Origin of the sequence: Ureibacillus sp. MALMAid1270 (genome assembly GCF_049202975.1) — a bacterium.
In the GTDB taxonomy this organism is placed as follows: domain Bacteria; phylum Bacillota; class Bacilli; order Bacillales_A; family Planococcaceae; genus Ureibacillus.
In genome coordinates this window covers 1-57,671 of record NZ_JBMIRP010000059.1, presented here as the reverse complement: position 1 = coordinate 57,671, position 57,671 = coordinate 1, and the positions used below count along the sequence as shown (strand labels likewise).

Below are 57,671 nucleotides of genomic sequence, written 5' to 3'. Positions count from 1 at the left end.
ACTTTACCAACTAGAAATTGAAAAGCAACAAGCTGAACTTGATGCCATTCGTGGTGAACAAAAAGAGATTGGTTGGGGTTCTCAAATTCGTTCATACGTATTCCACCCTTATTCAATGGTAAAAGATCACCGTACAAATTTTGAAACGGGTAACGTTCATGCCGTAATGGACGGGGATTTAGATGGTTTCATTAATGCTTACTTACGATCTCGAATCGGGTAATTCAATCAACTAATATTGATTCAATTAACAGCCATCCATTGTGCTATTGCAAAGTGGAGGCTGTTTTTTTATGTCTTTAATCCTCTATTACATAGGATCACAAGAAATTACGATTAGTAATCCAACATACCCATTTTCTTTTTCAATAAACGGATATCCGCTTTCGTTGTAATATTGTCACTTGCCATGACGATAATTTGTTCATTTATTCGCTCAAGTTTTTCCTCATAACGTTTCTATTCGCTCTTCAAAAGCACCCATTCTGTCCTCTAACTTATCCATTCTAAGCTCTAATCTGTCCATCTTTTTGGAAAGTTCTAATATGGCTTGTAAAATTTGATCCATATCACACATCAAATTCACCCCCCATTTTTCATTTTAGTTAACCCGAATTATATAAAAATTAATCCTCCTCAACAATGCTGCAAAAAATGGTTAAACGAATGACTATATAATAGAATGTACATGATTACATATTTAATCATTAATAACCCAACCTAAAATCATCATGTTAAATAGATTAAAGTTGCATTTTTTATAATCTGTTGTAAAATATAAGAACAAACGTTCTGTTTTTAGGAGGGTTTTTTAGTGGCACATATTCCCATTGAAGCTGTCCCATACTTAGAAGCGGCTATTTATTTACCGATGTTACTTGTGGTTTTAGATAAGGATTATGCTCAAATTGAAGTGGGGCAGTTTAAGTTAAAGCGTCCATATTTTCATTTGATTGATGAGGCAAGGAAAAAGGCACATGCAGACTTGAAAAAAACGAAGGCGTATTTACAACATCACCAGTTAAAAGTTGTTCGTGGAGACAGTGATGAATTATTTACAGAGTATTTTTTTCATTATCAACAGGCGATGGAAGTAAGACGATATTCTAATATACGCCTTCGAAATAGAGTAGAAAATTTACTTGATTATTATTTTTCGCATGTAAATGATGTTAAAGAAGTAAGTCATTTTGAATGATTAAACGTTGGTTGCTAGCTTGTTTCTGTAACATAGATGCTCTTACGTATTGGAAGTTGAAAGTAGCTAACGGTACTTGCAAAGTAATTTCTCGATCATCTTTCAATACAAGTGTAATTTGATCTTTCGTAGGTGACGGTATCGTGTTAATCATGCTGTGTAGACCAATCCAAATGTTATTTGGAGATGACGGAGAAAGAATTGGAAAGAATACTAGTGGAACACCGTAATCATAAGCAATGATCACTGGATATTTATGCTTACCATCGCCAAGGAGTTTTTTTGAATATTCGCGTGCTGCATTATATTTAGTACCCATTAATTCACAAGATTTTCGAACTATGTAGAGAGGCTTTCTTGAGACAATGACTTCACCACTCTTATCATAAACGCGGGAATAGAGCTTGTCCCCATGTTCTATAGGTTCAATTAAATATGAATTAAAAGATAAATGATATGAATTGACAGATTTTAAATTTTTCATTTATATTTCCCCTCCTTTCCAGTTGAAATATTTTACAATCTTTCCAATTCAATACCATATTAATATGATTCTTGTCATATTTCAATATGTTATTTTAGAAAAAAACCTGACAACTTAAAAGAAATCTATTTTTCAGAAAATATTGCAAATTGAAATTTATTTTTTTATAATAGAAAAAAGGGAATCGGGGTGATATCGATGGATAAATATTATTCATACACAGATTTTCTTAAGGCAGTTGGACAATATCAACATGCGAACGAATCTGAGAAATTGTTGAATGACATTTATTTGGACTTGTTTTTGAATCGTATTCAAAGAATGCAACGTATTGAAGAGTTAAAGCACCTCATCGATACAGCATTAGATGAGAAAGACGAAAATAGTTTTTACAAGTATGCAAAAGAGTTAAACGAATTACAAGAAGAATCGATGAAATAAACACATATAAGCCGCCTGCAAATTTCAATTTCCTCCAAAATGGGGAATTGAAATAAGTGGCGGTTTTTTGATACTTTCAAAAAAATGGATGAAATACAATAAAAAAATAGTCACCATTTTAAAAAATATGTATAGTTAAGAGGAAAAATCAAGTTTTAAAAGGGGGGCTTGTCTTTGGTTTCATCAAAAGACGTTGCAAGACATGCTGGAGTATCCCAGACAACAGTTTCTAGAGTACTAAACACACCTGAGTTAGTTAAACAACCTACAATTGATAAAGTAATGAAAGCCATTCAAGAATTAAACTATGTACCCAATGCTAATGCACGTTCCCTCGTACAAAACAAAACGAATACCATTGTATTATTATCTGGACCATTACATAATCCATTCTTTGTAGATACGACAACTGAAATTGTTAATTATGCAAATACAAAAGGGTATCGTGTTAATGTACAGTTTGTAAATGATAAAGAACTTACAGAAGCGTATGCGATTGCGACAGAACAAAAAGTAGATGGAATTATTTTGTCTTGTATTTTAATAGATGATCCTATATTTGAAAAATTGGAAAACATGGATATTCCATTTATCACATACAATCGTAAGCATAAAAATAATCGATATTTTGTTGAAATTGATAATTTTATGGCTGGATATTTATCAGCTCAGCATTTGATTGAACTTGGCCATAGAGATATTGCATGGGTAGGTGGTCCGTTATCAACGAGTACTTTTAATAATCGTTACCAAGGATTTCTTAAAGCGTTAGAAGATTTTAATGTACAAGTTCCAAAAAGTAATATTATTCAAACTGATACATCAAAGCATGATGTCAATAGAGCATTTCAAAACTTGATGGGAATGGAAAAACGACCCACTGCAATATGCGCAGGATCAGACTCATTAGCATTATTTTTGATTGACAATGCAATTTTAACAGGTTTAAAAGTACCTGAAGATTTAAGTATTATAGGGATAGATAACGTGGATTTAAGTAGACATGCATCAATTCAACTAACGACTATTGGTAGTGTTTCAGAAGTGAATTTAGGATATTTAGCAATAAGTAAATTAATAGAATTAATTGAAAATAAAAAAAACTGTTGCGTAGAAATTACTGAGTCTGTTAAAGTGTTTAATAGAAATACAACAAGAAAATTGTAAAACAAACTTTTTAGAGTTTGTTTTATTCTTTTCAAAAAAAATGAATACGTAACCATTTTGAAAAAAATTTTTAAACCAAAATGGTTACGTATTCATGCAGAGTGACAACAGTGTAGTAACTATGTTTACTTTGTAATGTAAGCGCTATACAAAGGGGAGGAGAAGCGGAATTATGTTATGGAAAAAACGAAAGTATGGTGAAGAATCTCCATACATACCAGCCGGACCTTTTCAAATTCGATTACCTTTTATACATTATCGTTTTGAATGGCCGGATTATGTTCAAGGGTTACTAATGTGTGCGGTGGATTTAGCAGCCATTCCATTATTAGTTGAACTTTTGGGAATGCCATTTGAAGTAGCGTTAGCAATTGTCATTTTAAATGGATTATTTTATTTAACCCATCATTTACTTGGAGATCCAGTTGTACCAGGATGGATTACACCTGCCATCCCATTAATTATGTTGTACTGCCAGCAATTTCCTGAAGGTGAAGAGCGGGTGCATGCGTTAATTGCCTTCCAATTAACCCTTGGAATATTGTCGATTCTTTTAGGAGTAACAGGATTGGCAACGAAAGTAGTTCAAATTATTCCTTCGGCAATGAAGGCAGGGATTATTCTTGGAGCAGGTATAGCAGCAGTAATTTCTGTATTCCAAGTTGGTGGACGATATGAAACGTTCCCATGGACAATTACAATCGCAATTGGTATTGGATTCTATTTATTGTTTTCAAAACATTTTACAAAAATTCAAAATCACAATATCTTTACGAGAACAATCGGTAAGTTAGGGATTTTTCCAGTAATTATTTTAGCGGTTGTCATAGCACCGCTTTTCGGAGAAGCACCATGGCCAGCAATTCAGTGGGGATTCTCATCTCCTGATTTTATTACATTATGGAATGAGTACACGATTTTTGGCTTAGGTTTACCCCCGTTAATGATGATAATTTCAGCGATTCCAACTGTAATGGCAGCATACATTGTTCTCTTTGGTGATGTTATACAAAATAAAGTGCTAGTGGCAGATGGTGCTGCTTCTCGTCCGGACGAAAAAATAGAATACCAACCGAGTCGTGCGCATTTAATTTTTGGTTTCCGTAACGCGGTTATGAGTATTATTGGTCCTGACGTGACGATGTGTGGTCCAAACTGGACTGCAATGCAAGTTGTCATGATTGAAAGATATAAAAAAGGACGTAAAGCAATGGACTCTTTCTTCGGCGGAATAGGTTCATTCCGTTGGGGTACGAATACGGGTTTACTACTATTACCAATTGTTAGTTTAGTAGAACCGATATTAGGTGTTGCTTTAGCACTAACGTTATTAATTCAAGGGTATGTAAGTGTAAAGGTTGGAATACTTGAAGCGAAAAGTCAAACAGATTTAGGGATTGCAGGAATTATTGCAGCGGTACTTTGTGTTAAAGGGGCAGCGTGGGCGTTTGCAGTAGGAATTATTTTATGTTTCCTAATCTATGGTTTTAATTTCTTTAAGGGTGAAGTTGACAATACATTCACGAAAGATCAACCGGAACTACCGAAACAACCGAACCAACAAAATCTAGAGGAGGATTTAAAGCAAAATGGAGAAAACATTAATCAACCAGAACGAGAACTTGTTAAAGTTTGATTTACTAAATAATAGTTATTACGTAAACGGCGAGTGGAAAACATCAAATCATGTAGTTGAGCTATATTCACCCTATTCGAAGGAGATTATTGCTCATATCCCCCAAGCAACTCGAGAGGAAGTAGAGCAAGCAATCGAATTCGCCTATGAAGCTAGAGCAGATATGGAAAAGTTAACTTCTTTTGAAAGAGCGGCAATCTTAGAAGAAATAGCAAATTTATTTATACAAAATAGAAGAGAAGCTGCAGAAATCATTTCCTTAGAAGCGGCAAAACCAATTAAATTTGCATTAGCTGAAATTGACCGCACAATTGAAACATATAAATTTGCTGCTGAAGAAGCAAAACGTTTAACTGGAGAAATGATTCCAATGGATGCGGCAAAAAATGGTGCGAACCGATTTGGTTATACAATAGAACAACCACTTGGAGTTATAGGTGCGATTACACCTTTTAATTTCCCGCAAAATTTAGTAGCCCATAAAGTAGGACCAGCGATCGCAGCAGGAAATACGATTGTATTAAAGCCAGCATCACAAACACCGCTTTCAGCATTATTTTTAGCGAAATTAATTGACCAAACAAGTTTACCTAAAGGTGCTTTCAATGTGGTTACAGGTAGTGGAAAAACAGTTGGTGACGCATTAGTTGAAAATAATAAAGTAAAGATGATTACTTTTACAGGTAGTCCCGCTGTAGGAATTGGTATTCGTGACAAAGCAGGATTAAAAAAGGTAGCTTTGGAACTCGGTTCAAATGCAGGTTTAATTATTGACCGAGGGTTAGATCTAACACAAATCATACCGAAATGTGTAACTGGGGCTTTTTCAAATCAAGGTCAAGTTTGTATTTCATTACAACGAATATACGTAATGGAAGAAGTATTTGATGAGTTTATCAAACAATTTGTAGCAGCGACAACGAAATTAGTTATTGGAAATCCATGTGATGAAAATACTGATTTGTCAGCTATGATTCACTCTAGTGAGCAAGAACGCGCTTTAAGTTGGGTGCAAGAAGCAGTAGAGCAAGGGGCTGAATTAGTTACAGGTGGTTCAATTGAAAATGGCATTTTCTTGCCGACCATTTTAACGAATGTTGCTCCAGATTTAAAGGTTTCATGCCAAGAAGTGTTTGCACCGATAGTTATCGTTAATCGCATATCTTCAATAGATGAAGGTATAAATGCAATTAATGATTCGAATTTTGGGCTACAGGCAGGTATATTTACAAACGATATACAAACTGCTTTTAAAGCTTCTAAACAACTTGAAGTTGGAGGAGTTATGATCAACGATGTTCCTACTTACCGTGTTGACCATATGCCATACGGTGGGGTAAAGGAAAGTGGGACTGGAAAAGAAGGATTGAAATATGCCATTCACGAGATGACTGAGACAAAATTAGTCGTTTGGAACCAACAGTAGGAGTGATAACATGTCGGAAAAAATTACATTTGCACCAATCAGTTATACAGGTTGGGGTTCATTATCTCATTTTATAGAAGAAGTTGAGCGTTTTAATGCAAAAAAAGTTTTAGTCATAACAGATCCATTTTTAAAGGAAATTGGGTTAACAGACCAAGTAACGGTCCCACTTGCAGGTGCTGGTTATGAATTTGAAATCTATTCGGAAGTTGTGCCAGAGCCACCTTTAGCAGTTGGAGAAAAATTAGTAGCATTTACACGAGAAAATAATTTTGATTTAGTAGTCGGTATAGGTGGAGGTAGTGCACTTGATTTAGCAAAACTAGCAGGTGTATTAGCAGCGCACGAAGGGAAAGTGGAAGACTACTTAAATTTAACAGGTACAAAGAAAGTAACAGAAAAAGGTCTTCCAACAATATTAATTCCTACTACTTCAGGAACTGGTTCAGAAGTAACAAACATTGCTGTACTTTCCTTAGAGACAACTAAAGATGTTGTGACGCATGATAATTTATTACCTGATGTTGCGATTGTAGACCCTGCTTTAACAGTTTCATTACCACCAAAAGTAACTGCAGCGACTGGTATAGATGCTTTAACACATGCTGTAGAAGCATACATTTCTAAAAACGCAAGTCCAGTTTCAGATGCGCTTGCAATACAGGCAATACGTTTAATCAGTAATTCGATTCGTAAGGCTGTCTCAAATGGTTCAGATCAAGAAGCTCGTACAAATATGAGTTATGGAAGTTATCTAGCAGGTCTAGCATTTTTTAATGCAGGGGTTGCAGGCGTTCATGCGTTAGCTTATCCAATTGGAGGTCAATTCCATATTTCACATGGTGAATCTAACGCAGTGTTACTTCCTTATGTAATGGGATATATTCGTCAAAGTTGTGAAAAGCGTATGAAAGATATTTATGACGCGATGGGCTTTAGTTCTGCTAATCTATCACAAGAAGAAGCATCATATCGATGTGTAAGTGAACTGAAGAGATTAGTAGAAGATGTGAATATTCCTTCTACATTAAAAGGATTCAATATTAGTGAAGATGCACTTGAAAGTTTGACAAAAGATGCACTTGAACAAAAACGAATTTTAGCACGCAGTCCAATGACTTTAGCACGTGAGGATATTTTTACAATTTATAAAGCTGCCTTTGATGGTGAAATTGTAGAATTAAATGGACAAGAAAAACAAATCGTTACAATCTAAAAAATACCCTGAAAGTAAACCTATAGTTACTTTCAGGGTATTTTTGTTTGAGGAATGACAACCAAAAAGATACTTTAATACTGAAACATAAAAATTTTAATAGTAAATTTTGGTTATTATAACTTAAAAAGAATATATGTTCGCTTATTGATCGATTTTTTAGAAACAGTATGCTAAACTTATTATACGATTAATGGGTGAAAGGAAGGCCGATTGAATGACATTTGAATTGCACTCCCCATACCAACCTAGTGGTGACCAACCCGAGGCGATTAAAAAACTTGTACAAGGCGTAAAAGAAGGAAAACGCCACCAAACATTACTAGGGGCAACAGGTACAGGAAAAACATTTACAATCTCCAATGTAATAAAAGAAGTAAACAAACCTACACTTGTCATAGCACACAATAAAACACTTGCTGGTCAACTATATAGTGAATTCAAACAATTTTTCCCTAACAATGCAGTTGAATATTTTGTAAGTTACTATGATTACTATCAACCAGAAGCGTACGTCCCTCAAACGGATACATACATTGAAAAAGATTCAAGTATTAATGATGAAATTGATAAACTTAGACACTCTGCAACAAGTGCTTTATTCGAAAGAGATGATGTCATTATTATTGCTTCAGTTTCTTGTATTTACGGTTTAGGGAATCCAGAAGAGTATCGTGAAATGGTTGTCTCTATACGAACAGGCATGGAAATAGAACGGAACGAATTACTACGAAAACTAGTAGATGTTCAATATGAACGTAACGATATAAATTTCCAACGCGGTACATTCAGAGTACGTGGCGATGTTGTGGAAATTTTCCCAGCATCACGTGATGAACACTGTATTCGAGTGGAGTTTTTCGGTGATGAAATCGATCGAATTCGTGAAGTTGATGCGTTAACAGGAGAAATTCTTGGTGAACGTGATCATGTGGCGATTTTCCCAGCATCCCACTTCGTTACACGTGAAGAAAAAATGAAAATAGCAATCCAAAATATCGAAAAAGAACTAGAAGAGCAGTTAGAAAAATTCCGATCAGAAGATAAATTACTAGAAGCTCAACGACTAGAACAACGAACAAACTATGACCTTGAAATGATGCGCGAAATGGGCTTCTGTTCAGGAATTGAAAACTATTCAAGACATTTAACATTAAGAGAAGCAGGGGCAACACCTTATACATTACTTGATTACTTCCCGAAGGATTTCTTATTAGTTGTCGATGAAAGTCACGTTACATTGCCGCAAGTTCGTGGAATGTATAATGGTGACCAGGCTAGAAAAAATGTATTAGTAGAGCATGGATTCCGTTTACCATCGGCTCTTGATAATAGACCTTTAAAATTTGAGGAATTTGAACAACATATTCACCAAGCCATTTATGTTTCTGCTACGCCTGGTCCATATGAATTAGAACATACGCCTGAAATGGTTGAACAAATTATTCGTCCAACTGGTTTACTCGATCCAACTATCGATGTGCGACCAATTGAAGGGCAAATTGACGATTTAATCGATGAAATTAATGAACGCGTGAAGAAAAATGAACGTGTTCTTATTACAACATTAACGAAGAAAATGTCCGAAGATTTAACAGACTATCTAAAAGAGATAGGTATTAAGGTAGAGTATCTTCACTCTGAAATAAAAACATTAGAACGAATTGAAATTATTCGCGAGCTACGAAAAGGAACCTACGATGTGTTAGTTGGAATTAACTTGCTTCGTGAAGGATTAGATATTCCTGAAGTATCCCTCGTTGCAATATTAGACGCTGATAAAGAAGGATTCTTACGTTCGGAACGTTCATTAATCCAAACAATTGGGCGTGCTGCTCGTAATGCGAACGGTCATGTTATTTTATATGCGGATAAAATAACAGATTCCATGAAGAAAGCGATTGATGAAACGAAACGTCGTCGTGCAATTCAAGAAGAATACAATAAACAACACGGAATTACACCACAGACAATTCAGAAGAAGATTCCGGACTTAATACGTGCTACACAAGCTGCCGAAGAAGAAGAAACATACGTTACAAAAGTAACGAAAGGAAAGAAATTAACAAAAGCAGAACTAGAAAAGTTAATCAATTCTCTAGAAACAGAAATGAAGGAAGCAGCAAAAGCGCTTGACTTCGAACGTGCTGCAGAACTTCGAGATACAATATTTGAACTGAAGGTAGAAGGGTGACCATAGTGAAAAATACAGAAATTGTTGTGCAAGGTGCACGTTCCAATAATTTAAAAAATGTTAGTTTAAAAATTCCCCGAGATCAGCTTGTAGTCATAACAGGATTATCAGGTTCTGGAAAGTCATCCTTAGCATTTGACACAATCTACGCAGAAGGTCAACGAAGATATGTAGAATCATTATCTGCCTATGCACGTCAATTCTTAGGAAATGTAGATAAGCCAGATGTAGATTCAATTGAAGGTCTTTCACCAGCAATTGCAATTGATCAAAAGACAACAAGTAGAAACCCACGATCTACAGTCGGTACGGTAACTGAAATTTATGATTATTTTCGTCTATTGTTTGCACGAATTGGAAAGCCTATCTGCCCAAATCATGGAGTTGAAATTGCTTCCCAATCCATCGAACAAATGGTAGACCGACTTAAAGAATATCCAGAACGTACAAAAATGCAGCTTCTCGCACCAATCGTTTCAGGGAAAAAAGGAACACATGTAAAACTTCTTGAAGATTTGAAAAAGCAAGGATATGTACGTGTTCGAATTGATGGTGAAATGCGTGACTTAGATGATTCAATCGAACTTGATAAAAATAAAAAGCATGATATTGAAGTAGTCATTGACCGTATTGTCATGAAAGATGGTATTGATTCACGACTATATGATTCCATTGAAACAGCTTGTAATTTAGCAGAGGGTCGCGTATTGGTTGACGTAATGGAACAAGAGGAATTGTTATTTAGTCAACATCATGCTTGTCCAATGTGTGGATTCTCCATTGGTGAGTTAGAACCTCGAATGTTTTCATTCAACAGTCCATTTGGAGCATGTCCATCATGTGACGGGTTAGGGTTTAAACAAGAAGTTGATTTAGACTTGGTCATTCCTGATTGGGGTAAAACATTAGAGGAACATGCCATTGCGCCATGGGAACCAACAAGTTCTCAGTATTACCCACAGCTATTAAAATCGGTATGTGATCATTATAAAATTCCTATGAATGTTCCAGTATCAGAATTACCAAAGGAACAAATGGATAAGATTTTATATGGTTCTGATGGAGAACTAATCTATTTCTATTATGAAAGTGACTATGGTAGTGTCCATAATAAAAAGATTCCTTTTGAAGGCGTTGTAAACAATATTGACCGACGTTTCCGTGAATCTTCTTCTGAATATGTTCGCGAACAAATGGCGAAATACATGGCAGAGCAAAAATGTCCTTCGTGTAAAGGCTTACGGTTAAAGCCTGAATCGTTAGCTGTTAAAGTTGAAGGCTTAAATATTTCTGAAGCTACTCAACATTCCATTCAAGAGATATACGGATTTTTCTCAACGTTAACGTTAACAGAAAAAGAAATGCAAATTGCAAGATTGATTATTCGAGAAATTACACAACGTTTAAGTTTCCTTATTAATGTTGGACTAGATTATTTAACATTACATCGTTCAGCTGGAACATTATCTGGTGGAGAAGCACAGCGTATCCGACTTGCAACACAAATTGGTTCTCGCTTAACAGGAGTACTCTATATACTTGATGAACCATCGATTGGACTTCATCAACGAGACAATGATCGCCTCATTTCCACTCTGAAAGAAATGCGCGACTTAGGAAATACCTTAATTGTCGTTGAGCACGATGAAGATACAATGATTGCAGCGGATTACTTAATAGACGTTGGTCCACATGCTGGTGTTCATGGTGGAGAAATCGTTGCTGCAGGTACACCAGATGAAGTAATGAAAAATGAAAAGTCCATTACTGGACAGTACTTAAGTGGTAAAAAATTCATTCCACTTCCTAAAGAACGTCGAAAACCAGATGGTCGAAAGTTAACGATTAAAGGTGCTAAAGAAAACAATTTAAAAAATGTAAGAGTGGATATTCCTTTAGGACAATTTGTTGCTGTAACAGGTGTTTCAGGCTCAGGGAAATCAACATTGATCAATGAAATTTTATATAAATCCCTTGCACAGCATTTAAATCGTGCACGAATAAAACCTGGTCAACATAAAGAAATTACAGGGATTGAACATCTCGATAAAGTAATCGATATCGACCAATCACCAATTGGACGAACTCCGCGTTCGAATCCTGCGACATACACAGGCGTGTTTGATGATATTCGTGATTTATTTGCTTCAACAAATGAGGCAAAAGTTCGCGGCTATAAAAAAGGACGATTTAGCTTTAATACAAAAGGTGGACGTTGTGAGGCTTGTAGTGGAGACGGTATTATTCGAATTGAAATGCACTTCTTACCAGATGTTTATGTACCTTGTGAAGTGTGTCATGGTAAACGTTATAATCGTGAAACGTTAGAAGTACGATACAAAGACAAAAATATCGCAGAAGTTTTGGATATGACAATTGAAGATGCGGTAAAATTCTTCGAAAACGTTCCAAAAATTCATCGTAAACTGCAAACGATTGTAGATGTTGGGCTTGGTTACATGAAGCTTGGTCAACCGGCTACAACATTATCAGGTGGAGAAGCACAAAGGGTAAAACTTGCTTCTGAATTGCACCGCCGTTCAACTGGTAAGTCATTCTATATTTTGGACGAGCCAACGACAGGATTACATGCTCATGATATTGCAAGACTGTTAAAAGTACTTCAAAGACTTGTTGAAAATGGCGATACAGTATTAGTAATTGAACACAATTTAGATGTTATTAAAACAGCGGATTACATTATTGACCTTGGCCCAGAAGGTGGAGACAAGGGTGGTACAATTATTGCGACTGGTACACCAGAAGAAGTAGTTGAAGTAAAAGGGTCGTACACAGGACGCTATTTAAAACCAATATTAGAACGCGATCGACTACGTATGGAAGAACTACTCGAAAACGCAAGTAGTAAATAAATAAAACTACGTTTCACACATCCAAGTAAAATAAAAAACAAAAATGTCAATAGATTATTGAAACTTTTTGGCCTTCCTCGCCGTATACTTGGTATACAAAGTTGAGGGAGGCTTTTTATTAATGGAAAATGAAAGAAAACGCATATTAAATTTAGTTGAAAATGGAACAATCTCAGCGGAAGAAGCAATTGTTTTACTAGAAGCGTTATCGAAAGAAAAAGAATCCACTCCGGTACAAAATGTACCTGTACCTGTATCAGTAAAAAAAGATGAAAAAGAGACGACAGAAGAACCAACATTCGAAAAATATGACAAAGATCGAAAATCAAAAAATAGCTTCGAAGACGTGTTCAATAATGTGTTTAATAATAAAGAAACAAACAAGAAGATGAATGAGTTTATCAACGATTTAAAACAAGATTTATCTCAATTTAGTAGTAAAATGATGGATCTAATGAATACAACTTTCTCAAAAGTAAAAGAATTTGATTTTGATTTTCCTTTTGGTGAAAAGGTTGAATTTACGCGCACTTATGAATTTAATGCAGATGATATAAGAGGCATTGAAACAGACCTTCCAGCAGGTAAAATCGATGTTGTAAAGAGCGATTCTGACAAAATTATCATCGAGGCAAAAGTTAAAACTGCCCTTGTTAATCATGATGAAGCAAAAACAACAGAAGATTTTGAACTGCAATTTATTAAATTAAATGATGGTAAACTTGACATTACAACTCCATCTAAAATGGCACAAGTTTCATTACAAATAGCGCTACCTGAAAAACATTATGATTTAGTAAGTTTACGTTTACTGAATGGTTCTGTCACAGCAGCTGGTTTGGAAACAAAATTATTAAAAGTGAAAACTTATAATGGCCCAATAAAATTAGATCAAACTAAATTTGATACAGCAACAATTAACGGTGGTAACGCAGCAATCGAGTTACGTAACATTGTCGGGGATGATTTAGAAGCAGAAACAATCAATGGACGCATTTACATTCACGGAAAGTTACAAGAAGTTGAAGCTGAATCTGTAAACGGAACAGTAGTTGTTACAACAACATCAGAAACTGCACGAAAAGTGAAGGCAAGTACAGTAGCAGGATCAGTAGAAATTTATGTTCCAAAAAATGTGAGCCTTGATGGACAAGTTTCGACTAACTTCGGAAAGGCAGATATTGGGTTATCGGATGTAACCCATCATTCAGAAGAAGACCAATTCTTAAGTAAGACTCAAGTGTTTAGAAAAATTGTAGAAGATGCTCCTACACTGAAAATTTTAGGAGAATCACGAACTGGTGGTATTATCGTTCGCTACACTGTACAATCTGATCATGAATAATAAGTAATTAAATTAGAAGTGAATCGCAAAATGCGGTTCATTTTTTTTATTTACCAAAGGAATAAGTTTCCAATAAATAACGATGGAATTACATAAAATTAGCAAAACTTTACCAAAAAACGACATAAATTCTCGTTGTAATTTTGTCAACTACTAGCAAAATAAGCAATTATAAACTGAATATGAAACAAAAATGTAATAATATGAAGTTAAAAGAGTGATATAATCTAAAAGTAGTATAAATAAAGATATAGAATTTAGGTGAACCAATGATTTCTATGAAAAATGTCTACAAAAAATATCCGAATGGCGTTGTAGCGGCAAACGGAATTTCTGTTGATATTCAACAAGGTGAGTTTGTATATGTGGTTGGGCCAAGCGGTGCCGGAAAATCCACTTTTATAAAGATGATGTACAGTGAAGAGAAACCAACATCTGGTGATGTAATTATAAATGGTAAAAATATAGCAAAAATGAAAAGAAGCCAAATTCCTCAACTTAGACGAGAACTAGGAGTAGTATTCCAGGATTTTAAATTACTTCCGAAACTTAATGTCTTTGAAAATGTTGCCTTCGCATTAGAAGTTATTGAGGAACATCCAAAAATTATTAAAAAACGAGTAATGGATGTACTTGATTTAGTAGGATTAAAACATAAAATGCGTATGTTACCAAGTGAATTATCTGGGGGAGAGCAACAAAGAATCTCTATTGCTCGATCTATTGTGAATGTCCCGAAAATTGTAATTGCAGACGAGCCTACTGGAAACCTAGATCCTGAAAACTCATGGGAAATTATGAAGATTTTTGAAGAAATCAATACACGTGGGACAACTGTTGTTATGGCAACACATAACCGTGAAATTGTAAATACAATTCGTAAACGTGTAATTGCAATTGAAAGTGGATTGATTGCAAGGGATGTAGACGGAGGTGACTACGGTTATGAAGGGTAGAACAATACGTCGACATATCCGTGAAAGTTTTAAATCCCTCGGTCGTAATGGTTGGATGACTTTTGCTTCTATAAGTGCAGTAACAGTTACGCTGTTATTGGTTGGTGTGTTTGCGCTAATCATGCTGAACTTAAATAATACTGCTAGCTCTGTAGAAGAAGATGTAGAAGTAAAGGTTCTTATTAATATTATTGATGATGAACAACAAGCGAAAACTGCTGAAGACAATTTAATTGAGCAAGTAAAAAAAATTCCAGGGGTAGCAGAAGTAAGGTACTCTTCTAAAGATCAAGAGTTAGATATACTCATTGAGAAATTAGGAGAAGAATTTAAACTTTATGAACAAAGTAACCCACTAAGAAGTGCTCTTTATGTAAAGGCAGAAAATCCAGAAGAGATATTAAAAATCTCCGACAAAATTAAGAAATTAGAAAATGTTTATAATGTTGTAGATGGTAAAGACACATATGAAAATCTATTTGATTTCTTAGAAACTGCTAGAAATATAGGGTTAATATTAGTCTTAGGTTTACTATTTACAGTTATTTTCTTAATCTCTAACACGATCCGTATTACGATCATTGCGCGAAAAGATGAAATTGAGATTATGAAATTAGTAGGTGCAACAAATTCTTTTGTTCGAATTCCGTTTATACTTGAAGGAATTTGGATTGGAATATTAGGTTCAATTATACCGATGATTGCAGTATCCTTTGCCTACCATAATTTATATTACACTTTAACACCACGACTAAAAGGACAACTCCTGCAATTACTTGAAGTTACGCCACTGATTTGGCAAGTGAATGGGTTAATTATCATTCTAGGTATCTTTATTGGTATGTGGGGTAGTTTCATGTCCGTACGTAAATTCTTAAAAGCGTAGTCGAAGGGAGTCTTGTGAATGAAAAAGCTATTTAGAAATCCATTTAATTTATTCGTTGCGATTATGACAATTCTTTTAGTTGTTCAAGTTCCAATTACATATGCAAAAAGTTTATCAGAATTGCAAAACGAAAAAAGTAAAGCAGATCAACAAAAAAAAGAACTAAACTCAGAAATTAAAGAAAAATCTTCAGAGATTAACTCAATTGAAGGAAAACTAGAACAATTAGTTGCTCAAATTGAAACATTAGGTCAAAAAATTACTTCTACAAATACTGAAATTACAACAGTAAACGGAGAAATCGAAGAAGCAAATAATAATATTAAATCATTAGAAGAAGAAATTACGATATTACAAGGGAAAATCGAACAACGAGACGAACTACTTCAAGAACGCGCTCGAGCTATTCAAGAGAATGGCACTGTTGACTACTTAGATGTATTGCTTGGAGCCAATAGTTTCGTAGATTTCATTGACCGTTTTTCTGCAGTAAATACTTTAATCGAAGCAGATCGCCAAATTATGCGTGAGCAACAAGATGATCAAAATCTACTAGAAGAACAAAAACTAGTATTAGAGAATACTAAAAAAGAGCTAGAAGATAAAAAAGCTGAACTGCAAAGATTAAAAGAATCATTAACATCTCAAAAAGCAGAAAAAGATCGTTATATTGACGAATTAGAAGCAGAACAGAAAAAACTACAAAATGAAAAGAAATTACTTGAAGAAGAATATTCAGAATACCTAAAATTAAGTAAAGAATTAGAAGATGCAATTAAGAAAGAACAACAACGTCAATTGGAAGAACTTAAAAAGCGAAATAACGGTTCAATTCCAAATACATCAGATGGTACATTTATGAAACCTACTAATGGTAGATTAACTAGTCCATGGGGTTGGAGAAACCTTGGATACGGTGCTGAGTTCCATTATGGAATTGACCTTGCAAATAGCACTGGAACACCTGTTGTAGCTGCTGCAGGTGGTATTGTAACTTACGCTGCGCCGTTATCATCGTATGGAAATTGTATTATCGTTACACATTCAGTAAATGGTCAAATTTATACAACTGTTTACGCTCATTTAAGTTCTATACAAGTAAGTACCGGTCAATCTGTAGGTAAAGGGCAACAAATTGGACTTATGGGTAGCACAGGTCGTTCTACAGGTCCACACTTACATTTTGAAATCCATACTGGTCCATGGAATGGTCAAAAATCAGGAAATGTAAATCCTTTACGTTATATTTCTTTATAATGAATTTAGTAGACGACTCACAGGGGAAATGAACCTTGTGAGTCTCTTTTGTTATGAATCGGACATACTTAATTAGACAATGTCCGGAAAATATATGTTATCCTAAAGAAAATTGGAACTTGAATCGGATATGCTTATTCAATATAATGTTGCCTTCTTTAGGGGGAATAAAATAATGAGGAAAAAATCAATCTTAGGTATGATTATTGTTTTGGCGCTTGTTGCAATCATGCTTAGTGGATACATAAAAAATCAATTAGATACTAGTAAGACAGTAAATGAACAATCCCAAATAAAAGGGTATGAAGTTAACTTAGAAAAAGTCGAAACTGGAATTAAAAAAGGTCAATTGGCACCTGACTTCACTTTACAAACCTTAACTGGAGAATCATTAACTTTATCTGATTTAAAAGGAAAAAAGGTTTTACTTAACTTCTGGGCTTCATGGTGCCCACCGTGTAAAAAGGAAATGCCTGATCTCCAAGATTACTACGAAAATTATGCGAAAGAAGAAAATGTTGAAATTGTTGCAGTCAATTTAACATATACTGAAAAATCACTAACGACGAATGAAGCAGTGGAAGCTGTTCGACTATTCGTTGATAGTTATGATCTGACATTTCCTATCCCATTAATGGAAGAGGATTCTATTAGTAAGACCTACCAAATACTTACTATCCCATCTACATTTATGATCGATACAGAAGGAAAAATTCAACGCCAAATTATAGGACCATTAAACGTAGAATCCATACACGAATATGTAAGCCAGTTAGATTAAGCAATGTTACAGTAGAATAAAGAAAATGAAAAATCGACCTATGCAAGTGTTAGATGACCACCTACTTTCATAAATTGAACGGAGGAGGTTAAACTTTGCGAAAAGGTCGTATTTTCATTTTTTTAGGGACAATCTGTTTGTTAATTGCCTTATTTATTGTATGGCAGAGTTTGAATAGTAAAGAGCAAGAGGAAGCAAGTGTAAGTAATGTTACTGTAATTGATGAAGTTTATTCTTTAATATCACAGAAATCAGTTTATAGTGTTCCAGAAGAGAAATTAGTTGAAGGGGCTCTTCGGGGAATGACGAATGCTTTAGAAGATCCTTATAGTACTTATTATACTGAAAAAGAAGCAGCACTTCATAAACAGTCATTAGCTGGACAAAGAGTTGGAATAGGGATTGAAGTAACAGAAAAGAATGGACGCTTTATTGTCGTATCCCCAGTGAAATCTTCTCCTGCAGAAAAAGCTGGTATTCGACCATTTGATGAAATTGTACAAGTTGATGATCAAAGACTTGATGGGAAAACAATGGGAGAACTTTTACAATTGATTCAAGGAGAAGCTGGTCAAGAAGTAACTCTAATTTTATATCGTCCAAGCACAGACAGGCATATAAAAGTAACGGTTGAGCGAATGGAAATTAAAAATGATACAGTCGAATCAGAGATCATAGAAATTGAAAAAGCAAAAATTGGTTACGTTTCACTTTCTCTATTCGGTGAGAAGACAGCAAATGAATGGGTAGAAGCAACAAAAGAATTATTATCTCAAGATGTTGAGGGCTTACTAGTGGACTTGCGTGACAACCCAGGTGGCTATCTACATAGCGTTGCGGCTGTATTAAGTAGTATTGAAAAAGACGGTGAAATCTTTGCATATATGCAAAATGGTTCTGGTGCAATGGAACCTCTGTATACAGCAAAAATAGAAGAAGAACAAGAATATTTAGAGAAAATGAAAAGTATTCCAATCGTCATATTACAAAATGAAGGCAGCGCTTCTGCAAGTGAAGTCATGGTAGGTGCAGTTAAGAGCTGGAATCGCGGAAAAATTATCGGAGTTAAGAGCTTTGGAAAAGGAACTGTTCAAGAGACAATGGAATTGCAAAATGGTGGCGAACTTAAACTTTCAACGAACAAATGGCTAACTCCAAAACGAGATTGGATCCATGGTGTAGGTGTTGGTGTTGATGTTGAAGTGGAACAGCATCCACTATACTTATTAGAAGTGATTCCATTAAGCGGTAACTTCGAAGAAGGGAATTTCAGTGAAGAGATTGCTTATGTGCAAAAAGTATTGAATGGACTAGGATATTCCATCACAAGAACAGATGGATTTTATGATAAACAAACAGCAGATGCTGTAGAATTATATCGTGAGAAAAACAATTTAGTTGAAGGTAATCATATGAATGATGATTTGTTTAAGAGTATTAGTGAACAAGTTATCGCATATAAACAAGAAAAACAACATGATTTACAATTACAAATGGGAATAAGTGTAATGGTTCATGTTATAGAAGGTGAAATTTAAATATATAGATTGAAACCGTAGAATTATGAAGATCGGAAAAGCCATTAGTGGAGAGTTGCAATATAGCCTTCGCTGATGGCTTTTATTTATTAAGATATACAGATCATAAAAACTAATAGATATTAAACTCTAGTAATTGACAAAAAATATTTTTCTATCAATTAATTCCTTTTTCACTACGCAACTGTTTGGATAGAATGTTACAATGACAATAATAGTAAGTCGCAAACGGAAGGTGTAGCATGAATGACAGATATTTTGTTCGAGTTTCTAATAGCAATTAGTAGATTTTTTATCAATCCAATTATTTATGTAGCCATTATTATTGCAGTGGTATTGGGTTATCGACGAGTAAAAAATGAAAGAAAACATTTCCATATTCGAATTTTATCCGGATGGTCAGAGTTCAAAGGGTTGCTTTTAGATGGATTACTGTTTTCTTTATGTGTCTCAATCCTATCCATTGCAATAGGGTTAGTGGTGCCTGTAGAGTTTTTATTTGTTGTTACAATCATTAGTTTAGTAGCGCTACTCTCTTATTTCTTCCATTTACTTTCGCCAATTTTCTACGTTTCAATTAGTATGTTAATTTTAATGGTCATGAGTTGGCAAAATTGGTCTATGAATCTAATGGGTTTCGAATTAAATGGAATCGATTTTGAAGGAGAAGCCGCTACCACTATAACAATAATAGTAGGATTATTGTTAATTATAGAAGGTCTACTAATTCGAAAAAAGGGGACACATTTTGCATCTCCTCGATTTGAAAATGCAAAGCGTGGACTAAAGGCTGTTTCCTATTTAAGTAAAAAAGTTTGGGTTTTACCTGTATTTTTCCTCGTCCCTGGAGAAGCAGTTGAAGCCTTTACACCTTATTGGCCACAGTTCACTTTAGGGGCGAACGAATTCTCTATTATTCTGTTCCCAGTCTTAATTGGTTACCAGCAAATGGCTAGAACGACTTTACCAAACTTTATATATCCGAAATTAGGGCGAGCGGTATTAATTTTAGGAGAAGTAGTTGTAATTGGTGGTTTAATAGCCTACTTTATGCCAATCATAGGAATAATCTTCTTATTTGTAGGGGCATTATTACGAATTGTTATCTCGGTTTATTACATGTTAAAGGAACGAAAAGACGTTTATGCCGTTTCACCAAAATCAAAAGGTGTAATGATTGCAGCCATTTTACCAGAATCACCAGCCTACAAAATGGGCTTACAAGCAGGTGAAGTAATTCGTAAAGTTAATGGTGAAGAAGTTCATAATAAACAAGAACTCTATGAAGCACTTCAAATTAATGCTGCCCACTGCAAACTAGAAGTTCTAGATTATAAAAATGAGTTAAGATTAACACAACAAGTTGTTTATAGTAAAGACCATCATCAGATCGGTTTAATTCTTGCGGAATAATCTAAGAACATTAATCAAAGGTAAAAGAGGAGTCTTTTTATGGAATCAGTCATAGAAAAAGTCATACTTGCACTATTTTTACCTGGATTATTAGTCGTTCTAATAACGCGTATTACGTATAATCATTTCGTGGGACTCATCCTATCCATAGCCTTGATTAGCGCATCGGTTTATGCTGGCTATTCAAGCCCGCCCATAGTATTTGTAGCAGATGCCTTCTCATTGACGGTAGGATTCTGGTTCGCAACAAGAATGATTCAACGAGTAAAAAAGAGTAATGAAGAATAATGAAAAAGCGATGGAGATTTGGTCCATCGCATTTTTTTTTGAAAATGAAGCTGTTGATAAAGTGAGGGGAGTTGGTAAATGCCCGGGGAAAGTCGCTCAATCCCCGTGAAAAGTCGCTCAATCCCCGTGAAAAGTCGCTCAATCCCCGTGAAAAGTCGCTCAATCCCCGCGGAAAGTCGCTCAATCCCCGTGAAAAGTTGCTCAATTCTCGTGAAAAGTCGCTCAATCCCCGTGAAAAGTCGCTCAATCCCCGCGAAAAGTCGCTCAATCCCCGTGAAAAGTCGTTCAATTCTCGTGAAAAGTCGCTCAATCCCCGGTGAGAAGTCGCTCAATGCCCGTGAAAAGTCGCTCAATCCTCGTGAGAAGTCGCTCAATTCTCGTGAAAAGTCGCTCAATTCCCGCGAAAAGTCGCTCAATCCCCGTGAGAAGTTGCTCAATTCCCGTGAAAAGTCGCTCAATTCCCGCGAGAAGTCGCTCAATCCCCGCGAAAAGTCGCTCAATCCCCGTGAAAAGTTGCTCAATTCTCGTGAAAAGTCGCTCAATCCCGTGAAAACTCGCTCAATTCTCGTGAAAAGTCGCTCAATTCCCGCGAAAAGTCGCTCAATTCCCGCGAAAAGTCGCTCAATCCCCGTGAGAAGTCGCTCAATTCTCGTGGAAAGTCGCTCAATCCCCGTGAGAAGTTGCTCAATTCCCGCGGAAAGTTGCTCAATCCCCGCGAAAAGTCGCTCAATTCTCGTGGAAAGTCGCTCAATTCCCGCGAAAAGTTGCTCAATCCCCGTGAAAAGTCGCTCAATCCCAAGAAAACTCGCTCATAACACCCCGCCCCCCACAAGAATCCCCTAAACAAAAAAAACATAACAGATTAAATCTGTTATGCTCGTAATACCATTTCATAGATTCATATTTAAAAAAAGTACCTTACGATAGCCATTGTGACAACACCAGCAACCACTGTTTGAGATAAACTCTTTGTAAAGATGGCAACCAAAACAGTTGGAATAAAGGCTGCAACATTAATCCAGTCCAATGTTACAAATCCATTCTCAGCATCCAGAAGTGATTCTATAACGAGTGCACTTAAAATACAAACTGGAATATACTTTAACCATCTAAGTACAACATCCGGTAACTGAACGCTACGTACCAGCATGAACGGAATTACTCGTGGAAGCCAAGTAACAATTGCACATCCAAGAATAATTAATACCATACCTAAAGTTGTCGTCATTTCTCAGTCACCACCCCAATCGTAGCTACGATGACTGTAGATAAAAGAACCGCAAGATGTCCTGGTAGGAAAAACATTAAGATGTACATACAAATAGCAACACAGCCGATAAGTTTTAAATAATGCATGAGCTTTGTTTTTCCTACATCTACAAGATTCAGAACGAGTAAGGCAACAAACATGGCAACAAGTGCAAAATCAAGACCCCAGCTTTCAGCATTTGGAATCCACTTTCCCAAAACCCCACCAATCGTACAAGAAGCAATCCATGTTAAATAGGCGGTGATATTTAAACCATCCATCCATCTGCCGCCTAGATGATTTTCTTTCATTAACTTTGTTACAGCTACCCCGAATGTCTCATCTGTTAACAATGATCCAAACCCAATATTACGTAAAGAGGAGTATCTAGTTAGATGAGGAGCTACAGTTAATGACATTAAAAAATGACGTAAATTTACAATAAATGTTGTAATGATAATGACTGATACTGGAGCACCTGCTACATATAAACCTACAAAGATAAACTGTGCAGATCCTGCGTAAATCAATACGGATAGTAGAAAAATCTCTAATATTGATACATTTGATGTGACGGCAATTACACCAAAGGCTAACCCAATGCTTATGTATCCAAGTAATGTAGGGATACAATCTCTAATTCCTTGTGAGAATGAATCCGTAGTTACTGATTGTTTAAATTCCGTTTGAGAAACCAACTGAATCTTCTCCTTTTCTAACATAGTACATATGCTTTTTAGCGATTTGGTTTTATCTATTAATAAGTAGATAAATGTACCCTTTGAAACCATAATACAACATATCACGTCCAATGTTGGGGTACATTGTAAAAAAATTTACCAATTTCGTAAAAAGAAATAAGCATTTCATTTGATGAACAGAACGCAAAAATTGATATAATAAAATGAAATGTTTCGAAAATTGTATTACATCAATTAGTATACATTTGTTAATAAAGTGAAACAATAGATTGGAAAACATTGGTTTCCTTTATGTGGTAATGGAAATAGTTCATTCACAAAATGAAGAAAAAAATACTACTATATAAAAATATCGTTTCTCTTAAGTTGATAATAAACAATCGTGAATGAAACATCATTTGAAAAATTGAGGTGTTACTTGTTGAGCGAATGGTTTACTGAAGAAAATATCCAAGCATTAGCTGCTCACTATCGTACACTTGGACCGCTAATAGGAATTTTGCTTCCATTTCTAGAAGCATTATTACCTTTTTTGCCCCTTGTTGTTATTGTTGTAGCAAATGTTAGCTCTTATGGTTTAATATTTGGTTTTTTCCTTTCATGGATTGGAACGGTTTTAGGATCCTACGTTGTCTTTTTAATTGTTCGAAAGTTTGGAAGAAATCCAAAGTTAAAACGTTTTATTGAAAGGGAAAATGTTCAAAAATTAATTAGATTCGTGGATATGCGCGGCCTGAGCCCATTATTTATCCTATTATGTTTTCCATTTACACCTTCTGTCTTGGTAAATATCGTGGCTGGTCTTTCACATATAAAAAAGAAATATTATTTATTTGTCTTATTAGCTGGTAAGTTTGTCATGGTATTAAGTATTAGTGTACTTGGATATGATTTGGGATCTTATTTTACACATCCAATTAAACTAGTATTTGTAGCTATTGCGATTCTATTACTATGGATTATTAGTAAAGCAGTTGAAAAACGATTAAATAACCGAGTTGAGCAAGATATAAGAGAATCTTCCCACGAAAAAATTAAGAAATAAAATATTTGTTTCATTCCACCAAGCGGTTTACAATAAGTTGTTATGTAAATCGCTTTTTCGTTTACATAACAAAAAGAATAGTACATGTTAAAATAGTATCGTAAAAATAACAGCAGAAAAAAGATGTTCATATAGATCACTTCAATAGAAGGAGGAAAGGAAATGTCTTTAAGAGTCATTAGTGGACGAGCTGGTTCAGGAAAATCAAGTTTAATTCATAAAGAAATTGTGAATGAGCTTAAAAAAGAGCCCTTAGGTTCACCTATTTACGTCATTGTTCCAGACCAAATGTCCTTTTCAACTGAATACGATTTAACAAACAAATTTGATATACAAGGCATAATGCGTGCCCAAGTTATGACATTTAAACGACTAGCATGGTATGTATTACAGGAAACAGGTGGAATTGCAAAAGATAAAATCGATAAGATCGGATATAGAATGTTAATCCGCCGATTACTTATGGAAAATAAAGATAAGTTCTCTTTATTCCGTCAGGCTGCTGATAAAAGAGGATTTACTGAAGAAATCGAAAAATTAATTAAAGAATTTGGACAATACAATATTCAAAGTGAAACATTAAATGAAGTGATTGAGCAATTAGAAGCGAAACAAGCACCTCATACTTTAATTTCTAAAACAAAAGATTTACAGATTATTTTAGAAGAATTAGAGAATGAACTAGGCGACACTTATGTAGATGGGGAAGCATATTACCCAGTATTGTTAGAGCAAATTAAAAACTCTGAACAGATTAAAAAAGCTCATATCTATATTGATGGGTTTACGCAATTTACTGTAAGAGAGTTTGAAATAGTAAAACAGTTATTAACTTACGCCGAGCGTGTTACGGTTGTTCTTCCTTTTGAAGATGAAGATGACAAAGATGATGAGCAAGCATTATTTTACCGTGGTGCGGTAATGTACGATAAGTTGATGGAAGAGGCAAACAATCTAAAAGTAGAAGTGGAACCTCGAGAACATTTATTTGGTAGTTACCGATTTAACAATCTAGATTTAAAACATATAGAAGCAAACTTCCATGAACCTATTTGGAAAGCTAGACAAGCACAGGGATTTGTTCAAGTTTTTGAGGGAGCAAACCGTCGCGCTGAGGTTCAAGCCATTGCCCGGGAAATATGTCGATTGGTGAAAGAGGAAAATATTCGATATAACGATATAGGGATTATGTATCGGCAAGCAGATATATATGACCCACTAATTTTAACAACTTTTTCACAATATGATATCCCTGTTTTCACAAATGAGAAAAAGCCGATGCTTCACCATCCGTTAATTGAATTCAGCAGGTCAATTCTTGAAGTAGTAACATCAAATTGGCAATACGAACCAGTATTTCGAAGTGTGAAAACGGATTTGTTTTTCCCGTTAAAAAGTAAATTAAGTGAAATGCGAGAAAAGGCAGATCGCTTCGAAAACTTCGTTATTGCACAAGGTATTTATGGTTATCGTTGGTTTGAAGACTCTCGTTTTCTTTATAAAAAATATAGAGGTTTAGAGTTTTTCACAAAACGTCAAACCGATGAAGAATTAGAAGTTCAACAAATCATTGATGAAATGAAGGACCTAATTCGCGAACCACTTTTAAGCTTGGCAAACAATTTGAAGGAAGCAGAAACAGGTAAAGATATTGCAATGGCTCTTTACCAATGCATAGAAGATTTACAAGTTTATGAAAAACTACAAACGTTAAAAGATGCCGAACTAGAAAATCATCAACTAATGGAAGCGAATGAACATGACCAAGCATGGAACAGATGGGTCAATGTTCTAGATCAATTTGTCATTATGTTTGGTGATCAAAAAATGACGATTGAAGAAGCAGCCAACATATTAGATGAAGGTTACGATACTCTAGAATTCTCAAGTATTCCTCCAGCTGTTGATGAAGTGAAAGTTGGAACAGTAGAATTCTCTCGCTATGATAATATGAAAGTCGTATTTGTTATTGGTGTAAATGATGGTGTTTACCCAATGAGAATGGATTATGAAGGGTTAATTACAGATGTGGATCGTGGATGGTTTGCTGCTGTTGATACGGAACTTTCTCCAACTTCAAAGCACCGACTATTACAAGAGGCTTTTCTTATTTATCGTGCATTTTCATCACCAACTGATCGACTTTATGTTACGTATTCAAGTGCAGATGAGGAAAGTAAATCCCTATTACCATCCCTTTATATTAATCGACTGCATAAATTGTTCGAAGTAAATGGTCAAAGAACGTTACCACATAAACGAATTTTAATTGATCCTATAGAAGAATTAGACCAAAACAATGTACTTTCTTATATAAGACATCCACGTACTTCGTTAGCATTTTTAATGATGCAACTAAGACAAGCACAATACTCACAAAACTTAGCACCTGAGTGGGTTGCTTTAAAAAGATTTTATGAGGAAAGTGCACAATGGAAGTCAGTTTTAGAAACGGTAATGCGACCATTAGAAAAGAAAAATGAAGCAGAGAAGTTAACTCAAGAAATCACTGACGAGTTATATGGTAAGGAATTAAATTCAAGTGTCTCTCGAATTGAAAAGTTTTATAGTTGTCCTTTTGCTCACTTTTCTACATACGGATTAGGGTTGGAGGAACGTGTTGAATACAAACTTGAAACTTTTGCAATGGGGGATTTATTCCATGAGGCATTAAAATGGATTTCTATTGAAACAGATAAACGCCAAATCTCTTGGAACAAGCTATCGCGTGAACAATGTGCCGAGTTAGCAAGACAAGCAGTTGAATATATTGTACCTGTTTTCTCTCATCAAATATTACTAAGTAGTGCGCGGTACCGATATATTCAACATAAATTAATCCGCATTGTTGAGAAAACGATGATTGCTTTATCGAATCAAGCTAAGAATTCACATTTCAAACCAATTGCGATTGAAGCATCTTTTGGACCAGGTAAAGAAATGCTGCCTCCACTTGAGTTTGATTTAAATGGTGGAAGAAAAATGCGTTTACGAGGTCGTATTGACCGAATAGACAGTGTAGAAATTGATAACAAAGCATACTTACGTGTAGTGGATTATAAATCATCAAGTCGTGATTTAGATTTAAATGAAGTTTACCACGGGTTATCTCTACAATTATTAACCTATTTAAATGTTGCTGTGCAGAATGCCAACCATTGGATTAAAGGGGAGGCAGAGCCTGCAGGAGTGCTATACGTTCATGTACACAATCCACTATTAAAACTAGATGAAGAGTTGGACGAGTCAACACTTGAAATAGAACGTTTAAAACAATATCGAATGAAAGGGTTACTAGCAGAAGATCTAAATGCATTAATATTAATGGATGAAGAGCTAGAAGTCTCTGGCAAATCAAAGATTATCCCAGTTCAATTCAAAAAAGATGGAACAGTATATCAAAGAAACTCGCGTGTTGTTCAACCTTTTGACATGCAAAATCTACAACAATATGTAGAGAAAAAGCATCAAGAAGCGGGGAATGGAATTCTAAATGGGGAAACGAGCATTCGTCCTTATAAATTAAAAAATAAAACCGCTTGTGATTTTTGTTCATATAAAGCTGTTTGCCAATTCGATGTATCTGATAATGTTCAGAAGTATCATCAACTGCAAGCAGAGCAATCCGATGCTATTGTAACCAAAATTAGTAAGGAGTTGAATAACGATGCGTCCAATACCAACTAAAGGTCCAGATGTCACATGGACAGATGAGCAGTGGAAAGCAATCTGGGCAACTGGTCAAGACACACTCGTCTCAGCTGCAGCCGGTTCGGGAAAAACAGCTGTTTTAATCAACCGAATGATTGAAAAAGTAATCGATAAAGAAAATCCAATTGACGTAGATGAATTACTAGTAGTTACTTTTACTAATGCATCTGCAGCTGAAATGCGTCATCGTATGGCAGAAGCATTAGAAAAAGAAATAGCAAAGGACCCAAATGACCAGCACTTAAGACGACAACTAAGTTTAGTTAATAAAGCGCAAATTTCTACTTTGCATTCATTCTGTTTATCAATTGTTCGTCAATATGCATATTTATTAGAGATTGATCCAGGATTTAGAATTGCTAATGAGGGAGAATCTTCCTTATTAAAAGATGATGTATTAGCACAAGTGTTAGAAGAGGCGTACGACAACAAAGACGAATCAAAAGTAAATGCTATTTATCGATTAGTTGATAGTTTTACATCGGATCGTGATGATTCAGCAATTGAAACTTTGATCGATAAACTGTATCAAACATCCCTTGTTCATCCAAAGCCCAACGAATGGTTACACTCTTTACCAGAACAGTACAAATTACAGGAGGATGTAACCATTGATGATTTACCATATATAACACACGTGAAAAATGCAATTCGATTCAGTTTACAAGAAGCCTATTCCTATGTTGAAGAGGTACGTCAACTTGCATTAAGACCTGATGGACCGGCTCCTTATGGTGAAACAGCCGAGTTCGATTTTATGTTATTACATGAAGCATTCCGTAGATTAGAGAATGGAACATGGCAGGAAATCTATGATTATTTCACAAATTTAAAATGGGAAACTCTATCACGTAAGAAACAAGATGGCGATCCTGATTTAAAAGAATTAGCTAAGAAAAAAAGAGATCAAGCCAAAAAAGTTGTTACGAAAATAAAAGAAGATTTTTTCACACGTACTCCTTCAAGATTACTTGAGGAAATTCGCTTAATGGCACCAATGATTGAAACTTTAGTTGAACTAACGGAAAACTATGGACGAAAATTTAAGGCTGCTAAGTTGGAACGTGGACTATTAGATTTCTCAGATTTAGAGCACTATGCTTTAGAAATTTTATCGGTAAACGTGGACGGAAATCTTCAACCTTCAGATGTGGCAAAAGAGTTTCAAGAGAAATTTAAAGAAGTTCTTGTAGATGAATATCAAGATACAAATATGCTACAAGAAACCATTTTGCAGTTAGTGAAGTCTGGGAAAGAGTTAGATGGAAACTTGTTTATGGTAGGAGACGTCAAACAATCCATATATCGATTCCGTCTAGCGGAACCTATGTTATTTTTAAACAAATATCTAAACTTTGAAGAAGAACCTGTTTCATCAGGATTAAAAATTGATCTAAACGCTAACTTCCGAAGCCGTAAGGAAGTTCTTCATGCAACAAACTATGTGTTTGAGCAAATTATGGGCAAAACTGTTGGAGAAATTGATTATGACGAAAAAGCAGGTCTAAAACCAAGTGCACCATATGATGAAGTGGAATCACCAGTTGAACTTGCCATTTTATATGAGAAACAGGAAGAAGAGACAACTGAAGATGAACTCGATGAAGAACTTCAAAATGTAGATGTGTTAAATGAGGAAGAAATCGCTAAATCACAACAAGAAGCAAGATTTATCATAAAAAGAATTAAAGAAATGATGGCTAATGGAACAACTGTTTACAATGCGAAAGAAAAAGATCCTGAAAAAAGAGTTCGTCCATTACGCTACAGTGATATTGTTATTCTAATGCGTTCTATGAATTGGTCTAATGATTTAGTGGAGGAATTTAAGGCAGCAGGTATACCATTATATGCAGAGTCTTCAAAAGGATACTTTGAGGCATTAGAAGTGATGGTAATGTTAAACGTCTTAACGGTAGTAGATAATCCGTATCAAGATATTCCATTGGCTTCCGTATTACGTTCGCCATTTGTTGGTTTAACTGAAAATGAACTTGCATTAATCCGTTTAGCGAAGAAAAATGTGCCTTTCTATGAAGCTGTGAAAATATTTGTTGATGAAGAACGTTCAGGAATTTCTTCAAATACAGCAGAAAAACTTCACAGATTTCTTCAAAATTTAGAAGTTTGGAGAGACATGGCACGTAGAGGTTCTCTATCGGATTTAATTTGGAAGATTTATAGTGACACGAATTATTATGAAATGGTCGGTGCCATGGCGAATGGGAAACAACGCCAAGCAAATTTAAGAACGTTACATGACCGTGCACTCATGTATGAAAAAACATCCTTCCGAGGTTTATTCCGATTCTTACGTTTTATCAATCGGATGAAATCAAGAGGGGATGATCTAGGAGTTGCCAAATCAATAGGTGAAAAAGATGATGTGGTTCGTTTAGTTACAATTCACTCTTCAAAAGGGTTAGAATATCCGGTAGTTTTTGTGGCAGGATTAGGACGTTCATTTAACCAAATGGACTTTTCAAACTCTTATTTATTCGACCAACAGTATGGTTTTGCAGTGAAGGCGATTGATCCAGAGAATCGAATAATGTACACATCCTTACCATTTATCGCGTTGAAGGAAAAGAAAATTCTTGAGATGAAGGCTGAAGAAATGCGTATTCTTTACGTTGCTATGACGCGTGCCAAAGAGCGTCTTATTTTAGTTGGGTCTGTGAAGGATTTTGAGAAAACGTCAGCAAAATGGTGTGAAGCTGGACACGCTCAAGGTGAGATGATACCAGAGTATGTTCGAGCTCGGGCAAAGAATTATTTAGATTGGATTGGACCGGCAATTGCAAGACATGAGTGTTTTACTTCATTTTATGAAAATGCTTATACACCTTTAAAACACCCATCTTTATGGAAAATTTCAGCGATTTCCAATGAAGAATTTATGAATAGTTCCTTCTTGAGTCAAGAAGAACAACATAGTGATCAATCAATTCAACGATTAGACGAAACACTTTATGAAGAAATAAATAAAAGATTTACAACAAAGTATCCATTTGAACATTCCATAACGAAAAAATCAAAAACAAGTGTTTCTGAGATCAAAAGGATTGAAAACCTACTAAGATTAGAAGAGCAAGATGAGTTCGAACTGACAGAACAACGTCAATTTTCCTCAGTAGCAAAACGTCCAATGTTCCTTCAACAAAAAGGATTGTCTCGAACTGAAATTGGTACAGCCATTCATACGGTTATGCAACATGCACCTAAACAAGGTTTCAAATCCACTGAAGAAATCGAAGAATATTTACAAAAACTTGTTGAACGTCAATTGTTGACTGTTGAAGAAATGAAAGTGGTTGATCTTGAGAAAGTAATGCAATTTTTCGATTCTTCAATTGGTAAAAGATTTATCAATGCTAAAAAAATCTATCGTGAATTGCCATTTACATTAAGTAGAAAAGATCAAGATGGCGATCGTCAAATTATCCAGGGGATTATTGACTGTTTAATTCTTGATGAGGAAGACAAGTGGATTTTACTAGATTATAAAACAGATACAATACACCCACATTTTAAAGAAGAACCTGCACTTACGAAAGAAATGACTGAACGTTATGGTGTACAACTTCGAATATATAGTGAAGCTGTTGAAGCTGTCTTAGGTGTAGCAGTAGATGAAAAAATCATCTATTTATATAATGCACAAAAAGAAATTCAACTTTAAAAATATTTGTGAGAGGATGAAAGGCATGTAATTTTCAATCTTCATCCTCTCCATTTTTCAATTTAAAGACGACATCATAATCGTCAATCTAGGTAAATACTTTTGTTAGAAAGGAATCGAATTGTGGAATTTCAACCAACAACACTAAATGAACGAATCGATTCACTTGATGTGATTAGAGGATTTAGTTTATTTGGTATTTTACTAGTTAATATGTTTGCCTTCTATTTACCAATGCCACATATTGATTTGCAAAATTGGTTTTCAGATGCGATAGATATTATCTGGCATCAAACATTAGATATTTATGTACAAAGTAGTTTTTATCCATTATTTTCAATATTATTTGGATATGGTATGGCAATGCAATACTTAAAGGCACAAAACACTGGTGCGCCATTTTATACATTTGCAAGAAAACGACTTATTATTTTGTTTGTTTTAGGAATGTTTCATGCGATTTTTATTTGGTGGGGCGATATTTTGGCAATGTATGCCTTTTGTGGTTTGTTCCTAATATTATTTATTCGTCTTAATCCGAAAAAAATCCTTACCAGTGGGCTTATTATTTACGGCTTAATGCATGTCTTATTTATCTCAGCTTACATTATGACAGGAATAGCAAATACTGAGGTAGAAGCAATGGCTGTTGATATTGTTATGGTTGAGAGTGCAATTACAGCATATGGTATCGGGAGTTGGGCAGAGTCATTTAGCCAAAGACTAAATGACTTATCGATTCAGATGGGTCCTGCTATGTGGATATCAGCATTGTTTACAATTTTACCTTATATGTTAATAGGGGCTGCTTTTGCTAAATGGCGTCTAATTGAACGTGCAAAAGAATTAAAAGTGTTATGGTTAATTATTGCTGCAATAGGAATTGGTGTAGGATTATTTATTAAAAGTGCGCCATTTTTATATGAAAGAACTTATTTATTGGAGTATTTAAAAGTCTATATTGGTGGCCCGATTCTTTCTTTAGGATACATGGCACTTATTGTTTCTATTTGCATGATTCCATTGATGACGAAAATTTTACATCCGATAAGTCTCGCGGGACGTATGTCATTAACAATCTATATCATGCAGTCGATCATTTGTACGATTATTTTTTATGATTTTGGATTTGGTTTATATGGTCAAATTAATGTACAAATGAGTGTATTAATTGCGATTGTCATTTTTATCGTTCAATTGATATTTGCTCTTATTTGGTTTATGAAGTTTAAACAAGGACCTCTGGAAGCAATGGTTAAAAGATTAATATACGGAAAAAAAACATTGTAAGAAGTGTAGGCAAAATGAAAAAGGTTATGTATGATGGAATCAAATCATTTTGTTGTGAAGTTTCATCAACAAATCATTTTACTTATTCGTATATTGGAAGATGAATAATATTGTAGAATAGCAACTTACCAATCTTTCATCATGCGGAATCAATAAGAAGGGGCGCTCATTGAAATGAAGATTTTATCTTTTAAGTTAAATGGTGAAGTAAAATTTGGACCGAAAGTTAAGAAAGAAGATGCTGTGTGGGATGTTTTAAAAATTCAACAAGAACTTAAAGTATTACCTACATTCCCAACAGATATTATTGGTGGCATTGCATTAGGTTTTGATTTCGTAGAACAAATTCGAAAACTAGTTGAGGCTGCGAAACAATCAGATTCAGTAAATGACTACAAATATGATTTTTCAAGTATAGAATGGCTTTCACCAATTCCAAGAACGCCAAAAAATATTATTTGTATCGGTAAAAATTACAATGAACATGCAAAAGAAATGGGTGCAAAAGAAGCACCAAAAAATTTAGTTGTCTTCACAAAAGCTCCAAATACAATTGCTGCTGATGGACAAACTTTACCAATCCATGCGGATAAAACTGAGGCACTAGATTATGAAGGTGAGTTAGCTGTAGTGATTGGTAAGACAGGTAAAAACATTCCTAAGAACCAAGTTTTTGATTATGTATTTGGCTATACAATTGCCAATGACATTACAGCCCGTGACCTTCAAGAACGTCATATTCAGTTTTTCTTAGGCAAAACATTAGATGGATCTTGTCCAATGGGTCCATACCTTGTATCAAAAGATGAAATACCAAACCCACAAAACTTAACGGTAGTAACAAAAGTAAATGGGGAAATACGTCAAAACGGATCAACGAAAGATATGATGTTCCAAGTAGAAGATTTAGTTTCAATTTTATCTCAATATGTAACTTTAGAACCTGGGGATGTCATTTTAACAGGAACACCAGCTGGAGTAGGAAAAGGTATGAAACCACCTACATTCTTAAAAGCTGGAGATGAAGTGAAAATTTCAATTGAAGGAATCGGAACATTAGTTAACCGATTTGAATAATGAATAATCTATTGATAAACTATTATATTTGAAATATCCACATTGAGTCTGGTAGGATATGAAATGATATGATAGAAAAGGTGGGAAAAGAATGGGTTTTTTAACTGATTCAACACATTTACACATCACAACTTGGGTAATCGCATTAATTTTATTTTTCATTGCTGCAACTGGAATTACGAAATCTAAAGCAGTACATATGGTATTAAGATTATTTTATATTTTAGTACTAGTATCTGGTGGAGCCTTATTCTTCCAATGGCGTGTAAATTACGAGTATGATATTAAATTCTTATTAGGAATTTTATTAATTGGTATGATGGAAATGATCTTAGTTCGACAAAAAAAGAACAAACCAGCTGGATTGTTCTGGGCACTATTTGCAATCATCCTATTTGCAACATTATTCTATGGTCTAAAGTTACAAATGGGCTTTGATTTATTCTAATTAATTTAGAGCTGTGTAGAAAATTCAATTCTCTACATAGCTCTTTTTTATTTTTTGATTACCAATTGAACTATTTGTCACTTTTTTGTCGCAAATTCTTTAGTTAATAACCAATTTATTTGGAAATAATAGCACTCTATCTGTTTTGTTTGGTAAAATGACGATGGATTTAACATTGTAAGAACGGGTACTTTATAAAATTGCACTACTTAAGTGTGTTACCTTCTATGAACAATGTGAAAATGTGTGGCGACTGTCATTGTTCTTTTATGTATGAAATCAGTTGGGGAAATTTATGTAAAAGAGCGTGCAGTAATTGATAGGAGATGGATATCTTGAAATTTACTAAATGGATTAGTACGATTGCAGCTACTGTACTAGCAACTATATTAACTGTTATACCAATGGTTAGTGCTAAAGAGGTAAGCACAATCGCAGATGAAAGTATATATGATGTATTAGTCGATCGTTACTTTAATGGCACAAGTGCAAATGACTTTGATGCCAATTCACAAGACCCTACTAAATTTACTGGTGGAGACTTTGTAGGTATTACGAAACAACTCTCTCAAATTACAAAAATGGGCTTTACCATTATTTCACTAGGTTCTATATTCCCAACTGAAAAATATGATGGGTCACTTGTAACATCATACAATGGCTTTGATCAACACTTTGGAACAGAGGAAGAATTTGTTTCTTTGGTAAACACTTTAAAAAATAATAAAATGAAAACGATGATTGATTTCCCACTATCGAATGTTAGTGAAAATCATGAATGGGTTAAGGATTCTACAAAAGCTAATTGGATTCTAGAAATTTCCAATGGACAAGTGCGTTGGGATTTGGCGAATGAAGAAGTACAACAAGCATTAATTGAAGAAATCGCTCAATTTGTTTCCACTTACGATGTTGGTGGAGTACGTTTAACAAATATAGAAGGTGCTAGTACAGAATTTCTAGATGAAATAATCGAGGCGATTAAAGAAGTAGATGATACAACTTATGTCATTTCTAACGGTGAAAGTGATGCAAACTTCGATGCTTCTTATTTCGATGATACGTATCAAATATATCGTTCAATCTATAAAAATGTAGACCAAGATTCATCGTTACAACTAAAAAACCTGGAAGCATATATGAGTGGGGAAGGTAAACCAACTCAATTAATGTTTGATCATATCAATAGTGATCGCTTTGTAATGGATGTAGAAGCACACCCACCGACTCGTGCAAAAATGGCGTTGGCTTCAACATTACTATTACCAGGTCTTCCTGTAATGCAATATGGTACAGAAATCGCGATGAATGGTGCGGTTGGCCCGGAATCTCATCAGATTTATAACTTTAAAACAGATACTGAATTAGTCGATTTTATTAAAAATATTCAAACACTTAGAAACAGTTCTGATACATTACGTAGTGGAGATTTCCAATTAATCAAAAATGAAAACGGACTATTAACATTCATGCGTTCTTCTGAAGATGAAAAATGGATTGTAGTTATTAATAACACCGGACAAACACAACGCATTGATATTTCACCAGATATGGTTGGAGAAGGAAAAGAACTCCAAGCTATGCTAGAAACCGAAGTCGTGAGAGTAAATGATGAAGGTATATATCCTATTGTTCTCGACCGCGAGATTGTCGAAATCTATCAAGTAATTGACGAAAGAGGTATTAATGTTGCTTATATGATAGCTTTAGGTGTTGTTTATATCATCTTTATCGCGTTTATCATTGTGATCATGAAGAAGTCCAAACGTAAGAAAAACGCTAATAATTCCATATAAACACTAGTTCAAAAGAGCGAATAAATGGGTTTAAAACTCATTTATTCGCTCTTTTTATTTTAGTAAATTTATACTTTACTTCATTAGAGTGATAAATTGATAAAGTGCTTAATCATAGGCCTTTCTTAACTATATAATAAGATTCTATTATGTTACATATAATAAAAAACGATCATATATTTGTTAAATTATAGTTATTTTTGTATCGAATTTTGTCGAATGAGGGAAGATTTTAAAAATTCTCGTAATTTACGTTGACAAGATATAAATCTAATGAATATAATTTCTATAAATTTATAACATTTGTAAAATTTAAAAAAATAGTTTTGGGAGGAGGAGTAATTTTTGAAGACAACTGATGAGCTGTTGAGAATTAGAGATTTACATACAGGGTTCCGTATAAAAGATACATATTTTGATGCAGTTGATGGCGTATCTTTATCGCTTCGTAAGAACGAAATTCTCGCAATCGTAGGTGAGTCTGGTTGTGGAAAAAGTACGTTAGCAACATCTGTAATAGGTTTGCTAGATCGAAACAAAACACGAATTCAGGGGGAAATCCTATATAAAAATAAAAATTTAGCTAGTATGACTGAGGACGAGCTAAATGAAATTCGTGGTTTAGATATTAGTATGATTTTCCAGGACCCATTATCTGCATTAAATCCATTAATGAGAATTGGGGATCAGATCGAGGAAAGTTTAATCTATCATACTGATTTAACGAAAGAACAAAGAAGAGAACGTGTAATTGAACTATTAAACCAAGTAGGTATTCGTAATCCTGAACGCGTTGCTAGACAATTCCCACACCAATTATCTGGTGGGATGCGTCAAAGGGTAATTATAGCAATCGCTATTTCTTGTAAGCCACAAATTATCATTGCAGATGAACCAACAACTGCATTAGATGTAACGATACAAGCACAAATTTTAGACTTATTAATCGATTTGCAAAATGAAACTGGTGCTGGAATTATCTTAATTACTCACGATTTAGGTGTTGTTGCTGAGGTAGCTGATCGGGTAGCAGTAATGTATGCAGGTGAAATTATTGAAGAAGCGCCAGTAGAAGAATTATTCAATAATCCAAAACATCCATACACAAGATCGTTATTTAATTCAATACCACAAATGAATAAAGAGAATGCTAGATTAAATGTAATTGAAGGTATTGTTCCTTCATTAATTAATCTTCCACGTGAAGGTTGTCGTTTTTCTTCACGAATTTCTTGGATTCCTGAGGAAGCACACGAGGATAACCCTACTTTACACGAGGTTTCACCAGGTCACTTTGTAAGATGTACTTGTTGGAAACATTTCCACTTCAAGAGCGATATAGGGGGTAGCCATCATGTTTATGCAGATTAATAACTTAAAAGTGCATTATCCAGTACGTGGTGGATTTTTTAATAGAGTAATAGACCATGTTCATGCTGTTGATGGAGTTACAATGGAGTTCGAAAAAGGTAAAGCATACGGACTTGTTGGTGAATCTGGTTGTGGGAAGTCTACAACTGGTAAGTCAATTATCGGACTTGAAAAAATTACATCTGGAAAAATCATCTATGAAGGCGAAGATGTAACAAATAAGCGCCGTGATAGAAAGTCTGCTTATAATCGAGATATCCAAATGATTTTCCAAGATTCACATTCTTCGATGAATCCTAGAAAACGAGTTCAAGATATTTTAGCTGAGCCAATTCGCAATTTCTTAAAATTATCACCGCAAGAAGAAAGAAGAAGAATTAACGAACTTCTGGCGATCGTTGGGATGCCAGAGGATTCTAGATTAAAATATCCACATGAATTCTCAGGTGGACAAAAACAACGTTTAGGGATTGCAAGAGCTATTGCAACGAATCCAAAGATTATTATTGCGGATGAGCCTGTTTCTGCACTTGACCTTTCCGTACAAGCACAAGTATTAAACTTTATGAAAGACATTCAAAACGAATATGGACTAACATATTTATTTATTTCCCACGATTTGGGTGTTGTTAAACATATGTGCGATCATATTTCAATTATGTATAAAGGACGTTTCGTTGAAACTGGTTCAACTGGGGAAATTTTCGGAAATCCTCAACACATTTATACAAAACGTTTACTATCAGCTATTCCTGAAGTATCTCCAAATGGAAGAGAAGAACGTAAACGTGAACGATTAAATGTAGAAACACATTATCAAAAAGAACATAACAAATCCTTTGATGAAAAAGGACGTGTGTTTGATTTAGTACCAATTTCAAATTCACACTTCGTAGCAGCATCTCCGACAAGTAAGGAGGTCATCTAAAATGTGGAAAACAATATTAAGACGTGTATTAATCATGATTCCACAATTATTTGTTTTAAGTTTAATCGTGTTCATATTAGCGAAATTTATGCCGGGTGACCCTTTCTCAGGTTTAATCACTCCTGAAACAGATCCACTTCGCTTAGAAGAATTACGTGAAAAAGCAGGGTTAAATGACCCTTGGTACGAACAGTATGCTCGCTGGATAGCTAATTTGGTACAAGGTGATTTAGGTAAAAGTTATACTTTCCAACGAGATGTTGGAGATTTAATTGGTGAAAAAGCCCTAAATACACTATGGCTTTCTTTAGTAAGTGTAATTTTACTTTATGCTATCGCTATTCCATTAGGGATTTTAGCTGGTCGTTTTAATGACTCTAAACTAGATAAATCAATCGTATTTTATAGTTTTGTTTCATATGCGATCCCTACTTTCGTATTAGGTCTATTATTCCTATATCTATTTGGCTATACGTTACAATGGTTCCCAACAGTGGGAAGTGTAGACGTTGGAGTTGAACCAGGTACATTAGCTTGGTATTGGGATAAGTTTTATCACTTAATCTTACCTGCTTTCACTTTTGCAATATTAGGTACTACGGGTGTAATTCAATATTTACGTTCTGAAATCATTGATGCAAAATCATTGGATTATGTTCGAACAGCAAGAAGTAAAGGTATTCCGATGAGAAAAGTGTACTCTAAACATATTTTCAGAAACTCTTTACTTCCTATAGCAGCATTTTTAGGTTTCACAATTACTGGATTACTTGGTGGTTCAATCTTTATCGAAACAATCTTCGGATATCCTGGAATGGGTCAATTATTTATAAATTCAGTACTTTCACGAGATTATAGTGTCATTACAGCGCTCGTTATGCTATTCGGCTTCTTAACACTATTAGGTAGTCTCTTATCCGATATTATTATGAGTATTGTTGACCCACGGATAAGAATTGAATAGACACTTTAGGAGTTAAGGAGGGAGAATTTATGGTAAGTGTAACGAATGAAAAAGATAAAGTTGTCAGTTCTCCACCAACAGGTTTTCAAGTAATTTTTAGAGAGTTTGTAAAAGATAAATTAGCATTAGTCTCTTTAATTGGGATTGTCCTAGTTATTTCTTACGTATTTATCATGGCTTACCTTGTTATTGACGAAACTTCGTTAATGCGAGTAAGTCTAAGAGATAAATTTGCAGAGCCAGGGGAGAAATTCTTTCTTGGGGCTGACCAAGGTGGACGTGATATCTTTGGTCAATTAGTAATTGGAGCTAAAAACTCACTTGAAATTGCGATTGCCATCACACTTATTACTGGAATATTCGGTATTGTGGTTGGTTTAATCTGTGGTTACTTCGGTGGTTGGATAGACAATGTAATCATGCGAATTATCGATTTCTTCATAACAATTCCACAATTAATGTTAATTATTGTATTTGTTACGATAATTCCTAAATATACGCAATGGCATCTAATATTAATTATAAGTTTATTTGGTTGGATGGGTATTACAAGGTTAGTTCGATCGAAGGCTCTTAGTGAGAGTAGACGAGATTATGTAAATGCGTCCAAAACTCTAGGTACAAATGACTTTATCATCATATTCCGAGAGATTATGCCGAATATTAGTTCCATTTTAATTGTAGAAACAACATTAAATTTTGCAGGTAATGTTGGTATTGAAACTGGATTATCTTATTTAGGATTCGGACTTCCACCGGATGTTCCATCATTAGGTAATTTAGTTGCATATGCAAATAATCCAATAGTTTTACAAAAATATTGGTGGTGTTGGTTACCGGCAGCATTGTTTATCTTAATCATGATGTTAGCGATCAACTATGTAGGTCAGGCTTTCAGACGTGCAGCAGATGCAAAACAACGATTAGGGTAATTGGTAAAAAGAAATAAGGTATTTGGTACCATCATATTTATCCTTAGGATAAATATGTTTAGATATAGTTGGGAATTTAGGTACAGACCCGACGAATATACACATAAGGAGGATTACAATGAAGAAACAACGTTGGTCTTTATTAGCGTTATTATTCGCTCTAGTATTAGCGTTAGCTGCTTGTAGTGGTGGCGGTAATACAACAGAAAAGCCTGAAGACAGTGAAAACCCTTCTGAATCAGAAGGAACTACTGAAACAGGTACAGAAACAGAAGAAACGGATACATCTTCTGATTCATTATTCGATCTTGCTGTAACACATGATGGAGAAGCTATTGATGGCGGTATGCTTAAAGTAGCTATGGTTAAGGATGAGCCATTCGCTGGTATTTTCTTAGCTGAGTTATACGAAGATGCTTATGATGCTGATATTATGAGTTTTGCTTCTAACTCTTTATTCGAAGTTGATGGAAACTTCATGATTACTGATGAAGGTATTGCTTCATTAACAGTAGACCAAGAAAACAGCAAAGTTACTGTAAAAATCCGTGAAGGCGTTAAATGGTCTGATGGTACTCCATTAACTATTGAAGACGTAATGCTTCCATACTTAATTATTGGTCATAAAGATTACACAGGTGTACGTTATGATACTTCTTTCAAAAACATCGTTGGTGCTGAAGAGTATAATGCAGGTACAGCTGATACAATTTCAGGTTTAAAGAAAATTGATGAAACTACTTTAGAAATTAGCTTAAAAACAATTTCACCATCGATCTTCTATGGTGGAGATGGTCTATGGACTTATGCAGCTCCATCTCATCAAATTGGTGACATTCCAGTTGCTGAATTAGTTGAGAACGACGCTGTTCGTAAAAACCCTGTTACTTTAGGTGCATTTAAATTCGATAAAATCGTTCCAGGTGAATCTGTACAATTCGTGAAAAACGAACATTACTGGAAAGGTGAACCAAAACTTGATGGCGTAATCGTTCAAGTTGTACCATCAAGCTCAATCTCAGTTGCACTTGGATCTGGAGAATATGATTTAGCATTCTCATTCAACGCAACAAAAATGCCAGAAATTGAAGAGTATCAAAATATTACAATTCTTGGACGTCCAGAGCTTTATTACTCTTACTTAGGATTCAAAGTTGGTAAATTCGACACAGAAAAAGGTTTAAACGTTACTGATTTTGAAAACTCAAAAATGGGTGACGTTAAATTACGTCAAGCTATGGGTTATGCTTTAGATATCGAATCGGTATCTGAAATCTACTATAACGGTTTACGTGAACGTGCTAACTCTTTAATTCCACCAGTATTTGAATCATTCTACAATGCTGACTTAAAAGGTTACACATTCGATCCAGAAAAAGCTATCTCTATCTTAGACGAAGCTGGATATAAAGATGTTGATGGTGATGGTTTACGTGAAGATCCAAATGGTCAAAAATTAGAAATCAAACTTGCTGCAATGTCTGGTGACGCTACACAAGAAGATATTATTTCTTACTACCTACAAAACTGGAAAGATGTTGGCTTAAACGTAACTTTAGCTACTGGTCGTTTAATCGAGTTCAACTCATTCTATGACAAAGTTCAAGCTGACGATCCAGAAATCGATATCTTCATGGGTGCATGGGGTACTGGTACTAACCCATCTCCAGCAGGATTATACGGTTCTGCTGACCAATACAACTTCAGCCGTTACACTTCTGAAGAGTTAGAAGGTTATGTAGTTGGTATCGACTCACCACAAGCATTCGATGCTGAATGGCGTGCAGAGCAATTCAAAGCATTCCAAGAGCATATCGAAGAAGTGGCTACAACGATCCCAATGCAATTCCGTTATGAGATCGTTCCAGTTAACAAACGTGTGAAGAACTATAGCATAGACTATTCAGAACCAACTGAATTACATGAAATTGAGTTAGTATCTGAAAACCCAGTTAAAAACTAATTAATTCTTAAGAGACTATCTAAAAGGGAAACCTTTGAAGATAGTCTCTTATTTTATTACTAGAATACTAGTTTCGAAAAAATAAAAAGAGGCTTCTTTCAGAATGAAAGATGCCTCTACTTTACTATAACATTTAGTTGTTATAGTCTTTATCAGTAAAGAATATAGCTATTGTTCCTGGTCCAACATGTGCACCAATAACTGCCCCAATTAGGGTCATGTCGAAGGACTTTGGTTTTAATTTCTCATCGATAAGTGATTTTACATCTTCTGCAAATTGTAAATCATCACTATGACTAATTCCAACCACCTTATTTGAGAAGTCTCCACCACGTTCAGCCATAATCTCAATAATTCTTAAGATTGCTTTCTTACGACCGCGAATTTTTTCAAGTGGTATTAATTTTCCATCTTCTACATGTAAGATTGGTTTAATACTTAATAATCCACCGATAAAAGCACTAGACTTAGAAATACGCCCACCTGCTGCTAAATATTCAAGGTTTTCAACTGTAAACAAATGGGTCATATGTTTTGCATATGATTCAATTTTCGTTGTAACTTCATCGATCGATAAGCCTTCGTTTCTTAATTTCACTGCTTCTTTAATTACAAGTCCATAACCTAAAGAAGCACATTTTGAATCAATAATGTTTAACTTGAAGTTAGGGTATTGCTCTTTTAATTGTGAAGCGATCATTACAGCAGTACTGTATGTACCTGATAGATTAGATGAAAATGCAATATAAATTCCTTCTTCATTAGCCTTAGCTAATTGTTCAAAAGTGTTTAAAAAGACTTCAGGTGACACTTGTGATGTTTTTGGAATCGCACCATCTCGCATAGCATCGTATACATCTTTTGGTTTTATATCGATGATGTCGTTATAGTCTTTACCATTTACTTGAACACGCAATGTCAATAACTCAACCTTGTTTTCTTCAAAAAATTGTTTTGGTAAATCGCATGCACTATCAGCAAATATTCTCATTATTTATCTCCCTTACTATTTCGAATCATTTTCAATCTATAATAATTTTCTATGATGATTTTTCCAATAGTAAATCTATTATTTACCAAAATGAAGATTATTTCAATTTTAATCTATCTATTAAAAATTTTGCGATTCCATCTTCATTATTGCTTAGTGTAATTTCATTTGCGATATTTTTAAGTTGTTCAATTCCGTTTGACATAGCCACTCCGATACCAGCATAATCAATCATTTCTAGATCGTTATCTTCATCGCCAAATGCAATTATTCTTTCTCTCGGAATTCCGAGATCTTTTGCCACATGAGAAATCCCTACCGCTTTATTTAAGCCTTTACGGACGATTTCAATAATATGGAACGGTGCACCCCAACGTCTGTGGTCAATCAGTTCTGCATGCACATCCTCTAAATGCTCTCTAATACTAGATACGTTTTCTTCAGTGGCGTGAATTAATAAGCTTGTAGGATCTTCATTTAAATTTCCTTTTAAATTCCCAATTAACACACTAGGGTCTCCCATATTAAAAATATCCATAAACGCCTTATCTTCTTCATGGATATATACATCATCCATAACTTCAGCTATTAAATTTTTATATTGATATTTATCAACTGAGTCAACAACATCATGTACAACACTAATATCCATAGGAAAATGTTTCATTTGCCATGAGATGTTTTTGGGATGATGTACAAGGGCACCGTTAAAATTGACAATCGGAGTTGTTAACATTAACTCATTATAATAAACTGAACTTGCACGAAACGGTCTACCAGTTGCAATCATTATTTGGTGTCCAGCTTCTTTTGCTTTTAATAGAGTTTGTTTCGTTTTCTCAGAAATTTTTTTTTGGTCTGTTAATAAAGTACCGTCTAAATCTAGAACAATTAAATGTTTTTCCATTTAAGAAAACTCCTTTCTATTCAATTAATTAATCTATTTGAACAGTGAAACACTTAGGAACCACATTGCTGTTTCTTATTAAGGAAATGATTACTGCCTGAAGTTAAATTTTATCTCTTTATGGAATATTTAGTCAAAGTATTGAACTTTATAAGTGTGATTTCTTATTTGGATAGATAGAATATGTTAGAATTGAATATAATATTACTAGTAACAGAATTAACATCATTCGTTAGGATAATTTATTGAATAATCTGGAAATTTATAATCAATGCAGAAACGAAAAAATCCTATCTTTTGAAAATGATTCTCAGTTAATGTATCATAATATTGTATACAAGGAAATGTTTGTATGAAAGGGGACTTAAAAATGGCAATAAGTGAAGAAATGCAAGAAAGTATTCTAGGAGCTCTAGAAAACGTAATTGACCCTGAGTTAGGAATCGATATTGTAAACTTAGGTTTAGTATATAAAGTAGATTTAGATGAAGAGGGTACTTGTACGGTGACGATGACACTAACTTCAATGGGCTGTCCATTAGGGCCTGTCATTGTAGATCAAGTAAATACTGCATTAAGCGAACTTCCAGAGATCAAAAAAGTTGATGTTAATATCGTTTGGCAACCAGTGTGGAATAAAGATATGATGTCAAGATACGCTAAAATGGCTTTAGGTATTCGTTAATAACTTTATATTCATGTGTTAACAAAAAACCGTCTCAAAATTTTGAGACGGTTTTTTAGTCAATTCTACAAATTGACAAAGGACAATTTTCACAGCAAATTTCATCTTTTAAATATTGTAAATCGTGTATTGTTATAAACCCTTTATCCATTGAGATGATTTTCTGTTTTCGTAAGTCATTTAACATACGATTTATCATTTCACGACTCGTTGAACAAAGATTTGCAATGTCAGTATTTGTTAAGTTGAACTTTATATAAATAACATTATCAGCTATTGTTTCACCATAAGTATTAGCTAAACGAATTAATGTTGAAAATAGTGCACCTTTTTTCCCGTTCATTACTAAATCGCGAATTAAAGTTCGATTTTTAATGTTTTCATTTTGAATCCATTTTAAATATTCAATAAGAAGTGCAGGTTGTTCCGTTAATAACATTTCCAAAGTAGCTTTACTTAATAAAAATACTTCAGATGGAAACAAGGCAATGGCTGATGTTGTATGAAGATTATCTCTTGTAAACAATGTTGTTTCGCCTAAAATACAGCCTTTGCCACATAAACGGAAAGTTAACTCTTTACCATTTTCAGTCTCTTTACTTATTTGGACTTTACCGTGATTTACTAAATATATATCATTGGCAAGTTCGCCTTCTTGAAAAATTTGTGAGCCTTTATCAAACTTTAATAATTGTCCGTGTTTTTCAAACAAACTGGGGAAATCCATTGATGTATTGTCTAAAATCACCAACAGTATCACTTCCTTACACAATTAATGTATAGGCCTTAATAATACATTGAAAAAATAAAAGTACAAGTAGTTTTTTGTAAAATATATATGTTAAATACTACATTTAAATAATAACATAAACCAGTATTTTCAAATGTGAAATTTTTAGGAGTATTTTTTGCAAATCTTCACAAATAATTTTATAATAAAAATGGTCAAGAAAGGTCAAACTTATTGTGAAGATAAATTATACAGTTGAGGTGACAAATCATGCAATTTCAACAACAGGATAATCGCAAGCCTTTAGAACAGTTCGGACGTAATTTAATTGAAGAAGTAAAAAATGGGAAAATGGATCCTGTCATTGGGCGAGATGAAGAAATTCGAAATCTAATTAGAATTCTTTCTCGAAAAACAAAAAATAATCCAGTTTTAATTGGCGAACCTGGTGTTGGGAAAACAGCAATTGTAGAAGGATTAGCCCAACGAATTGTAAAAAAAGATGTACCAGAAGGGCTAAAGGATTGTGCTCTTTATGAATTAGATATGAGTGCATTAATTGCTGGGGCTAGTTACCGTGGACAATTTGAAGAACGATTAAAAGGTGTTTTAAAAGAAGTAAAGGAATCAGAAGGACGGATTATTCTATTTATCGATGAAATTCATACGATTGTTGGTGCGGGAAAAACAGATGGCGCTATGGACGCAGGAAATATGCTAAAACCAATGTTAGCTAGAGGTGAATTGCACTGTATAGGAGCTACAACATTGGATGAATATCGAATGTATATTGAAAAAGATCCAGCTTTAGAACGTCGATTCCAACAAGTATTAGTACGTGAACCATCTATAGAAGATACGGTATCAATTCTTCGTGGTTTAAAGGAACGATTCGAGCTACATCATGGTGTTCGAATCCATGACAGAGCGATTATAGCTGCTAGTGAACTTTCAAACCGTTATATTACGGATCGTTTTTTACCTGATAAGGCGATTGATTTAATAGATGAAGCTTGTGCAATGATTCGAACTGAAATTGATTCTATGCCTCAAGAATTAGACGCAGTGACAAGACGTGTTATGCAATTAGAAATTGAAGAACAGGCGTTAACGAAAGAAAAAGATGAATCTAGTAAAAAACGTCTGGCAACATTAAAAGATGAATTGCAATCATTAAAAGCGAAACAAGAAGAAATGAAGCGACGATGGGAAGCAGAAAAGCAAGGCCTACAAACCATTCAACATAAACGAGAACAACTAAACCGTTATAGAAGAGAATTAGAAGATGCTGAAAGTAAATATGATTTAAATAAAGCTGCTGAACTCCGTCATGGAAAGATTCCAGCAATTGAAAAAGAGTTAGTAAAATTAGAAGAAGAGTTAAAATTAGGCTCTGATTCTAGAATTCTACGTGAAGAAGTAACAGCAGATGAGATTGCTTCAATTGTTTCAAGATGGACAGGAATCCCTGTAACGAAGCTTGTAGAAGGAGAAAGAGAAAAGTTACTAAAACTAAAGGATACTCTTCATGAACGAGTTGTAGGTCAAGATACTGCTGTTAAACTGGTTACAGAGGCTGTATGGCGAGCCCGAGCAGGAATTCAAGATCCACATCGGCCAATCGGTTCTTTCATCTTCTTAGGGCCAACAGGTGTCGGAAAAACAGAGCTTGCGAAAGCATTAGCAGCACAGCTGTTTGACTCAGAAGAACATTTCATTCGTATCGATATGAGCGAATATATGGAGAAACATAGTGTATCCCGGCTAGTAGGAGCACCTCCAGGCTATGTAGGATATGAAGAAGGTGGTCAACTAACTGAAGCTGTTAGAAGAAATCCATATTCGGTAATTTTGCTGGATGAAATTGAAAAGGCACATCCAGACGTTGCGAATATTCTTTTGCAAATTTTAGATGATGGACGTATTACAGATAGTCAGGGTAGACTAGTAAACTTTACAAATACGGTAATCATTATGACGTCTAATATTGGATCACACTATTTATTAGAACAAGATCCGACTGATGAAAAGGTAGAAGAATTAGTAATGTCTGAACTTCGTTTACATTTTAAACCTGAGTTATTAAACCGTGTAGATGACATAATTATGTTCCATTCATTAAGTTCAGATCATTTCACAGCCATTGCATGGAAATATATTAAGCAATTACAAACACGTGTTGCTGAACAGGAAATTACCTTAAATATCGATGAATCTGTAGTAAATTGGGTTGTGGAACATGGTGTAGATCCTCAATTTGGAGCAAGACCATTAAAACGATTTATCCAACGAAATGTTGAAACGGTTGTCGCAAAGGAGCTTCTAAAAGGAGAAGTATTACCTGGTAACACGATCAAAGTAACAATTGAAAATGATGAGTTGATGGTTAGAAATCAAGAAGAAAATGAGTAAGTCAAGTTTATGAGAGGATTTAGGAGATTTCATCTAATTTTGTCCCATATAAGAAAAACAATCTGATCACTAACAAATTCGAATATCAAAATAATTTATCAATTTAAAAAATGCCCATCACTAATGTGAAGGGCATTTTTTATGTAATTTATAAAACTTTAAAAGAATGAATTACAAATTAATGATGTTCTGCGTCTGGCGTAGGCTCATTTGGAATAATCGCAGTAATGATTAATACTAATACTGCAAATACAAGTGAGATAATAGCTCCAGTAACGAAATCAAAATTTGCACCTAATACTGAACTAACTACATAGTTTAACATTGTAACTAGTACGAAAGACCAGAAAAATGTAAAAATATATTGCATGAATTTCACCTCTAACAAACAGTTTAAATATATTATTTGTATTTTACCATAAAATATCATACCACACGTGATAATTAAATAACAACACGTTTTCTAATAATGTCAAATATTACAGTTGTCGGTTGAGTAAATGTGAGCTATAATTAAGACCAAGTACTAAATGTAAGTCATAATTGTTGGGCTTAATAAGGGGGAATCTCAATGAACGCAGGTATAATTGGATTAGGTAAATATGTTCCTGAAAAAGTAGTTACAAATATCGACTTAGAAAAAATCTTAGATACAAATGATGAATGGATTCGTACGAGAACTGGAATTCAAGAAAGAAGAATTGCTGAAGGAGAAGAAACATCTGATTTAGCATATAAAGCTGCATTAAAAGCGCTTGAGAACGCACAAATTTCTCCAAGTCAAATCGGATTAATCTTAGTTGCAACTGTTACGCCAGATCAAGCATTTCCAACAGTCTCTTGTCAAATTCAAGAAAGATTAGATGCAACAAATGCGGCTGCTATGGATGTTTCTGCTGCTTGCTCAGGATTTATTTATGCACTTGCAACAGCAAAACAATTCGTAGAAAGTGGAACTTATGATTATGTATTAATTGTAGGAGCAGAAAAACTTTCAAAGGTAACAGATTGGCAAGATCGCAATACAGCGGTGTTATTTGGAGATGGAGCAACTGCTGCTGTAATTGGTAAAGTTTCAGAAGGTCGTGGAATTTTATCCTTTGAATTAGGAGCAGACGGTACAGGTGGAAAACATTTATTCTTAGATGAACAACAACATATCGCCATGAATGGTCGTGAAGTATTTAAATTTGCTGTACGTCAAATGGGTGAATCTGCAGTTTCTGTAATTGAAAAAGCTGGTTTAACAAAAGAAGATGTTGACTTCTTAGTCCCACACCAAGCGAATATACGTATTATGGAAGCTTCTCGTGAACGTTTAGATTTACCTGAGGAAAAACTATCCAAACAGATTCATAAATACGGAAATACCTCATCAGCTTCTATTGGGATTGCTTTAACAGATGAATTAGAAGATGGAAAAATTAAAGATGATGATATCGTTGTATTAGTTGGTTTCGGTGGTGGCTTAACATGGGGTGCTGCTGTTATTAAATGGGGTAAATAAATTGATTTCATAGATTCAAATATAGTAATTTTATATTAATGGTAATAAAAATAGTAAATCATTTTTGCCGCGACGAAAGCTTTCAAAGATCGTTCGCAAATACGCAAAGAGCGCATTTGAATAATTAGGGGGAACTTGATTATGAAAAGAAGAGTAGTTATTACGGGAATTGGTGCCGTTACTCCTCTGGGTAATTCAGCTGAAAAAACGTGGTCAAATATTAAAGCTGGAAAATCGGGGGTAGGGCCATTAACACGTGTTGACGCAGAAAAATTCACAGCAAAAGTTGCTGCGGAAGTAAAAGATTTTGACATTGAACAATTTATCGATCGAAAAGAAGCAAGAAGAATGGACCGTTTTACTCATTACGCACTTGCTGCTTCCATTATGGCTGTAAAAGATGCAAATTTAGAAATAAATGAAAGTAATGCAAATCGTATTGGTGTATGGATTGGTTCAGGAATTGGTGGAATGGAAACATACGAAAACCAATTTGAGACATTTAAAGAGCGTGGTGCACGTCGTGTAAGTCCATTCTTTGTGCCAATGATGATTCCAGATATGGCATCTGGTCAAGTATCTATTCATTTAGGAGCTAAAGGGATTAATTCTTGTTCAGTAACAGCTTGTGCTTCAGGTACAAACTCAATCGGTGATGCATTTAAAGTAATTCAACGCGGTGATGCTGATGCGATGATCACTGGAGGAACAGAAGCTCCAATCGTAAACATGGCGGTAGCAGGATTCTGTGCAAGTACAGCTTTATCTTTAAATACAGACCCAGCAACAGCTTCTCGTCCATTTGATGCAAACCGTGATGGATTCGTTATGGGCGAAGGAGCAGGTATTATTGTATTAGAAGAATATGAAGCTGCAAAAGCACGTGGTGCAAAAATTTACGCTGAAATAATTGGTTATGGTGCAACAGGTGATGCATACCACATCACTGCTCCAGCTCCAAATGGTGAAGGTGCTGCCCGTGCAATTAAGTTAGCACTTGAAGATGGTGGAATTGATCCAACTCTAGTTGGTTATATTAATGCCCATGGTACAAGTACTCAGTATAATGACTTGTATGAAACAATGGCTGTAAAATCTGTATTTGGAGAACATGCATACAACCTAGCGATGAGTTCTACAAAATCTATGACAGGTCACTTATTAGGTGCTGCTGGTGGTGTAGAAGCAATCTTTACTGCACTAGCTTTAAAAGAAGGTATCTTACCTCCAACTATTAACCTAACAAATCCAGATCCAGATTGTGATTTAGATTATGTTGCAGGTGAAGCTCGTGAAGCAAGTATTGAGTATGCAATGAGTAATTCTCTTGGATTTGGTGGACATAACGCAAGTATCTTATTGAAAAAAGTAGACTAAAAATAGATATAAGTAAAAGCCCTTAGCATATCGTTAAGGGCTTTTTTATATGATTTAATAATTGTACATTTAATTTACTTTTTAAAATGTAAATCAATGAATGAAGATAGTGACAATCATAAATAAATACAAGTTTTTGTTTGTCACAATGAAAATGACATTGTAAAGGATGGTATTATTCTATTACGATTTATGATTTTCTTGTTTTGTTATGGGATGTGTGTCATTTCAATTGGTAACATTATACTTTACTTAAATTATCGTACACTCGGATATTCTTGGAGTGCAGTATGGGCATTTATTTTAAGTACGAATGAGTTTTATATAGCAATTGTTTCATTCATAATTTTATTTATCTGCGTGTACGGCCTAAGCCCATCGCGTTCTCCATTCTCTTAAGAGTAGCTTGAGCAATTTCGTTTGCTTTTTCGGCACCTTCATCTAAAATTTGGTCAAGCTCTGGTGAATCAATTAACTCATTGAAACGTGCTTGAATAGGTGCTAAATGTTCGATTAAGCTTGTTGCTACGCCTTGTTTGAAAGCACCATAGCCAAGCCCTTCGTATTTCTTAACAAGTGTATCAATTGACTGACCAGTTACAGCTGATTCAATTGTTAATAAGTTTGAGACACCTGGTTTGTTTACTTCATCAAATGCGACTACACCATCTGAGTCTGTTACTGCAGATTTAATTTTCTTTTCAATTTCCTTCGGTGTGTCTAAGAAACGAATTGTTGCTTTTGTATTTGGATCGGATTTACTCATTTTTTTCGTTGGTTCTTGTAACGATTTAATACGTGCACCAGCTTTAGGAAGTTGAATATCTGGAATAACGAATACTTCACCATAACGTTTGTTAAATCGTTCTGCTAAATCTCTTGTAAGCTCAATATGCTGTTTTTGGTCATCTCCAACTGGAACAATATGTGAGTTGTAAAGTAAGATATCTGCAGCCATTAAAGGTGGGTAAGTTAGTAAACCTGCTGAAACAGATTCTTTACCTTGAGATTTATCTTTAAATTGAGTCATGCGTTCTAGTTCCCCAATAGAAGAAACGCATTGTAAAATCCATCCTGCTTGAGCGTGTGCAGGTACTTCCGATTGAATGAATAAAGTCGATTTTTTCGGATCAATCCCAGTTGCTAAATAAGTTGCAGCAAGTGTACGAATATTTTTGCTCAGTTCATCTGGTTCTTGAGGTACTGTGATTGCATGTTGATCAACGATACAGTAAACCGTATTACCTTCGTCTTGTAGTGCAGGGAATTGCATAAATGCTCCGATATAATTACCTAGAGTAATTACTCCAGTTGGTTGAACACCTGAGAAAATGTTCTTCATCTTAATTAACCTCCTATTTGTTTAAATAAAATAAAAAAAACATCATGCGTCCATACGTTTTTTTAACGTAATGGGACGAATGATGTTTTAAATCCGCGGTACCACCCAACTTGTCGATTACTCGACCACTTTCCACTTCGTAACGTGAAGTACACGAGCTTTACTACTATCGTTCGTTCATAAAGCTACTCCAAAGTCCATTCCATCTGAACCGTCTTCTGTTTGCACCAACCACAGACTCTCTTCGCACGGCACTCAGATGTACTACTCTTTGTCAACGTTTTTTCGATTTCCATTATTTTTAAAGATTATATAAAAAATAAAATACGTTTGCAAATTTAATTTATTACTCATTTTAGAATGAAAAAAGGAGGGAATGGATAATCTTTTAAGTAGGTACAGGTAGAAGTTTACAGAATGTTGAGACACTTCTCGATTATGCAAAGCTAATTGAGAATAGGGAATTTAAAAAAAATGGTGTTTTATCATTAGTAAAGAAGGGTATAAATATATAAGGGTTTTTACAAGTTCGGTAAAAAAATAATGACTAAACGAGAGAAATTTTGAAAAAAATTTAGAATAAGTTAAGTTGTTTTTCCAAGTTTCTATATCCAAATGTCTTTTATTGTTGTATAATAATTACATTCTTTTAAATTAAATTAATTCTAAAGTAATAAAAGTTTGTAATAGATGAACTCATTTGAAGGGAAGTGTAATCCATGATCGTAACATTATTTACATCACCAAGTTGTACATCTTGTAGAAAAGCAAAAGCATGGCTAGAAGAGCATGAAATTCCATATAAAGAACGCAACATATTCTCAGAACCACTAACAATTAGTGAAATTAAAGAAATTTTACGAATGACTGAAGATGGTACAGATGAGATTATTTCTACGCGTTCAAAAATTTTCCAAAAATTAAACGTTGATGTAGAGAGTTTACCACTTCAACAATTATACGAGTTAATTCAAGAATATCCTGGTTTACTACGTAGACCAATCATAATTGATGAGAAGCGTTTACAAGTTGGTTATAATGAAGATGAAATTCGTCGATTCTTACCACGAAAAGTTCGAGCATTCCAATTACTCGAAGCACAAAAAATGGTAAATTAACTTTTAGTATAAAAATAATCGATAAAATCAGACGTCGGGTTTTATCGATTTTTTATATAGAAAAAATGTCGAAATTTTGTTTATTTTTCTATATACTTTTAAGTAAATATCACTTGATTTCATAAGGAGAGTCATCTACAATTTCAATATTCAAATAATTTTCGATTGTAGATGTTTTTCCTTTTCATTTTATGTCCAAACATCATACAATAGAGTTATAGAATCGTTGCTAAAAGGATACAGTTTTTTCTGATTAGTACGATTTGCAAAAATGCTTGAATGGTTAACAAATAAAAGTTAACAATTCAAACATACTAATAACGCTTTCCGTGTTTTTCAACGAAGACAAGAAGGGAGTTGAAGTTTAATGGACATCGAACGCGTAAACGAAAATACATTAAAACTATATATTTCTTATCGGGATATTGAGGATCGTGGATATAGTCGAGAAGAGATTTGGTATAACAGAACTAAAGGTGAGGAACTTTTTTGGGATATGATCGGCGAAATCAATACTGATGAGTACTTTGATCTTGATGGCCCAATATGGATTCATGTCAATGCCTCTGAACAAGGTTTAGAAGTAATTGTAACACGTGCGAATATTACTTCTGATGATCCACAATTGCTTTCTTTTGATGAACAGCGAGAATCTTCAGAGCATAAAAATAAGAACTCCTTATTTGATTCTATGGACGAAGAGTCTGTACACGGACAACAACAGAGCAATAATGTATTCACATATAAATTCAAAGATATTGACGAAATTATTCCTTTAGCAAAACGTGCTGTTACATTTGGTATACCTTCTTCTTTATATAAATTTGAAAACAATTATTATATTGCTGTTGATTGCACATTAATTGAGGATCATACGAAACGTCAAAACATTAAATCCATCATTAATGAGTTTTTGAATAGTTCAAAAATGACTATTTACCGTCTTGAAGAGTATGGTGAAGTCATTATGCAAGATAATTGTTTCGAACAGGTCATTGAATATTTCGATTAGTTTATTTGCCAAAATCGTTTATGATTTTGGCTTTTTTTATGCATAAAAAATCCCTGAAATTATTACTTTCGATGATTTTGGAAGTATTGGTTGTAAATATATTTCTGTATTTGTAAAATGGTTGGAAAGGAGGGTAGTTATGTTAGTAGCATTATCAGAACAAAATGAGAGATTTGTATTGCAACCAGATATTCCTAAAACCACCTTAAAACAACTTCGAAAAGATGTGAGTTTTTTCTGTCCTCAGTGTAAAAGTGATGTCCAATTAAAAATTGGTACAATAAAAATTCCCCATTTTGCCCATTTACCCAATCATCATTGTGATAGTCTGTTTGCTGAGGGTGAGTCTGCGCAACACTTATTAGGAAAAGCGCATTTATTTCATTTATTTCAACGATTAGGCTATGAAGTAGAATTAGAAAGTTTTCTCTCTGAATTAAATCAAAGACCAGATTTATTAGTAAAAAACGATATTGATAAATGCAATGCGATTGAATTCCAATGTAGTCCAATACCCAATGATCTGTACTTAAAAAGAACGAATGGTTATCTTACAAACAATATTACCCCTATTTGGATTCCCAGTACTCCGAAAACGAAAAATCTATCAACTGGGATCACGACAATTTCCTTAAATGAGAACCTTCAGAAATTTATTTTATCCACTATTAATCAAAAATACTTATTTACTTACAATCCCGATAAACGACAATTTACTTATATGACGAATTTACTGCATATTAAGGACAATCAATATTTATCTAAAATTCAGCACATACCATTAGAACAACAAGCATTTCCATTTTATGTACCAAAAAATTTAACATGGGATGAATTTAAACATTATGCGAATGTATATTTTAATCTGAAAGAAAGGTACTTAACATATCGCATTCACATTAGTAAAAAAGGTGTTAACGATTTATTTCTAAGAAGTGTTTATGAGTTACGATTATCCTTATCTGAAATACCTATATACATTGGTGTACCATTGAAAGACAATGAATTTTTTAAAGTATGTTCAGTTGAATGGCAAGCTGCCCTGTTTTATTTTACACATTTACACCGGATTCATATTGGTAAGTTAAATAGACAAGCTATTCAATATTTTTTAAAATGGGCAAAACTTAACATTTCAGATGAATCAATTTCAATTGTATTGAATTATTGCAATCTATTAAATCAATTAAAAATCGAACATGCTCATAGTTCAGTAGATACTGATAAAATACTTTGGACGTTATATACACAATTTCTTGCATAATATTCTGGAAATTGAGAAAATAATAGTGAATTTTACTTTAATTTGGTTTGGAGGCTATTTTATGGCGAAAAAATTATTGTCACGCGAAGAAGTGCCAGTAGAGTTAACATGGGATCTTACGACAATTTTTAAAACAGATGAAGAATGGGAAAAAGAATTTAAAGAAATAGAATCACTATTACCTGAAGCTGATAAATATAAAGGCAAAGTTGCTGAAAGTGCAAAAAGCCTATATGAGACATTACAATTTAGCGATCAAGTGTCAGAAAGATTTGGGAAATTATATGTATATAGTCATTTAAAACACGACCAAGATACAGCGAATAGTAAGTATCAAGCAATGGATGGGCGTGTAAAATCATTAGGTGCAAAACTAAGTGCAGCATGGTCATTCACAACGCCAGAAATCCTATCTGTAGATGAGGCAACTATTGAATCTTATTTAAATGAATACGAGCCATTACAATTATATGCACAAATGTTGAAAGAGTTAAACTTACAGCGTCCGCATGTATTATCTGCAGACAAAGAAGAAATATTAGCTCAATTTTCTGAAGTAAAAGGGGCATCTGGTGGAACATTCAGTGCTTTAAATAATGCAGATTTACAATTCCCTGTTATTAAAAATGATAAAGGGGAAGAGGTAGAGCTTACACATGGTAACTATATTTCATTCCTAGAAAGTTATAATCGTGATGTGCGCCGTGAAGCGTTTAAAGCGGTTTACGACACATATGGCAAATTTAAAAATACATTTGCTTCAACACTTTCAGGTAATGTGAAATCTCATAATGTAAGTGCAAAAATCCGTAAATATAATTCTGCAAGACATGCTGCAATGAGTAACAATAACATTCCAGAAAAAGTTTACGATCAATTAATTTCAACAATTCATGAATATTTACCTGTCCTACACCGTTACGTTGCACTTCGTAAAGAAGTATTAGGTGTAGATGAACTTCATATGTATGACTTATTTGTACCGTTAGTAAAAGAGATGAATGTAGAAATTCCTTACGAAGAAGCAAAAGAGACAATGGTGAAAAGTTTTGCTCCACTTGGCGAGGAATATCAAACTCTTGTAAAAAAAGGTCTTGAAAGTCGCTGGGTAGACGTACTTGAAAACAAAGGAAAACGTAGCGGAGCATATTCTTCTGGTACATATGGAACAAACCCATATGTATTAATGAACTGGCAAGATAATTTAAATAATTTATATACGTTAGCTCATGAATTTGGTCATAGTATGCATAGCTACTATACAAGACAAAATCAACCGTATCCATATGCAAGCTACTCAATCTTTGTTGCGGAAGTAGCTTCAACATGTAACGAAGAATTATTATTTGATTACCTATTAAAAAATACTGAAGATCCTCAAATGAAGATTTATTTATTAAATCAATGGCTAGATGGATTCCGCAGTACTGTATTCCGTCAAACAATGTTTGCTGAATTCGAACACATTATTCATGAAATGGATGCGCGCGGCGAAGCAATAACAGCTGAAGGATTAACAAAAATTTACTATGATTTAAACAAACAATATTTTGGCGACGCAATGACTGTGGATGAAGAGATTGGTTTAGAGTGGGCACGTATTCCACACTTCTACTACAATTACTATGTATATCAATACGCTACAGGACAAAGTGCTGCTACTACTTTAAGTAAACAAATTTTAGAAGAAGGTCAGCCAGCTGTAGATCGTTATATTAACAACTTCTTAAAAGCTGGATGTTCTGATTTCCCAATTGAAGTACTTAAAGCTGCAGGTGTTGATATGGAATCCCCACAACCAATTGCTGAAGCATGTAAAGTATTTGAGGAAAAATTAGCAGAACTTGAGTCTTTATTATTAAATAAATAATAGAGTGAAGAAGAGGCTACAGAGGTATTCTGTAGCCTCAGACTGTAGACAAAGTCGATTTTTTTCGACTTTGTCTACTATTTTTGATTTGAATCAAATATCCAGAAATTAAGTTACAATCTAAAAAAACCTTTAATATCAGTATTTGTCGAGGTATACCAGATTAAAAAACTCTTTTAAAAATATAAAAAGAGCGTCAG

General features: G+C 34.4%; 47 protein-coding genes and 1 other annotated feature (1 of these 48 running past the window's edge). Of the genes, 38 read left to right on the top strand and 9 right to left on the bottom strand.

Annotation, left to right across the window (positions count from 1 at the left end):
• Positions 1-223 (top strand): peptide chain release factor 2 gene (gene prfB / locus ACOQFO_RS07550; RefSeq protein ID WP_421689139.1) (it extends 879 nt beyond the left edge of the window). Within the gene, positions 1-223 belong to an annotated coding region that runs on past the window's edge; the region does not span the whole gene.
• A gap of 225 nt (positions 224-448) precedes the next feature.
• On the opposite strand, the gene ACOQFO_RS07545 is transcribed toward prfB, so the two are convergent.
• Positions 449-577 (bottom strand): hypothetical protein, encoded by a 129-nt coding sequence (locus tag ACOQFO_RS07545; protein WP_421689073.1) that lies wholly within the window; start codon positions 575-577, stop codon positions 449-451.
• A 237-nt stretch (positions 578-814) separates the two neighbouring features.
• On the opposite strand from ACOQFO_RS07545, the gene ACOQFO_RS07540 reads away from it, so the two are divergent.
• Positions 815-1,198, top strand: a complete 384-nt coding sequence (locus tag ACOQFO_RS07540; RefSeq protein WP_421689072.1) for a hypothetical protein — start codon at positions 815-817, stop codon at positions 1,196-1,198.
• On the opposite strand, the gene ACOQFO_RS07535 is transcribed toward ACOQFO_RS07540, so the two are convergent.
• Entirely contained in the window at positions 1,173-1,682 is a 510-nt protein-coding gene (locus ACOQFO_RS07535; protein WP_421689071.1) for a competence protein ComK, read from the bottom strand. The two genes, ACOQFO_RS07540 and ACOQFO_RS07535, sit on opposite strands and share 26 nt — an antisense overlap.
• Positions 1,683-1,880: 198 nt before the next feature.
• On the opposite strand from ACOQFO_RS07535, the gene ACOQFO_RS07530 reads away from it, so the two are divergent.
• The 16 genes from ACOQFO_RS07530 to ACOQFO_RS07455 all read left to right on the top strand — a co-directional run bounded on the left by ACOQFO_RS07530 (position 1,881) and on the right by ACOQFO_RS07455 (position 21,419).
• Positions 1,881-2,123 carry an IDEAL domain-containing protein gene (locus ACOQFO_RS07530; RefSeq protein WP_421689070.1) on the top strand — a complete coding sequence of 81 codons (243 nt, stop codon included), beginning with the start codon at positions 1,881-1,883 and terminating at the stop codon, positions 2,121-2,123.
• Positions 2,124-2,297: 174 nt separating this feature from the next.
• Positions 2,298-3,290 (top strand): LacI family DNA-binding transcriptional regulator, encoded by a 993-nt coding sequence (locus ACOQFO_RS07525; protein WP_421689069.1) that lies wholly within the window; start codon positions 2,298-2,300, stop codon positions 3,288-3,290.
• 172 nt (positions 3,291-3,462) lie between these two features.
• Positions 3,463-4,926 carry a hypothetical protein gene (locus ACOQFO_RS07520; RefSeq protein ID WP_421689068.1) on the top strand — a complete coding sequence of 488 codons (1,464 nt, stop codon included), beginning with the start codon at positions 3,463-3,465 and terminating at the stop codon, positions 4,924-4,926.
• Positions 4,880-6,352: an aldehyde dehydrogenase family protein gene (locus tag ACOQFO_RS07515; RefSeq protein WP_421689067.1), complete on the top strand. Its 1,473-nt coding sequence runs from the start codon at positions 4,880-4,882 to the stop codon at positions 6,350-6,352. The genes ACOQFO_RS07520 and ACOQFO_RS07515 overlap by 47 nt, the downstream gene beginning before the upstream one ends.
• Before the next feature lie 10 nt (positions 6,353-6,362).
• Positions 6,363-7,568: an iron-containing alcohol dehydrogenase gene (locus ACOQFO_RS07510; RefSeq protein ID WP_421689066.1), complete on the top strand. Its 1,206-nt coding sequence runs from the start codon at positions 6,363-6,365 to the stop codon at positions 7,566-7,568.
• Between the two features lie 217 nt (positions 7,569-7,785).
• A complete protein-coding gene (uvrB, locus tag ACOQFO_RS07505; protein WP_421689065.1) occupies positions 7,786-9,762 on the top strand; it encodes an excinuclease ABC subunit UvrB in 1,977 nt (658 codons plus the stop codon).
• A 5-nt stretch (positions 9,763-9,767) separates the two neighbouring features.
• Positions 9,768-12,635, top strand: coding sequence for an excinuclease ABC subunit UvrA (gene uvrA, locus ACOQFO_RS07500; RefSeq protein ID WP_421689064.1), 2,868 nt, complete (start codon positions 9,768-9,770; stop codon positions 12,633-12,635).
• Positions 12,636-12,756: 121 nt separating this feature from the next.
• On the top strand, positions 12,757-13,980 hold the full coding sequence (locus ACOQFO_RS07495; RefSeq protein ID WP_421689063.1) for an SHOCT-like domain-containing protein: 1,224 nt from the start codon (positions 12,757-12,759) through the stop codon (positions 13,978-13,980).
• A 269-nt stretch (positions 13,981-14,249) separates the two neighbouring features.
• Positions 14,250-14,936 (top strand): cell division ATP-binding protein FtsE, encoded by a 687-nt coding sequence (gene ftsE / locus ACOQFO_RS07490; RefSeq protein WP_421689062.1) that lies wholly within the window; start codon positions 14,250-14,252, stop codon positions 14,934-14,936.
• Positions 14,926-15,822 carry a permease-like cell division protein FtsX gene (gene ftsX, locus ACOQFO_RS07485; protein ID WP_421689061.1) on the top strand — a complete coding sequence of 299 codons (897 nt, stop codon included), beginning with the start codon at positions 14,926-14,928 and terminating at the stop codon, positions 15,820-15,822. Before ftsE ends, ftsX begins: the two co-directional genes overlap by 11 nt.
• A gap of 18 nt (positions 15,823-15,840) precedes the next feature.
• The gene (locus ACOQFO_RS07480; RefSeq protein ID WP_421689060.1) at positions 15,841-17,079 is read left to right on the top strand and encodes a murein hydrolase activator EnvC family protein; all 1,239 of its coding nucleotides are present in this window, start codon (positions 15,841-15,843) and stop codon (positions 17,077-17,079) included.
• A gap of 175 nt (positions 17,080-17,254) precedes the next feature.
• A complete protein-coding gene (locus tag ACOQFO_RS07475; protein ID WP_421689059.1) occupies positions 17,255-17,860 on the top strand; it encodes a redoxin domain-containing protein in 606 nt (201 codons plus the stop codon).
• Between the two features lie 95 nt (positions 17,861-17,955).
• Positions 17,956-19,398 carry a S41 family peptidase gene (locus ACOQFO_RS07470; RefSeq protein ID WP_421689058.1) on the top strand — a complete coding sequence of 481 codons (1,443 nt, stop codon included), beginning with the start codon at positions 17,956-17,958 and terminating at the stop codon, positions 19,396-19,398.
• A 246-nt stretch (positions 19,399-19,644) separates the two neighbouring features.
• Positions 19,645-20,811 (top strand): PDZ domain-containing protein, encoded by a 1,167-nt coding sequence (locus tag ACOQFO_RS07465; RefSeq protein WP_421689057.1) that lies wholly within the window; start codon positions 19,645-19,647, stop codon positions 20,809-20,811.
• A gap of 39 nt (positions 20,812-20,850) precedes the next feature.
• Positions 20,851-21,099 (top strand): CsbA family protein, encoded by a 249-nt coding sequence (locus ACOQFO_RS07460; protein WP_421689056.1) that lies wholly within the window; start codon positions 20,851-20,853, stop codon positions 21,097-21,099.
• A 71-nt stretch (positions 21,100-21,170) separates the two neighbouring features.
• A complete protein-coding gene (locus ACOQFO_RS07455) occupies positions 21,171-21,419 on the top strand; it encodes a hypothetical protein (protein ID WP_421689055.1) in 249 nt (82 codons plus the stop codon).
• 584 nt (positions 21,420-22,003) lie between these two features.
• Here the strand turns inward: ACOQFO_RS07455 and ACOQFO_RS07450 are convergent.
• Together ACOQFO_RS07450 and ACOQFO_RS07445 are read right to left on the bottom strand one after the other, a co-directional pair.
• Entirely contained in the window at positions 22,004-22,327 is a 324-nt protein-coding gene (locus ACOQFO_RS07450; protein ID WP_421689054.1) for an AzlD domain-containing protein, read from the bottom strand.
• Complete coding sequence (locus ACOQFO_RS07445; RefSeq protein ID WP_421689053.1) at positions 22,324-23,046, bottom strand: AzlC family ABC transporter permease; 723 nt, start codon at positions 23,044-23,046, stop codon at positions 22,324-22,326. Before ACOQFO_RS07445 ends, ACOQFO_RS07450 begins: the two co-directional genes overlap by 4 nt.
• Before the next feature lie 424 nt (positions 23,047-23,470).
• Here ACOQFO_RS07445 and ACOQFO_RS07440 point away from each other — a divergent pair, with 424 nt between their 5' ends.
• From ACOQFO_RS07440 to ACOQFO_RS07385, 12 genes are all read left to right on the top strand, one after another.
• The gene (locus ACOQFO_RS07440; protein ID WP_421689052.1) at positions 23,471-24,094 is read left to right on the top strand and encodes a TVP38/TMEM64 family protein; all 624 of its coding nucleotides are present in this window, start codon (positions 23,471-23,473) and stop codon (positions 24,092-24,094) included.
• A gap of 162 nt (positions 24,095-24,256) precedes the next feature.
• On the top strand, positions 24,257-27,781 hold the full coding sequence (gene addB / locus ACOQFO_RS07435) for a helicase-exonuclease AddAB subunit AddB (protein WP_421689051.1): 3,525 nt from the start codon (positions 24,257-24,259) through the stop codon (positions 27,779-27,781).
• Positions 27,762-31,487, top strand: a complete 3,726-nt coding sequence (gene addA / locus ACOQFO_RS07430) for a helicase-exonuclease AddAB subunit AddA (RefSeq protein WP_421689050.1) — start codon at positions 27,762-27,764, stop codon at positions 31,485-31,487. The genes addB and addA overlap by 20 nt, the downstream gene beginning before the upstream one ends.
• 123 nt (positions 31,488-31,610) lie before the next feature.
• Entirely contained in the window at positions 31,611-32,777 is a 1,167-nt protein-coding gene (locus tag ACOQFO_RS07425) for a DUF418 domain-containing protein (RefSeq protein ID WP_421689049.1), read from the top strand.
• 174 nt (positions 32,778-32,951) lie between these two features.
• The gene (locus ACOQFO_RS07420; protein ID WP_421689048.1) at positions 32,952-33,854 is read left to right on the top strand and encodes a fumarylacetoacetate hydrolase family protein; all 903 of its coding nucleotides are present in this window, start codon (positions 32,952-32,954) and stop codon (positions 33,852-33,854) included.
• A gap of 91 nt (positions 33,855-33,945) precedes the next feature.
• Positions 33,946-34,302, top strand: a complete 357-nt coding sequence (locus ACOQFO_RS07415) for a YisL family protein (RefSeq protein ID WP_421689047.1) — start codon at positions 33,946-33,948, stop codon at positions 34,300-34,302.
• 326 nt (positions 34,303-34,628) lie between these two features.
• Positions 34,629-36,098: an alpha-amylase family glycosyl hydrolase gene (locus ACOQFO_RS07410; protein WP_421689046.1), complete on the top strand. Its 1,470-nt coding sequence runs from the start codon at positions 34,629-34,631 to the stop codon at positions 36,096-36,098.
• 345 nt (positions 36,099-36,443) lie between these two features.
• Positions 36,444-37,469 (top strand): ABC transporter ATP-binding protein, encoded by a 1,026-nt coding sequence (locus tag ACOQFO_RS07405; RefSeq protein ID WP_421689045.1) that lies wholly within the window; start codon positions 36,444-36,446, stop codon positions 37,467-37,469.
• Positions 37,450-38,397 carry an ABC transporter ATP-binding protein gene (locus ACOQFO_RS07400; protein WP_421689138.1) on the top strand — a complete coding sequence of 316 codons (948 nt, stop codon included), beginning with the start codon at positions 37,450-37,452 and terminating at the stop codon, positions 38,395-38,397. Before ACOQFO_RS07405 ends, ACOQFO_RS07400 begins: the two co-directional genes overlap by 20 nt.
• A 1-nt stretch (position 38,398) precedes the next feature.
• Entirely contained in the window at positions 38,399-39,361 is a 963-nt protein-coding gene (gene opp4B, locus ACOQFO_RS07395; RefSeq protein WP_421689044.1) for an oligopeptide ABC transporter permease, read from the top strand.
• A gap of 29 nt (positions 39,362-39,390) precedes the next feature.
• Positions 39,391-40,293 carry an ABC transporter permease gene (locus ACOQFO_RS07390; protein ID WP_421689043.1) on the top strand — a complete coding sequence of 301 codons (903 nt, stop codon included), beginning with the start codon at positions 39,391-39,393 and terminating at the stop codon, positions 40,291-40,293.
• 118 nt (positions 40,294-40,411) lie between these two features.
• Entirely contained in the window at positions 40,412-42,256 is a 1,845-nt protein-coding gene (locus tag ACOQFO_RS07385) for an oligopeptide ABC transporter substrate-binding protein (RefSeq protein ID WP_421689042.1), read from the top strand.
• 133 nt (positions 42,257-42,389) lie between these two features.
• Here ACOQFO_RS07385 and ACOQFO_RS07380 read toward each other — a convergent pair whose 3' ends face one another.
• A complete protein-coding gene (locus ACOQFO_RS07380) occupies positions 42,390-43,247 on the bottom strand; it encodes a DegV family protein (RefSeq protein WP_421689041.1) in 858 nt (285 codons plus the stop codon).
• Between the two features lie 97 nt (positions 43,248-43,344).
• Positions 43,345-44,154, bottom strand: coding sequence for a Cof-type HAD-IIB family hydrolase (locus tag ACOQFO_RS07375; RefSeq protein ID WP_421689040.1), 810 nt, complete (start codon positions 44,152-44,154; stop codon positions 43,345-43,347).
• A gap of 370 nt (positions 44,155-44,524) precedes the next feature.
• Here ACOQFO_RS07375 and ACOQFO_RS07370 point away from each other — a divergent pair, with 370 nt between their 5' ends.
• The gene (locus ACOQFO_RS07370; RefSeq protein WP_421689039.1) at positions 44,525-44,839 is read left to right on the top strand and encodes a metal-sulfur cluster assembly factor; all 315 of its coding nucleotides are present in this window, start codon (positions 44,525-44,527) and stop codon (positions 44,837-44,839) included.
• 55 nt (positions 44,840-44,894) lie between these two features.
• On the opposite strand, the gene ACOQFO_RS07365 is transcribed toward ACOQFO_RS07370, so the two are convergent.
• The gene (locus tag ACOQFO_RS07365; RefSeq protein WP_421689137.1) at positions 44,895-45,587 is read right to left on the bottom strand and encodes a Crp/Fnr family transcriptional regulator; all 693 of its coding nucleotides are present in this window, start codon (positions 45,585-45,587) and stop codon (positions 44,895-44,897) included.
• Between the two features lie 252 nt (positions 45,588-45,839).
• Here ACOQFO_RS07365 and ACOQFO_RS07360 point away from each other — a divergent pair, with 252 nt between their 5' ends.
• Positions 45,840-47,981, top strand: a complete 2,142-nt coding sequence (locus ACOQFO_RS07360; RefSeq protein WP_421689038.1) for an ATP-dependent Clp protease ATP-binding subunit — start codon at positions 45,840-45,842, stop codon at positions 47,979-47,981.
• A gap of 178 nt (positions 47,982-48,159) precedes the next feature.
• Here the strand turns inward: ACOQFO_RS07360 and ACOQFO_RS07355 are convergent, their stop codons facing one another.
• Positions 48,160-48,351, bottom strand: a complete 192-nt coding sequence (locus ACOQFO_RS07355; protein ID WP_421689037.1) for a YjzD family protein — start codon at positions 48,349-48,351, stop codon at positions 48,160-48,162.
• Positions 48,352-48,552: 201 nt separating this feature from the next.
• Between ACOQFO_RS07355 and ACOQFO_RS07350 the strand changes: the two genes are divergently transcribed.
• Both ACOQFO_RS07350 and fabF read left to right on the top strand, forming a co-directional pair.
• Positions 48,553-49,488, top strand: coding sequence for a beta-ketoacyl-ACP synthase III (locus tag ACOQFO_RS07350; RefSeq protein WP_421689036.1), 936 nt, complete (start codon positions 48,553-48,555; stop codon positions 49,486-49,488).
• Positions 49,489-49,626: 138 nt separating this feature from the next.
• Positions 49,627-50,865 (top strand): beta-ketoacyl-ACP synthase II, encoded by a 1,239-nt coding sequence (gene fabF / locus ACOQFO_RS07345; RefSeq protein WP_421689136.1) that lies wholly within the window; start codon positions 49,627-49,629, stop codon positions 50,863-50,865.
• A gap of 352 nt (positions 50,866-51,217) precedes the next feature.
• Here the strand turns inward: fabF and trpS are convergent, their stop codons facing one another.
• Entirely contained in the window at positions 51,218-52,207 is a 990-nt protein-coding gene (gene trpS, locus ACOQFO_RS07340) for a tryptophan--tRNA ligase (RefSeq protein ID WP_421689035.1), read from the bottom strand.
• Between the two features lie 68 nt (positions 52,208-52,275).
• Positions 52,276-52,494, bottom strand: a binding site (T-box leader).
• A 435-nt stretch (positions 52,495-52,929) separates the two neighbouring features.
• On the opposite strand from trpS, the gene spxA reads away from it, so the two are divergent.
• From spxA to pepF, 4 genes are all read left to right on the top strand, one after another.
• Positions 52,930-53,325: a transcriptional regulator SpxA gene (gene spxA, locus ACOQFO_RS07335; protein WP_421689135.1), complete on the top strand. Its 396-nt coding sequence runs from the start codon at positions 52,930-52,932 to the stop codon at positions 53,323-53,325.
• Between the two features lie 367 nt (positions 53,326-53,692).
• On the top strand, positions 53,693-54,337 hold the full coding sequence (gene mecA, locus ACOQFO_RS07330) for an adaptor protein MecA (RefSeq protein ID WP_421689034.1): 645 nt from the start codon (positions 53,693-53,695) through the stop codon (positions 54,335-54,337).
• Between the two features lie 139 nt (positions 54,338-54,476).
• Complete coding sequence (locus ACOQFO_RS07325; protein WP_421689033.1) at positions 54,477-55,601, top strand: competence protein CoiA; 1,125 nt, start codon at positions 54,477-54,479, stop codon at positions 55,599-55,601.
• A gap of 61 nt (positions 55,602-55,662) precedes the next feature.
• Positions 55,663-57,471 carry an oligoendopeptidase F gene (pepF, locus tag ACOQFO_RS07320; protein ID WP_421689032.1) on the top strand — a complete coding sequence of 603 codons (1,809 nt, stop codon included), beginning with the start codon at positions 55,663-55,665 and terminating at the stop codon, positions 57,469-57,471.
• Positions 57,472-57,671 lie beyond the last annotated feature (200 nt).

Coding starts and splice junctions, on each gene's coding strand:
- ACOQFO_RS07390 (WP_421689043.1), top strand. CDS start 39,391: ATGGTAAGTGTAACGAATGAAAAAGATAAAGTTGTCAGTTCTCCACCA.
- ACOQFO_RS07380 (WP_421689041.1), bottom strand. CDS start 43,247: ATGAGAATATTTGCTGATAGTGCATGCGATTTACCAAAACAATTTTTT.
- ACOQFO_RS07355 (WP_421689037.1), bottom strand. CDS start 48,351: ATGCAATATATTTTTACATTTTTCTGGTCTTTCGTACTAGTTACAATG.
- ACOQFO_RS07495 (WP_421689063.1), top strand. CDS start 12,757: ATGGAAAATGAAAGAAAACGCATATTAAATTTAGTTGAAAATGGAACA.
- ACOQFO_RS07520 (WP_421689068.1), top strand. CDS start 3,463: ATGTTATGGAAAAAACGAAAGTATGGTGAAGAATCTCCATACATACCA.
- ACOQFO_RS07370 (WP_421689039.1), top strand. CDS start 44,525: ATGGCAATAAGTGAAGAAATGCAAGAAAGTATTCTAGGAGCTCTAGAA.
- ACOQFO_RS07410 (WP_421689046.1), top strand. CDS start 34,629: ATGGATATCTTGAAATTTACTAAATGGATTAGTACGATTGCAGCTACT.
- trpS (WP_421689035.1), bottom strand. CDS start 52,207: ATGAAGAACATTTTCTCAGGTGTTCAACCAACTGGAGTAATTACTCTA.
- ftsE (WP_421689062.1), top strand. CDS start 14,250: ATGATTTCTATGAAAAATGTCTACAAAAAATATCCGAATGGCGTTGTA.
- addB (WP_421689051.1), top strand. CDS start 24,257: ATGTCTTTAAGAGTCATTAGTGGACGAGCTGGTTCAGGAAAATCAAGT.
- ACOQFO_RS07350 (WP_421689036.1), top strand. CDS start 48,553: ATGAACGCAGGTATAATTGGATTAGGTAAATATGTTCCTGAAAAAGTA.
- ACOQFO_RS07535 (WP_421689071.1), bottom strand. CDS start 1,682: ATGAAAAATTTAAAATCTGTCAATTCATATCATTTATCTTTTAATTCA.
- opp4B (WP_421689044.1), top strand. CDS start 38,399: ATGTGGAAAACAATATTAAGACGTGTATTAATCATGATTCCACAATTA.
- ACOQFO_RS07465 (WP_421689057.1), top strand. CDS start 19,645: ATGACAGATATTTTGTTCGAGTTTCTAATAGCAATTAGTAGATTTTTT.
- ACOQFO_RS07530 (WP_421689070.1), top strand. CDS start 1,881: ATGGATAAATATTATTCATACACAGATTTTCTTAAGGCAGTTGGACAA.
- ftsX (WP_421689061.1), top strand. CDS start 14,926: ATGAAGGGTAGAACAATACGTCGACATATCCGTGAAAGTTTTAAATCC.
- uvrB (WP_421689065.1), top strand. CDS start 7,786: ATGACATTTGAATTGCACTCCCCATACCAACCTAGTGGTGACCAACCC.
- ACOQFO_RS07360 (WP_421689038.1), top strand. CDS start 45,840: ATGCAATTTCAACAACAGGATAATCGCAAGCCTTTAGAACAGTTCGGA.
- ACOQFO_RS07450 (WP_421689054.1), bottom strand. CDS start 22,327: ATGACGACAACTTTAGGTATGGTATTAATTATTCTTGGATGTGCAATT.
- ACOQFO_RS07385 (WP_421689042.1), top strand. CDS start 40,412: ATGAAGAAACAACGTTGGTCTTTATTAGCGTTATTATTCGCTCTAGTA.
- ACOQFO_RS07375 (WP_421689040.1), bottom strand. CDS start 44,154: ATGGAAAAACATTTAATTGTTCTAGATTTAGACGGTACTTTATTAACA.
- pepF (WP_421689032.1), top strand. CDS start 55,663: ATGGCGAAAAAATTATTGTCACGCGAAGAAGTGCCAGTAGAGTTAACA.
- ACOQFO_RS07515 (WP_421689067.1), top strand. CDS start 4,880: ATGGAGAAAACATTAATCAACCAGAACGAGAACTTGTTAAAGTTTGAT.
- ACOQFO_RS07545 (WP_421689073.1), bottom strand. CDS start 577: ATGTGTGATATGGATCAAATTTTACAAGCCATATTAGAACTTTCCAAA.
- ACOQFO_RS07460 (WP_421689056.1), top strand. CDS start 20,851: ATGGAATCAGTCATAGAAAAAGTCATACTTGCACTATTTTTACCTGGA.
- ACOQFO_RS07415 (WP_421689047.1), top strand. CDS start 33,946: ATGGGTTTTTTAACTGATTCAACACATTTACACATCACAACTTGGGTA.
- addA (WP_421689050.1), top strand. CDS start 27,762: ATGCGTCCAATACCAACTAAAGGTCCAGATGTCACATGGACAGATGAG.
- ACOQFO_RS07325 (WP_421689033.1), top strand. CDS start 54,477: ATGTTAGTAGCATTATCAGAACAAAATGAGAGATTTGTATTGCAACCA.
- ACOQFO_RS07480 (WP_421689060.1), top strand. CDS start 15,841: ATGAAAAAGCTATTTAGAAATCCATTTAATTTATTCGTTGCGATTATG.
- ACOQFO_RS07420 (WP_421689048.1), top strand. CDS start 32,952: ATGAAGATTTTATCTTTTAAGTTAAATGGTGAAGTAAAATTTGGACCG.
- ACOQFO_RS07475 (WP_421689059.1), top strand. CDS start 17,255: ATGAGGAAAAAATCAATCTTAGGTATGATTATTGTTTTGGCGCTTGTT.
- mecA (WP_421689034.1), top strand. CDS start 53,693: ATGGACATCGAACGCGTAAACGAAAATACATTAAAACTATATATTTCT.
- ACOQFO_RS07510 (WP_421689066.1), top strand. CDS start 6,363: ATGTCGGAAAAAATTACATTTGCACCAATCAGTTATACAGGTTGGGGT.